The 55,499-nt window shown below is 66.1% G+C and carries 56 protein-coding genes (1 of these 56 running past the window's edge); 27 read left to right on the plus strand and 29 right to left on the minus strand.

Going from position 1 to position 55,499, the window contains the following annotated elements:
* A partial coding sequence (locus tag AVAK2825_RS22205) for a hypothetical protein (RefSeq protein WP_284402616.1) occupies positions 1–322 on the plus strand: 322 nt, incomplete at its 5' end.
* A gap of 340 nt (positions 323–662) precedes the next feature.
* Here AVAK2825_RS22205 and AVAK2825_RS22210 read toward each other — a convergent pair.
* From AVAK2825_RS22210 to flgB, 12 genes are all read right to left on the minus strand, one after another.
* Positions 663–1,922: an HDOD domain-containing protein gene (locus AVAK2825_RS22210; RefSeq protein WP_284402617.1), complete on the minus strand. Its 1,260-nt coding sequence runs from the start codon at positions 1,920–1,922 to the stop codon at positions 663–665.
* 31 nt (positions 1,923–1,953) lie between these two features.
* A complete protein-coding gene (gene flgL / locus AVAK2825_RS22215) occupies positions 1,954–3,240 on the minus strand; it encodes a flagellar hook-associated protein FlgL (protein WP_272565449.1) in 1,287 nt (428 codons plus the stop codon).
* An 18-nt stretch (positions 3,241–3,258) separates the two neighbouring features.
* The gene (gene flgK, locus AVAK2825_RS22220; protein ID WP_284402618.1) at positions 3,259–5,190 is read right to left on the minus strand and encodes a flagellar hook-associated protein FlgK; all 1,932 of its coding nucleotides are present in this window, start codon (positions 5,188–5,190) and stop codon (positions 3,259–3,261) included.
* A 13-nt stretch (positions 5,191–5,203) separates the two neighbouring features.
* A complete protein-coding gene (gene flgJ, locus AVAK2825_RS22225; RefSeq protein ID WP_284402619.1) occupies positions 5,204–6,118 on the minus strand; it encodes a flagellar assembly peptidoglycan hydrolase FlgJ in 915 nt (304 codons plus the stop codon).
* Between the two features lie 69 nt (positions 6,119–6,187).
* Positions 6,188–7,333, minus strand: coding sequence for a flagellar basal body P-ring protein FlgI (locus AVAK2825_RS22230; RefSeq protein ID WP_272565446.1), 1,146 nt, complete (start codon positions 7,331–7,333; stop codon positions 6,188–6,190).
* A 207-nt stretch (positions 7,334–7,540) separates the two neighbouring features.
* Positions 7,541–8,260 (minus strand): flagellar basal body L-ring protein FlgH, encoded by a 720-nt coding sequence (locus tag AVAK2825_RS22235; RefSeq protein WP_272565445.1) that lies wholly within the window; start codon positions 8,258–8,260, stop codon positions 7,541–7,543.
* A gap of 65 nt (positions 8,261–8,325) precedes the next feature.
* The gene (gene flgG, locus AVAK2825_RS22240; RefSeq protein ID WP_284402620.1) at positions 8,326–9,108 is read right to left on the minus strand and encodes a flagellar basal-body rod protein FlgG; all 783 of its coding nucleotides are present in this window, start codon (positions 9,106–9,108) and stop codon (positions 8,326–8,328) included.
* Positions 9,109–9,148: 40 nt separating this feature from the next.
* Positions 9,149–9,889, minus strand: coding sequence for a flagellar basal-body rod protein FlgF (gene flgF / locus AVAK2825_RS22245; protein WP_272565443.1), 741 nt, complete (start codon positions 9,887–9,889; stop codon positions 9,149–9,151).
* Positions 9,890–9,942: 53 nt separating this feature from the next.
* Positions 9,943–11,220, minus strand: a complete 1,278-nt coding sequence (flgE, locus tag AVAK2825_RS22250) for a flagellar hook protein FlgE (protein ID WP_284402621.1) — start codon at positions 11,218–11,220, stop codon at positions 9,943–9,945.
* Positions 11,221–11,277: 57 nt separating this feature from the next.
* Entirely contained in the window at positions 11,278–11,928 is a 651-nt protein-coding gene (locus AVAK2825_RS22255) for a flagellar hook assembly protein FlgD (RefSeq protein WP_284402622.1), read from the minus strand.
* A 21-nt stretch (positions 11,929–11,949) separates the two neighbouring features.
* Positions 11,950–12,354: a flagellar basal body rod protein FlgC gene (gene flgC, locus AVAK2825_RS22260; RefSeq protein ID WP_272550767.1), complete on the minus strand. Its 405-nt coding sequence runs from the start codon at positions 12,352–12,354 to the stop codon at positions 11,950–11,952.
* Positions 12,355–12,390: 36 nt separating this feature from the next.
* A complete protein-coding gene (gene flgB / locus AVAK2825_RS22265) occupies positions 12,391–12,849 on the minus strand; it encodes a flagellar basal body rod protein FlgB (RefSeq protein WP_272550769.1) in 459 nt (152 codons plus the stop codon).
* Positions 12,850–13,063: 214 nt separating this feature from the next.
* Here flgB and flgA point away from each other — a divergent pair, with 214 nt between their 5' ends.
* The 3 genes from flgA to AVAK2825_RS22280 all read left to right on the plus strand — a co-directional run bounded on the left by flgA (position 13,064) and on the right by AVAK2825_RS22280 (position 14,654).
* Complete coding sequence (gene flgA / locus AVAK2825_RS22270) at positions 13,064–13,822, plus strand: flagellar basal body P-ring formation chaperone FlgA (protein WP_502870592.1); 759 nt, start codon at positions 13,064–13,066, stop codon at positions 13,820–13,822.
* A gap of 91 nt (positions 13,823–13,913) precedes the next feature.
* Positions 13,914–14,249 carry a flagellar biosynthesis anti-sigma factor FlgM gene (flgM, locus tag AVAK2825_RS22275; RefSeq protein WP_284402623.1) on the plus strand — a complete coding sequence of 112 codons (336 nt, stop codon included), beginning with the start codon at positions 13,914–13,916 and terminating at the stop codon, positions 14,247–14,249.
* 42 nt (positions 14,250–14,291) lie between these two features.
* Positions 14,292–14,654 carry a hypothetical protein gene (locus AVAK2825_RS22280; RefSeq protein ID WP_284402624.1) on the plus strand — a complete coding sequence of 121 codons (363 nt, stop codon included), beginning with the start codon at positions 14,292–14,294 and terminating at the stop codon, positions 14,652–14,654.
* 121 nt (positions 14,655–14,775) lie between these two features.
* Here the strand turns inward: AVAK2825_RS22280 and AVAK2825_RS22285 are convergent, their stop codons facing one another.
* The 9 genes from AVAK2825_RS22285 to motA form a co-directional block, all read right to left on the minus strand.
* Positions 14,776–15,492, minus strand: coding sequence for an RNA polymerase sigma factor FliA (locus AVAK2825_RS22285; RefSeq protein ID WP_284402625.1), 717 nt, complete (start codon positions 15,490–15,492; stop codon positions 14,776–14,778).
* Positions 15,493–15,496: 4 nt separating this feature from the next.
* Complete coding sequence (locus AVAK2825_RS22290) at positions 15,497–16,294, minus strand: hypothetical protein (RefSeq protein WP_284402626.1); 798 nt, start codon at positions 16,292–16,294, stop codon at positions 15,497–15,499.
* A complete protein-coding gene (gene flhF, locus AVAK2825_RS22295; RefSeq protein WP_284402627.1) occupies positions 16,287–17,813 on the minus strand; it encodes a flagellar biosynthesis GTPase FlhF in 1,527 nt (508 codons plus the stop codon). The genes AVAK2825_RS22290 and flhF overlap by 8 nt, the downstream gene beginning before the upstream one ends.
* Positions 17,810–19,891, minus strand: coding sequence for a flagellar biosynthesis protein FlhA (gene flhA, locus AVAK2825_RS22300; protein ID WP_284402628.1), 2,082 nt, complete (start codon positions 19,889–19,891; stop codon positions 17,810–17,812). Before flhA ends, flhF begins: the two co-directional genes overlap by 4 nt.
* A complete protein-coding gene (locus tag AVAK2825_RS22305) occupies positions 19,888–21,042 on the minus strand; it encodes an EscU/YscU/HrcU family type III secretion system export apparatus switch protein (protein ID WP_284402629.1) in 1,155 nt (384 codons plus the stop codon). Before AVAK2825_RS22305 ends, flhA begins: the two co-directional genes overlap by 4 nt.
* Before the next feature lie 263 nt (positions 21,043–21,305).
* A complete protein-coding gene (locus AVAK2825_RS22310; protein ID WP_272565428.1) occupies positions 21,306–21,935 on the minus strand; it encodes a protein phosphatase CheZ in 630 nt (209 codons plus the stop codon).
* Between the two features lie 2 nt (positions 21,936–21,937).
* Positions 21,938–22,324, minus strand: coding sequence for a chemotaxis response regulator CheY (gene cheY / locus AVAK2825_RS22315; protein WP_092745669.1), 387 nt, complete (start codon positions 22,322–22,324; stop codon positions 21,938–21,940).
* A 66-nt stretch (positions 22,325–22,390) separates the two neighbouring features.
* On the minus strand, positions 22,391–23,329 hold the full coding sequence (motB, locus tag AVAK2825_RS22320) for a flagellar motor protein MotB (protein WP_284402630.1): 939 nt from the start codon (positions 23,327–23,329) through the stop codon (positions 22,391–22,393).
* A 15-nt stretch (positions 23,330–23,344) separates the two neighbouring features.
* On the minus strand, positions 23,345–24,205 hold the full coding sequence (gene motA, locus AVAK2825_RS22325; RefSeq protein ID WP_272565425.1) for a flagellar motor stator protein MotA: 861 nt from the start codon (positions 24,203–24,205) through the stop codon (positions 23,345–23,347).
* Between the two features lie 249 nt (positions 24,206–24,454).
* Here motA and AVAK2825_RS22330 point away from each other — a divergent pair, with 249 nt between their 5' ends.
* The 10 genes from AVAK2825_RS22330 to AVAK2825_RS22375 all read left to right on the plus strand — a co-directional run bounded on the left by AVAK2825_RS22330 (position 24,455) and on the right by AVAK2825_RS22375 (position 35,127).
* On the plus strand, positions 24,455–26,131 hold the full coding sequence (locus tag AVAK2825_RS22330) for an O-linked N-acetylglucosamine transferase, SPINDLY family protein (protein WP_284402631.1): 1,677 nt from the start codon (positions 24,455–24,457) through the stop codon (positions 26,129–26,131).
* A gap of 44 nt (positions 26,132–26,175) precedes the next feature.
* Positions 26,176–27,279: a DegT/DnrJ/EryC1/StrS family aminotransferase gene (locus AVAK2825_RS22335; RefSeq protein ID WP_284402633.1), complete on the plus strand. Its 1,104-nt coding sequence runs from the start codon at positions 26,176–26,178 to the stop codon at positions 27,277–27,279.
* A gap of 128 nt (positions 27,280–27,407) precedes the next feature.
* Positions 27,408–28,538 (plus strand): aromatic ring-hydroxylating oxygenase subunit alpha, encoded by a 1,131-nt coding sequence (locus AVAK2825_RS22340; protein WP_284402634.1) that lies wholly within the window; start codon positions 27,408–27,410, stop codon positions 28,536–28,538.
* Positions 28,535–29,305, plus strand: coding sequence for a glucose-1-phosphate cytidylyltransferase (gene rfbF, locus AVAK2825_RS22345; protein WP_284402635.1), 771 nt, complete (start codon positions 28,535–28,537; stop codon positions 29,303–29,305). The genes AVAK2825_RS22340 and rfbF overlap by 4 nt, the downstream gene beginning before the upstream one ends.
* Entirely contained in the window at positions 29,299–30,387 is a 1,089-nt protein-coding gene (rfbG, locus tag AVAK2825_RS22350) for a CDP-glucose 4,6-dehydratase (protein ID WP_284402637.1), read from the plus strand. The genes rfbF and rfbG overlap by 7 nt, the downstream gene beginning before the upstream one ends.
* Positions 30,388–30,393: 6 nt before the next feature.
* Positions 30,394–31,710 carry a lipopolysaccharide biosynthesis protein RfbH gene (gene rfbH / locus AVAK2825_RS22355; protein WP_284402638.1) on the plus strand — a complete coding sequence of 439 codons (1,317 nt, stop codon included), beginning with the start codon at positions 30,394–30,396 and terminating at the stop codon, positions 31,708–31,710.
* Between the two features lie 8 nt (positions 31,711–31,718).
* The gene (gene rfbC, locus AVAK2825_RS22360) at positions 31,719–32,285 is read left to right on the plus strand and encodes a dTDP-4-dehydrorhamnose 3,5-epimerase (protein WP_284402639.1); all 567 of its coding nucleotides are present in this window, start codon (positions 31,719–31,721) and stop codon (positions 32,283–32,285) included.
* Positions 32,275–33,153, plus strand: a complete 879-nt coding sequence (locus tag AVAK2825_RS22365) for an NAD-dependent epimerase/dehydratase family protein (RefSeq protein WP_284402640.1) — start codon at positions 32,275–32,277, stop codon at positions 33,151–33,153. The genes rfbC and AVAK2825_RS22365 overlap by 11 nt, the downstream gene beginning before the upstream one ends.
* The gene (locus AVAK2825_RS22370) at positions 33,143–34,084 is read left to right on the plus strand and encodes an SDR family oxidoreductase (RefSeq protein WP_284402641.1); all 942 of its coding nucleotides are present in this window, start codon (positions 33,143–33,145) and stop codon (positions 34,082–34,084) included. The genes AVAK2825_RS22365 and AVAK2825_RS22370 overlap by 11 nt, the downstream gene beginning before the upstream one ends.
* Positions 34,081–35,127, plus strand: coding sequence for an oxidoreductase (locus tag AVAK2825_RS22375; protein ID WP_284402644.1), 1,047 nt, complete (start codon positions 34,081–34,083; stop codon positions 35,125–35,127). The genes AVAK2825_RS22370 and AVAK2825_RS22375 overlap by 4 nt, the downstream gene beginning before the upstream one ends.
* 15 nt (positions 35,128–35,142) lie before the next feature.
* Here AVAK2825_RS22375 and AVAK2825_RS22380 read toward each other — a convergent pair whose 3' ends face one another.
* The 7 genes from AVAK2825_RS22380 to AVAK2825_RS22410 all read right to left on the minus strand — a co-directional run bounded on the left by AVAK2825_RS22380 (position 35,143) and on the right by AVAK2825_RS22410 (position 41,757).
* A complete protein-coding gene (locus AVAK2825_RS22380) occupies positions 35,143–36,390 on the minus strand; it encodes a WavE lipopolysaccharide synthesis family protein (protein WP_284402645.1) in 1,248 nt (415 codons plus the stop codon).
* Positions 36,391–36,438: 48 nt separating this feature from the next.
* The gene (locus tag AVAK2825_RS22385; protein WP_284402646.1) at positions 36,439–37,677 is read right to left on the minus strand and encodes an FkbM family methyltransferase; all 1,239 of its coding nucleotides are present in this window, start codon (positions 37,675–37,677) and stop codon (positions 36,439–36,441) included.
* 46 nt (positions 37,678–37,723) lie between these two features.
* The gene (locus tag AVAK2825_RS22390) at positions 37,724–38,389 is read right to left on the minus strand and encodes a NeuD/PglB/VioB family sugar acetyltransferase (protein ID WP_284402647.1); all 666 of its coding nucleotides are present in this window, start codon (positions 38,387–38,389) and stop codon (positions 37,724–37,726) included.
* Between the two features lie 9 nt (positions 38,390–38,398).
* Complete coding sequence (locus tag AVAK2825_RS22395) at positions 38,399–39,166, minus strand: SDR family NAD(P)-dependent oxidoreductase (protein ID WP_284402648.1); 768 nt, start codon at positions 39,164–39,166, stop codon at positions 38,399–38,401.
* A 4-nt stretch (positions 39,167–39,170) separates the two neighbouring features.
* Entirely contained in the window at positions 39,171–40,208 is a 1,038-nt protein-coding gene (locus AVAK2825_RS22400) for a ketoacyl-ACP synthase III (RefSeq protein WP_284402649.1), read from the minus strand.
* A 6-nt stretch (positions 40,209–40,214) separates the two neighbouring features.
* Positions 40,215–40,445, minus strand: coding sequence for an acyl carrier protein (locus AVAK2825_RS22405; RefSeq protein WP_284402650.1), 231 nt, complete (start codon positions 40,443–40,445; stop codon positions 40,215–40,217).
* Positions 40,446–40,527: 82 nt separating this feature from the next.
* The gene (locus AVAK2825_RS22410) at positions 40,528–41,757 is read right to left on the minus strand and encodes a flagellin (protein WP_284402651.1); all 1,230 of its coding nucleotides are present in this window, start codon (positions 41,755–41,757) and stop codon (positions 40,528–40,530) included.
* A gap of 385 nt (positions 41,758–42,142) precedes the next feature.
* Here AVAK2825_RS22410 and AVAK2825_RS22415 point away from each other — a divergent pair, with 385 nt between their 5' ends.
* The 4 genes from AVAK2825_RS22415 (at position 42,143) to AVAK2825_RS22430 (ending at position 45,836) form a co-directional block, all read left to right on the plus strand.
* Complete coding sequence (locus tag AVAK2825_RS22415; protein WP_284402652.1) at positions 42,143–43,369, plus strand: flagellin; 1,227 nt, start codon at positions 42,143–42,145, stop codon at positions 43,367–43,369.
* Between the two features lie 156 nt (positions 43,370–43,525).
* A complete protein-coding gene (fliD, locus tag AVAK2825_RS22420; protein WP_284402653.1) occupies positions 43,526–44,950 on the plus strand; it encodes a flagellar filament capping protein FliD in 1,425 nt (474 codons plus the stop codon).
* Positions 44,951–45,108: 158 nt separating this feature from the next.
* Positions 45,109–45,534: a flagellar export chaperone FliS gene (fliS, locus tag AVAK2825_RS22425; protein ID WP_272565397.1), complete on the plus strand. Its 426-nt coding sequence runs from the start codon at positions 45,109–45,111 to the stop codon at positions 45,532–45,534.
* 2 nt (positions 45,535–45,536) lie between these two features.
* Positions 45,537–45,836, plus strand: a complete 300-nt coding sequence (locus AVAK2825_RS22430; RefSeq protein ID WP_092745692.1) for a flagellar protein FliT — start codon at positions 45,537–45,539, stop codon at positions 45,834–45,836.
* A 317-nt stretch (positions 45,837–46,153) separates the two neighbouring features.
* On the opposite strand, the gene fliE is transcribed toward AVAK2825_RS22430, so the two are convergent.
* A complete protein-coding gene (gene fliE / locus AVAK2825_RS22435) occupies positions 46,154–46,462 on the minus strand; it encodes a flagellar hook-basal body complex protein FliE (RefSeq protein ID WP_272565395.1) in 309 nt (102 codons plus the stop codon).
* Between the two features lie 171 nt (positions 46,463–46,633).
* On the opposite strand from fliE, the gene fliF reads away from it, so the two are divergent.
* From fliF to fliN, 9 genes are all read left to right on the plus strand, one after another.
* Entirely contained in the window at positions 46,634–48,316 is a 1,683-nt protein-coding gene (gene fliF / locus AVAK2825_RS22440) for a flagellar basal-body MS-ring/collar protein FliF (protein WP_284402654.1), read from the plus strand.
* Between the two features lie 51 nt (positions 48,317–48,367).
* Positions 48,368–49,363 carry a flagellar motor switch protein FliG gene (gene fliG, locus AVAK2825_RS22445; RefSeq protein WP_272565391.1) on the plus strand — a complete coding sequence of 332 codons (996 nt, stop codon included), beginning with the start codon at positions 48,368–48,370 and terminating at the stop codon, positions 49,361–49,363.
* Entirely contained in the window at positions 49,347–50,075 is a 729-nt protein-coding gene (locus AVAK2825_RS22450) for a FliH/SctL family protein (RefSeq protein WP_284402656.1), read from the plus strand. Before fliG ends, AVAK2825_RS22450 begins: the two co-directional genes overlap by 17 nt.
* 85 nt (positions 50,076–50,160) lie before the next feature.
* Positions 50,161–51,519, plus strand: coding sequence for a flagellar protein export ATPase FliI (gene fliI / locus AVAK2825_RS22455; protein ID WP_284402669.1), 1,359 nt, complete (start codon positions 50,161–50,163; stop codon positions 51,517–51,519).
* 21 nt (positions 51,520–51,540) lie between these two features.
* Positions 51,541–52,014 (plus strand): flagellar export protein FliJ, encoded by a 474-nt coding sequence (locus AVAK2825_RS22460; protein WP_284402657.1) that lies wholly within the window; start codon positions 51,541–51,543, stop codon positions 52,012–52,014.
* Positions 52,015–52,016: 2 nt separating this feature from the next.
* Positions 52,017–53,420, plus strand: coding sequence for a flagellar hook-length control protein FliK (gene fliK / locus AVAK2825_RS22465; RefSeq protein ID WP_284402658.1), 1,404 nt, complete (start codon positions 52,017–52,019; stop codon positions 53,418–53,420).
* A gap of 257 nt (positions 53,421–53,677) precedes the next feature.
* Positions 53,678–54,259 carry a flagellar basal body-associated FliL family protein gene (locus AVAK2825_RS22470; protein ID WP_284402660.1) on the plus strand — a complete coding sequence of 194 codons (582 nt, stop codon included), beginning with the start codon at positions 53,678–53,680 and terminating at the stop codon, positions 54,257–54,259.
* Between the two features lie 18 nt (positions 54,260–54,277).
* Positions 54,278–55,282: a flagellar motor switch protein FliM gene (gene fliM, locus AVAK2825_RS22475; RefSeq protein WP_272565382.1), complete on the plus strand. Its 1,005-nt coding sequence runs from the start codon at positions 54,278–54,280 to the stop codon at positions 55,280–55,282.
* Positions 55,272–55,499, plus strand: partial view of a flagellar motor switch protein FliN gene (gene fliN, locus AVAK2825_RS22480; RefSeq protein ID WP_284402661.1) — the 5' portion only. Its footprint extends 210 nt past the window's final position; only the first 228 of its 438 coding nucleotides appear in the window; the start codon lies at positions 55,272–55,274; its stop codon lies off the right edge, out of view. The genes fliM and fliN overlap by 11 nt, the downstream gene beginning before the upstream one ends.

Consider the following 55,499-nt stretch of genomic DNA (forward strand, 5'->3'; position numbering starts at 1 on the left):
GGGCCTGCAAGGCCCCTCATGCACCCAGGCGCAGACCGCTGCTGGGCCTCATCACGCTCAAACGGCTACTGGCGCCCACTCCTCCCTATTCGGATTCGTCAAACATGGGGTTGTGAGAGGCTCCCTATTGTGGGCGGGGATGACTGTCTCCGACGTCTTCGCTGAAACCAAAAAGCAGATTGCATTTGGCGGATGTGTCGTCGTTGATGGGGTTCAAGGAATTGGCTTGCCCTTGCCGCCCAGCTTTGATGATTTTGAAAAAATCACTGACTTTCTATCGCTCGACCATGTATTCGAGAATTTGTCAGTTTTTAGAGCCTGAGAATGCATCTGATTCTTCTGCCATCGGCGCGATCTGGCTATCGAATCACACAGCTGGTTTTACTGGCGGGTAGCGAAACATCGGCAGAACCCCCAGAGCTGATCAGAGAACAGTAAAACAGTGAGTCGGCGCGGGAGCCCGGGCCATGCGGCCTTCGATCAAGGCGTCAGAAAAGCCCCCGCGTCGCTGCGCACGAGCCCAAGCCAAACAGGAGCGACCGGAAGGCACTTCGCGAGGCTCCGCCGCGTACTGCCAGCGGAACAGTGATCGTCCCGCCACCGCTGCTACAAACCACGGGGCCCAACGCCATGCCCCGCTTCGATCTCCAACGCTTGGGCCGTCAACCCCCGCGCTTCACATCCAGATCCGCCAGCACCCGCAGCAACCCCCGATTCACCTCTTCCAGATCCATCTCGTGCGTCTCGCACAGCTGGCGGATCGCCGCGCCGTTGTCCGTCTCCAGCGCGCAGGCCATCTCCAGGCTGGCCGCGTACGGCCCTGTGTGCAGCACGGTGGCGTCGTAGATGCGTTCGGACAGGGGCAGTCGGCGCAGGATGGCGCCCAGGGGTTCGCCCAGCAGGTCGTCCATCTGCGACAGCAGGCCGCACAGGTAGATTTCGCGCCGCAGGTCGTTTTCCACGCCGGCGTCCAGCAGGCGCTCGGTCAGGCGGGCGCGCAGCACCATGGATTCGCGGATGGGCTGCAGGTTGGGGTCGGTGCTGGCGTGCGGCAGCTGGTCCGACAGCCAGCGTTTGAGCGAGCCGTAGCCCATCATCACCAGGCCGCGCCGCAGCGAGTCCACGCCGGTGCGCAGGCCGAGCGCGGCCGAGTTGGTATAGACCATGAAGCGGTAGGCGAGCAGTGGGTCTTCGCCCAGGATCTGCTCGAAGGCCTCCAGCGACTGCTCGGCGTCGATGGCCTTCATCAGCTTGAGCACGGTGTCGTGCCCGGGCTGGGGCGGCTGGTGGCGCAGTTCGTACAGCACGTCTTCTGCGGGCCAACCGGCCAGGGCCAGGGCCTTGTGCCGGTCCAGGCAATGTTCCATGAGGGCGCGGCTGGCCACGTTCTCGTACATCTGTCCGGCCAGCACGGGGCTGGGCTGCTGCGGCTGCTGGCCTGCGGCGGCGTGGTGGGGGGCGCCCGCTCCGGCGCGGGGCACGGCGGCGGTGGCCTTGAGCGCGGCCATGGCGTCGGCGGCGCTGAGGGTGAGCAGGCTGTTGTCGAAGCAGCCGGCCACGGCGGGCTCGGGCAGGTGGTGCAGTTCGCCGCGCCAGACGAGTTTCAGGCCGCGCTGGTGGGCGGCCTGCACCTGGGCGAGCAAGGCCGGATCGCCCAGCCATTCGTTGCGCACTTCGATCCAGGGCGCGCCGCGCGGCGCCTGGGTCAGCAGGTCGGTGAGCAGCTGCGGCGTTTGCGGGGACAGCAGCAGGGGGGGCGAGCTGGCGCTCCACAGTTCCTGCAAGGTGCGCAGCAGGTGGGGCGCATCCACGACGGCGGCGCCGTCGCTTTGCACATAGAGCTGCACGGCTGCCAGGCGCCGCGCCTGGTTCCACAGTGGGCGGTAACCGAGGAGAAGGCTGCCAAGAACGGATTGGACCATGGGATGCGAAGGCGGCCGTTACCGCGCGGGCTCAGCCGATGTAGTTGAAGAGGGACAGCTTCTGCACCTGGGCATAGGACTTCAGGGCCGCTTCATACCCGACCTGGTTGTTCTGGAAGTCGGAAATGCCCTTGATCATATCGAGATCCTCCGCGCGCGAACGGTCGGCTTCGAGCTGCACGGCGCGCTTGTCCTGGTCGCCCGTGATGCGGTCGGCGCGGTTGAGCAACTCGCCCGCGTAGCCCCGCATGTTGTGCATGCGCTCCATGCCGATGTCGATGTTGTTCAGGGCCTGGCCCACGGCCTGCGAGGCCGCGCCGCTGGTGGTGGCGTTGCCGATGTCGCGGATGGCGCTGTCCAGCGTGCTGAAGATGCTGGCGCTGGGCTGCAGCGAGATGCTGTCGCCGTTGGCGGGCGAGAGGCTGTAGGTGCCATCGACCTTCTTGACGGGCGTGCCGGTGATGTTGAAGCTCATGCCGGGGATGCCGGTCACGCCGATGCTCACCGGCTTGTCGGACGGAAAGTCGGGCACCGTCACGGGCGCGGACGACACGCCGGTGGTGGTGTTGGTGATGGTGTACGTGGCCGTGGTGGTGCCTGCCGTGGCGCCCGGGCCCACGCCGCTGAAGACGATCTGGTAGTTGTTGCCCGTGATGAGGCTGGTGTCGGTGGGCTTGATGCCGTCGGTGGTCAGCAGGTGGTCGGTCGAGCTGGTGGTGACGGCGGCGTTGTAGGCGCCGTCGCGCTGCGGCACGAACATGAAGGCCGATTCGCCGTCCAGCGACAGGGGCAGCGAGCTGTCGGTGCCCGAGCCCTGGCCGGGCAGGCCGGAGAAGGTGTAGTCGGGGCTGCCGGACTGGGGCCCGAGAAACGGTGTGAGCGCGCTGCCCAGGGCGCCCAGCAGCGGCATGCCGTTGCTGTCCTTGCGGTTGACCATGGAGGACAGCTGCTCGCGCAGGCCCTGCAGCTGGTTGGCGATGGTCTTGCGGTCGTTGGGGGTGAGCGACCCGTTGCCGGCGCTCACGATGAGCTGGCGGGCCTCCTGCACCAGGTCCACGGCTTCGCCCATGGTCGATTCGGCCTGGGCGATGGAGTTGCGCTGGTTCTCCAGCGCGCGCTGGTCGGTCTGCACGCGCGCCAGCCGGGTCATCGCGCGTTCTGCCTGCGCGGCGGCCACCGGGTCGTCGCTGGCGCGCACCACGCGCTTGCCGGAGGTGAGGTTTTCCTGCAGGTTGGACAACGCCGTCTGCCGCGTGCCCAGGTTGCGCAGGGCGTTGTCGTACATGTTGGCGGTGGAGGTGCGATAGAAGTTGGCCATGTCTTTCTCCGGCGCGGTTTATCGGCCCATCGTCTGGATCAGGCTGTCGAAAATGCTCTGGGCGATCTGCAAGACCTTCGCGGAGGCCTGGTAGGCCTGCTGGTATTGGATCAGCTTGGCGGCCTCTTCGTCCAGGTTCACGCCCGAGACGGCCGTGCGGTCCTTTTCGAGGTTGCCCGCGATGGTGGTGGACAGCTGGGCGGAGTTCAGCGCGCTCTGCGTGCGCGTGCCCACCTGCGCCATGAGGCCGGCGTAGCCGTCGCTCATGGTGGATTCGTCGAACATCTTCACGTCGCGCAGCGCGTTCATCGCGGAGGCGTTGCCGGCGTTGCGGGTGTAGGTGTCTCCGTATTGCGGATCGAGCGCATTGCCCACCGTGACGGTGTCGCCGGTGTTGGGCGTGCCCTTGAGCGTCAGTTCCCAGCCGTCGATCTGGATGGGCTGGCCCGGCGTGTAGGCCAGGCCCGCGGTGCCCGAGGGCGGCGTGGTCGAGCCCGTCACCGTGTAGGTGGTGGGCGGGCCGGCGGCGAAGCTCAGGCTCACGCCCGCCGGAATGGGAGGGGCGGTGAAGCCCGTGGAGGTCGCCTGCACGCTGGTGAGCTGCATCGAACCGCCGTTGGTCTTGCCCATGGCGGCGTTGACGGGGCTGGCCACGGCCAGGTCGCGGGGCGACAGCACCTTGGCCTGGATGTTCGCGGCCGTGGTGCTGAAGGGCTTGAAGAGCACGCGCTCGCCCGTGGCGCCTGCGGCCGTCATGTTGAAGTTCAGCCCGTCGATCTGCTTGCTGGCCAGGTCGGTCAGGTCGGTGAAGGCGGTGGCCTTGCCGTCGGACATGCGCACCACCTGGCCGGCCGGCGGCGTGGTGAAGCGCACTTCGTAGTCGGACGCGGCGAACTTCGTCGCGTCGCTGAACGACACGGTGCCCACGGCCGTGCCCTTGGTGTAGCCGGGCATGCTGGTGGGGACCGAGAACAGGTCCTTGCCGGCCTGTCCGTCGAGCGTGAGGCCCAGCTTGTGCTGGGCATTCATCGTCATGCCGATGGACTGCGCCATGCGGCCGAGCAGGTTCACGCCCTCGGCCAGATCGGTGTTGTTGAAGCGCAGCAGGCCCGAGACCTCGCCGCCGCCGAGCATGTTCTCGTCCAGCTCCACGGGCGCGACGCCAGGGCGGTTGAAGAACAGCTTGGTCTGCCCGCTGCCGGGAAAGGACGTGGCCTCGCCCACGGACAGCTGCGTGGCGGTGGAGCCCAGCACCAGGGGCTGGCTGCCCGCGACGAACAGGCCCACGGTGCCGTCGTCGGCCTGCACCTGCGTGGTCTGCACGTACTGGTTGATCTCGCGGATGATCTGGTCGCGCTGGTCCAGCAGGTCGTTGGGCGACTGGCCGTTGCCGGTGGCGCGCGCGATCTGCTCGTTCACGCCGGCCATGCGGCTGGCCAGGCTGTTGATCGCGTTGACGTTGCTGTTGAGCTGTTCGGTGACGGTGTACTGGATCTCCGACAGACGGTCGGCCGCGGAGCGCATGCGCCCGGCGGTCTCGTCCATGCGCGTGAGCACCACCGTGCGCGCGGTGATGTCGGTCGGGGCCGCCACCACGTCTGACAGGGCGTTCAGCATGTCGGTGATCGAGGCGCCCAGGCCGCTCGTGCCGCCGCTGAACACGTCCTGCATCTGCGACAGGCGCTCGCCGCGCGTCTGGTCGGCCGCCTGGGTGGCGTTGGCCGCGGCGGCCTGCCGCGTGAGCAGCTCGTTGTGGTTGCGCAGGATGGTCTGCACGTCCACGCCCTGGCCGATGTAGCCGCCGCCGGTGAACTGGCCCTGCACGGTCTGCAGCGACAGCGTCTGGCGCGAGTAGCCGGCGGTGTTGACGTTGGCGATGTTGTGGCCCGCGGTCTGCAGGGCCACCTGGTTGGCGAGCAGGGCGCGGGCGCCGACGTTGAGCAGGCTCATGGAGCGCTTTCCGTCACGCCGCCGTGCGCGGCGAGACGCGCAAGGTGCTGTTGATGGCCCGGCTCAGCTTGCTGGCGTATTCGGGGTCGGTGGCGTAGCCCGCCTTCTGCAGTTCGGTGGCGTAGGCCACGGCGGAATGCGTCTTCTCGCGCGCCTTCTCGTAGCGCGGGTTGTCGTTGATGAGCTTGGCGTAGTCCTTGAAGGAGTCTTCGTAGGAGTCGTAGGCGCGGAACTTCGCCGTCACCTTGCGCGGCACGCCGCCGATGTATTCGGTGGTGGTGATCTCGGCGACCTTGCCCGTCCAGCCCTTGCCGGCCTTGATGCCGAACAGGTTGAAGGAGTTGTCGCCGTCCTTGCTGCGGATCTCGCTCTTGCCCCAGCCGGTCTCGTGGCCGGCCTGGCCCAGCATGAAGCTGGCGGGAATGCCGCTTTCCTTGGCCACGCGCTCGGCCGCATCGCGGTGGTGCTGCACGAAGCTCTCGCGGCCCTTGGGCGCGGGGGCGGACGGGTCGGCCGCCACGGCGGCGGCGCGCTGGCTGGCGGCGCCCAGGCTCAAGGTGGAGGGCACCGAAAACGTGGGCTCGGCACCGGCGCCGGCATCGCCGCCGATCTGGCGCGTCAGCTGGCGCTGGATGGCCTCCGAGAGCCCACCCTGGCGGCCCGACATCTGGATGGACAGCTGCTGGTCGAGCATGTCCGTGCCCAGGTCGGCCTGGCCGCCTTCCATGAGGCCGGACTTCATCGTCGCCTCGCGCATGCTCTTGATCATCTCGCGCATGAAGAGCGATTCGAACTGCTTGGCCGCTTCCTTGGCGGCCTGCGGGCTGTTCTGACCGGCCTCGTACTTGAGCGCGTTGAGCGAGCGCGAATCGACGGCCAGCGCATTGGTGGCGGTGGTGGTCGCGGCAGAGGGCAGGGTCATGGCCATGTGCGGTCTCCCGTCAGGTCGGGCGCCGCCGCGCTGAGCGCAGGGACGGCAAGGTGGCGGCCTGGGTCATCAGATGACCTCCAGCTCGGCGTTCAGGGCGCCCGCGGCCTTGATGGCCTGCAGGATGGCCAGCAGGTCCTGCGGCGTGGCGCCCAGGGTGTTGAGCGCGCGCACCACGTCGGCCAGCTGCGGCGACGGCGGCATCTGGATGATGTTGCCCGGCTCCTGCTTGACGGTGATGTCGCTCTTTTGCGCCACCACGGTCTGCCCTTGCGACAGCGGGTTGGGCTGGCTGATGACGGGTGTGGAACTGATGGTGATCGACAGGTTGCCGTGCGCGATGGCGCAGGGGCCCAGCGTCACGGCCTGGTTCAGCACGATGGAGCCGGTGCGGGCGTTGATGACGACCTTGGCGGAGGGGACGGAGTCGGCCACCGCGAGTTCTTCCAGATCGGCGATGAAGTTCACCCGGGCGCCGGGGTCCAGGGGGGCGCGCACCTGCACCGTGCGGCCGTCCAGCGCCGTAGCGATGCCGGCGCCGTTGCCCAGCTTGCCGTTGATGGCCTGGGCCACCTTGCGGGCGGTCTGGAAGTCCGAGGCGTTCAGGCCCAGGGTGATGGTGTCGCTGTCGTTCAGCGGGGTGGGCACCGAGCGTTCCACTTGTGCGCCATCGGGAATGCGGCCGGCGCTCAGGTGGTTGATTTGCACCTTGCTGCCGCCGGCAGACGCCCCGGCACCGCCCACGACCATGTTGCCCTGCGCCATGGCGTAGATCTCGCCGTCGGCGCCGCGCAGCGGCGTGGCGATCAGCGTGCCGCCCTTGAGCGACTTGGCGTTGCCCATGGAGGACACGCTCACGTCGATGGTCTGGCCGGGCTGGGCGAAGGCGGGCAGCTGGGCGGTGACGATCACCGTCGCCACGTTCTTGAGCTGGGGCGCCGCCGTGCCGGGCGGCAGGCTGATGCCCATCTGCTGCAGGTAGTTCGTCATCGCCTGCGTGGTGAAGGGCATCTGCGTGGTCTGGTCGCCCGTGCCGTCCAGGCCCACGACGAGGCCATAGCCCGTCAACTGGTTGCTGCGCACGCCTTGCACGGCCGCCACTTCCTTGATGCGCAGGGCATGGGCGGGCAACGCCGCGCACAGGGTGGCCAGGGCGGCCAGCAGCCACACGAGCCGCGACGCGCGCGAAATCAGGGGAGAGGGCAGGGCTTTCATGGCCTCGATTGTGAAAGCGGACCGCTTCACGGGATGGGCCAAAAAGATGCCGGATTACCGGTCAATTGGGGCGGCCGGCCCCGGGGGAATACCAGCGAAAAATGCCGCCAGTGCAATCAACACTAGGGCATTGTGCTATGAAAATAATAGCAATCTGCCGCCAGGCCATGGCGGCAGATTGCGGGGAGGGGATGGGTGGCGGCGCGGTTAGAACGGCGTGACCGAATTGAAAGCCCGCGACAGCCAGCCCATGGCCTGCGCCTCGCTCTGGGCGCCACGCCCGCGCGATTGCACCCGGGCGTTGGCCACCAGCGTGGAGCTGATCACGCTGCCCGGCTGCAGGGCGCGCGGGTCCACCGTGCCGGAAAAGCGCAGCACGTCCACGTTGTCGTTCACGCCGATCTGCTTTTCGCCGGCGATCACCAGGTGGCCGTTGGGCAGCACGTCGATCACGGTGGTGGTGATGGTGCCGGTGAAGGTGTTGGTGCTTTCGGTGCCGCCCTTGCCTTCGAAGTTGTTGGTGCTGGTCGCGCCCAGCGAGGCCTTGCCCAGGTTGGTCGAACTGATGAACGGCAGCGCGGTGATGCCCGACGCCGTGCCCGACTTGCGGTCCACGGTGGAGGTCGATTTCTGGCTGGCCGACACCGTCTCGATGATCTGGATGGTGACCACATCGCCCACCAGGCGCGCACGGCGGTCCTCGAACACCGGCCGGTAGCTGGCCGCGTGGAACAGGCTGCCCGTCGCCGGGCCCGAGGGGCGGGGCGTGGCGGCCACGGGCGGCGGCGTGGTGGGCAGCAGGTCCACGGGCGGCGGCGGCGACAGCGTGGCGCAGCCGGTGCACAGCAGCACCAGGCCGGCGACGGCGGCCAGGCGCGCGGACGGCGCCGGCACGGGGGACGAACGGAGGAAGGAGGCGGTACGCATGGCGGAGTCCTGCAACAAGCGGTGGGGGCGTGGGCGTTCTTCGTGGGAACGGTCGGCGTTGCGCTTCAAAGCTGCGCGAGCTTGGCCAGCATCTGGTCCGATGTCTGGATGGCCTTGGAATTCATTTCGTAGGCGCGCTGGGTCTGGATCATGGTCACCAGCTCTTCCACCACGTTCACGTTCGAGGTTTCGAGGAAACCCTGGCGCATGTAGCCCAGGCCGTTCGTGCCCGGCGTGCCCTGCTGGGGCGGGCCGGACGCGGCCGATTCTTTGTACATGTTCTGCCCGATCGGCTCGAGGCCGGCCGGGTTGATGAAGTTGGCCATCGCGATGCTGCCCAACTGCTGGGGCGCGGTGCTGCCCGGCACGGTGGCGGAGACCACGCCCTCGGTGCTGATGCTGATGGCCGTGGCGTTGGCGGGCACCGTGATGCCGTTGGCCACCGGCAGGCCGCTGGAGGTGACCATGCGGCCCTGCGCGTCGAGCTGGAACGAGCCGTCTCGGGTGTAGCCGATGGTGCCGTCGGGCTGGGTGATTTCGAAGAAACCGTTGCCGTTGATCGCCACGTCCAGGTTGTTGTTGGACTGCTGCAGGCTGCCCTGCGTGAAGTTGCGGCTGGTGGCCACGGTGCGCACGCCCAGGCCCAGGTGCAGGCCGGTGGGCAGCTGGTTCTGCTCGGTGGTCTGCGCGCCGACCTGGCGCTGGTTCTGGTAGATCAGGTCTTCGAAGACCGCGTTGTTGCGCTTGTAGCCGTTGGTGGAGACGTTGGCCAGGTTGTGCGAGATGACATCCAGCTGGGTTTGCTGGGCGGACATGCCGGTCTTGGCGATCCACAGGGAATTGATCATGGCGGTTCCTTTGGGGAGGCGGTTGCGTCGGGCTCGGCGGTCAGCCGTTGAGGCTCAGCAGTTGGCTGGCCGACTTGTCGTTGGTCTCGGCCGTCTGCAGCAGGCGCAGTTGCGCCTCGAACTGGCGGGAGGCGGCGATCATTCCGACCATGCTCTCCACGGCATTCACGTTGGAGCCTTCCAGCGCGCCGGACAGCATGCGGGCATTGGGATCGCTGGGCAGCGGATCGCCCGAGGTGGTGCGAAACAGGGCGTCGTCGCCGCGCTTGAGTGGGTCTTCCAGCGTGGGCGTGGCCAACTTCAGGCGCCCCACGGCTGCAGGGCGCTGGCTGCCGACCTTGGCGGTGATGGTCCCGTCCGAGCCCAGCGCGATCTCCGCGCCCTGGGGCACGTCGATGGGGCCGCCGCCATCCGAGAGCACGGTCAGGCCGTTGCTCGTGAGCAGTTGGCCCGTGGCCGAGACTTCCAGGCTGCCGTTGCGGGTGTAGGCCTCGGTGCCGTCGAGTCCCTGCACGGCGAACCAGGCATTGCCCACCGCCATGGCATCCAGGTTGCGGCCGGTGCGCTGCACCGGGCCGGACGCTTCGGAGTGGCCCGAGGTCGCCTCCAGGGCGAACACGCGGGTCTTGGCACCGTCGCCCTGCACTGGCACGGCGCGGAAGGTGGACATCTCCGCCCGGAAGCCGTTCGTGGAGGCGTTGGCCAGGTTGTTGGCCAGCACCGACTGGCGCTGCGCGGCAGCGCTGGCGCCCGTCATCGAGGTGTAGATGATGTGGTCCATGGAGGGTCTCGCGCAGGCGTCTCAGTCGGTGGGGGCAGGGGTCAGGAAAAGGATCAGCGCAGGTTGACCAGCGTGGACATCACCTGGTCCTGCGTCTTGATGGTCTGCGCATTGGCCTGGTAGGCGCGCTGCGCCGTCATCATGTTCACCAGCTCGGCCGTCAGGTCCACGTTGGAGTCTTCCAGCGCGCCGGAGCGCAGGGCACCGAACTTGCCGTCGGTGGGCGAGCCCATCACGGCCTGGCCGGACTCGAACGTCTCGGCCCAGTTGTTGTTCCCGATGGAGGCCAGCCCCTGCGTGTTGCGGAAGCTGGCCAGCGCCAACTGCCCTTCGGCGCGCGTCACGCCGTTGGAGTAGCGCGTCATCACCATGCCGTTGTTTTCGATGTTGATGCCCGTCAGCTCCCCGGCGGTGTAGCCGTCCTGCGACAGGTCGGACACGGCGAACTTGGTGCCGAACTGCGTCACGCCGTCCAGCTTCACGTTCACGCTGTAGTCGGTGAGGTTGTTGGGGTTCGGCGGCGTGGGCGAGATCGTGATGGGCATCTGGAAGCCCGTGGCGGGCGCCGTGGCCGCGGGCGCGGTGATCTTGCCGTTGTTGTCGAAGGTGATCTGGCCGACGGGCGCGGCCACCACGGGCGGCGTTGCCGTGGGGTCGTCCAGCTTGTCGTACACATCCCAGGTGTTGGCGCCGTTCTTCTGGAAGTACAGGCTCACCGGCTTGGCGACGCCCTGGCTGTCGTAGACGTTGATCGAGGTGCCGTAGGTGGCGCGCGGCGTGGCGGGCACGGGCGGCGTGGCGGTCGAGTCGCCGGCGGCGTCCGGTGCGCGCGCATCGAGGTTGAACGACGCGGTGATCGACGTGGTCTGCTTCGCGGGAATCGGCTGCGAGGTAGGGAACGACAGCGGCGTGGCGTTGCTGGCCGTGCGCAGGCCGGTGGCCGGGTCCACCGTGTAGCCCATCACCTTGGCACCGCTGTTGGTGACCACGTTGCCCAGGTCGTCGAGCTTGAAATTGCCCGCACGGGTATAGGCATTGGTGCCGTCGGGCTGCTGCAGCTTGAAGAAGCCGTCGCCGTTGATCGCCACATCCAGGCTGTTGCCGGTGATCGACAGGTTGCCCTGGTTGAACTGCTGCGCCACGTCGGCGGTCTCCACGCCGATGCCGGCGTTGGTTCCCCCCGCGGAGCCGATGGCCGAGGCCACCATTTCAGCGAACTCGGCGCGGGAGGCCTTGAAGCCCACCGTGTTGGAGTTGGCGATGTTGTGGCCGATCACGTCCAGGTTCTTGCTGGCGGCGTTGAGGCCGGACAGGCCTTGCTGAAAGCTCATGGTGTTCTCCTGAGAGGAAGAAGGAAAGCGCGTGGATAGGTGGGAAGGGCGTGCCGGTCAGAGCACCGCTTTGATCTGGCTGTAGTTGACGGTGCTGCCGGTGTCCAGGTCGAGCGTCAGCGCGCCGCTGTTGGAGCCGGTGCCCACCACCTTCGCCTGCATGAGCGCCGTGGACTGCACGGTGCCGTCCTTGGTGGAGGCGACCACGCGGAACTGCAGGTCGCTCTTGTTGCCCGCGTACTTGCTGGCGTCGAACTCGAACTCGTGGCGGCCCTTGTCCTGAGCGCCCATGTCCACCGTGCCGACGACCGCGCCGCCGGGCGTGACGACCTCGACCTTGGTGCTGGTCGCTGCGCCGGCCAGCTCGAAGTAGCCCTTGCCCGTGCTGTCGGTGTAGGTCATCTTGGAGCCTTCCGCGAGCACCGAGCGGCCGATCATGGCCGTGCCCTGCAGCGTCTGCATCGTGGAAAACTGCTCGGCCATGGTCTGCATGGTGAGGTTCAGCGTCTGGATGCCGGTGACGGTGTTGATCTGCGCCATCTGCGAGGTCATCTGCGCGTTGTCCATCGGATTCATCGGATCCTGGTTGTTCAACTGCGCGACCAGCAGCTTCAGGAAGCGGTCCTGCGCGGCGTTGGGGTCGGTGGCCGAATTGGCGCTGGTGCTCGAATTCACGGTGGCGGTGGAGCCGATGGGATTGAGGATCATGGCGAGGTTCTTCCCGAAAAGTTACTGGCCCATCTGCAGGGTCTTGAGGAGCAGCGACTTGGCCGTGTTCATGACCTCGACGTTGTTCTGGTAGGAGCGCGAGGCGGAGATCATGTTGACCATCTCCTCCACCGCGTTCACGTTGGAATGGGTGACGTAGCCCTCCGCATCGGCGGATGGGTGGCTCGGGTCGTGCACCCGCTTGCCCGGCGCATTGCTCTCGCTGATGGCGCTCACCCGCACGCCGGCGGAGCTCTCGGCCCCCATGGGTGCGGTCTGGAACACCACCTGGCGCGCCTTGTAGGCCTGGCCGTCCGGGCCGGCCACGGCCTCGACGTTGGCCAGGTTGCTGGCCACTACGTTGAGCCGCTGCGACTGCGCACTGATGGCGCTGCCCGAGACATTGAAGATGGAGAACATGGACATGGCGGTTTCCGCTTTCCGTGGGTCTGGCCGTTACGCTTACTGGCCCTGGATGGCGCTCAGCATCGTCTTGGCGTTGCCGTTGATGAAACGCAGCGTGGCTTCGTAGCGCACGGCGTTGTCCACGAAGGCGGCCCGCTCGCGGTCCAGGTCCACCGTGTTGTTGTCCAGGTTGGGCTGGGTCTGCACCGAATAGCCGAGCGTGCTGCCTGATCCCATGCCGGTCGTGGCGGCCGGCAGCGGGATGTGGCGCGGGTCGGTGGCGCTTTGCTGGCGCTGGCCGGTGGCCAGGGACATGCTGGCGCCCGATCCCGTGCTCAGCGTGGTCGAGCCGCCGCCGGTCGCATCGCGCATCGCGTCGGCGAAATTGAAGTCGCGGGCCACGTAGCCGGGCGTGTCGGCGTTGGCGATGTTGCTCGCGATGGCACGCTGGCGCTCGGCACGCAGCAAAAGCGCGTTGCCGTGGAAATCCAGCCTTTCAGTCATCTTGTTGAGCATGTCAGCCTCGCAAAGCGTTGGGTCCTGGCCGGAGGAAAAGAGGGGTTCCGGCGTGGGTTCGATTATGGAAATGGGCCGGTTTTTCTAAAGCGCGAAGAACGCGGCGATTGGCGCGCAGTTCGGTGCTTCGTGCGCGCCGGCCGGCCCTAAAGTGCCAGGGGTCGAATGGCCTTCCCTGTGGGGCGGCGCATTCCCTGCCACAGGAGGCTTTCCCATGTCACACACCACCGCTCCCCGATTCCTTTCCACCCTGCGCCTGGCCCGGATGGCCGCGCTGGCGGCTGCCTTTGCCCTGCCCGCCGCGGCACTGCGGGCCCAGGCCGTGGCCGAACCGGCGGCGGACCTGGGCGGAATCACCCAGCGCTGGCTGGACGATGCGCTGCAGCGCGGCCAGTCGGGCACGGCCAGCATGCCGCTGCGCATGGAAGTGAGCGTGGGGGCCTTGGACCCCCGCCTGCGCCTGGCGCCATGCGCCCGCGTAGAGCCCTACCTGCCTGCCGGCTCGCGGCTGTGGGGCCGCACCCGCCTCGGGCTGCGCTGCGTGGACGGTGCCACCGCGTGGAACGTGTTCCTGCCCGTCACCGTCAAGGCGTACGGCCCGGCGTGGGTGCTCACCGGCAATGTCGCGTCCGGGGCCGTGCTCACGGCCGCCGATGCGACCGAGGCCGAGGTGGACTGGGCGGCGGAAACCACCGCGATCGTGGCCAATCCCGACAGCTGGGTCGGCATGGTGGCCTCGCGCCAGCTCATGGCCGGCCAGGCCGTGCGCCAGCACATGGTGAAGGCGCCGACCCTGTTCAAGGCGGGGGCGGCGGTGCGGGTGGTGGCGCAGGGGCGGGGTTATTCGGTAACATCCGCAGGCCAGGCGATCACCGCAGGCGCCGTTGGCGAGACTGTGCGCATCCGTATGGAGAATGGCCGTGTCGTCGCCGGTGTTGTGTCCGAAAATGGAACAGTAGAGATCACTTTGTAAGCGATGGGGCGCAAGAAAAGCCTAAAGTCCCTGTCGAAGTGGTCGAAAACATTGCTACTGTGCCCCACATCGAGCGGGGTGGGAGAGAGCGATGAAGATAGGTCAAAACCCCGAAATAGCCAATGCAGTGTCGCAAGCCGCCACGGCTGCCAAGCAGGCCAAGGCCCCTGCAGCTGCCGCCGAAACGGCTGCCAAGAGCGCCGCGCCCGCTGCCGCTGCGGCCGCTGGCGTGCCTGTCACGTTTTCCAGCGCCGCCCGCGGACTCGAAGCCAACGGCCGCGCCGGCACCGATTTCGATGCCAACAAGGTGAAGGCCGTGCGCGCCGCCATCGAAAAGGGCACTTTCTCGGTGGACGCCGATGCGATCGCGGACAAGCTGCTGTCCAATGCGCAGGAAATCATCTCCCACACCAGCAACAGCCACTGACCCCGGGTTTCCTGCAGGGGTTGATCGGCACAGGATCCACCCATGCAACTCGAAACCACGCTGTCTGAAGTCGAATCCCGGTTGAAAGACGTCGGTGCCGCCCTGCTGGAAACCGACGCGCTCGCGGTAGAACGCACCGCCCCCCTGTTGCGCCAGGCCGCTCTCGATCTGTCCCAGGCGCTCCAGAAAATCCCCCGCCCCACCGAATTGCCGGCCGACATCCAGCGCCGCATCCAGGCCCTGCGCAGCCAGTTGTCCCAGCAGCGTGAACAATTGGCGCGCCTGTCTGCTTTGACCGAGCGCCAGGTGGCGACCCTGCTGCCGCCCCAGGAGGCTGCGACCTACGGAAACGGTGCTCCGGCACGATCGGGCGGCGCCGCTCGGATCTACCGGTCGCAGGGCTGATCCCGCCCGGCTTTCCCTTCGCTCCTGGCAAAAGCCAGCCTCCCAAAGCAAAAAGGCCGCATCTGCATGCGGCCTTTTTCGTTGGCGCCAGGGGCGCGTCCGGTGGGACGGCGGCGCTCCGCTAGTGGCTGCGCATCTTGGCCCGCAGCCGGGCGATGGACTGGCTGTGCAACTGGCAGATGCGCGATTCGGTCACGCCCAGCACGGCCGCGATCTCCTTCAGGTTCATGTCGTGCTCGTAGTACATGCCCATGATGTGCTGCTCGCGCTCCGGCAGGCTCTTGATGGCGGCCACCAGCGAGGCCTTGAGCCGCTGGTCGCGCAGCATGGCCATCGGGTCGGCTTCGCCGTCGGCCACGTGCCGGTCGAGAAACCCGTCGTCGCCGTCGTCGCCCCGCGTCATGTCTTCCAGGTAGACCAACTGCGTGCCGCGCACCTTGCCCAGCAGCGTCTGGTATTCGCCCAGGCTCAGGTCCAGCTCGGCGGCGATCTCGGATTCCAGCGGGCTGCGCCCGAGTTTCTGCTCCAGCCGGTGGACGGCGTGTTCGATTTCCTTCTGGCTCTTGCGCGAACTGCGGGACATCCAGTCGCCCTCGCGCAATTCGTCGAGCATGGCGCCGCGGATGCGCTGGGTGGCGAAGGTCTCGAACTGCACGCCCTGCGCCACCTCGTAGCGCGACAGGGCCTCGCTCAAGCCCATCATGCCCACCTGGATGAGGTCGTCCAGCTCCACGTTGGGCGGGAGCTTGGCGATCATGTGGTGCGCAATCCGGCGAACCAGCGGCACGTGCTGGCGGATCAGCGCATCGCGGTCGAGCTGTCCTTTGGCGGTGTACATCGGGTCAATGTCTCCGGGCGAAATGCGCTGCCGTCTCCGTCATGCCGAAGGGCGGGGTGGGGGTCGGCGTTGCGGCGCCAATGGTGCACGCGTTTTCCAGCAGTTGCAAGGCCAGGCGCTGCACGTCCTGGGCGTGGTTGGCGCGCACCGTGCTGGTCAGGATGCCGCTGCCCAGGTGCCGCTCGGCGCAGCGCTGCAGCGTGTTCAACGCCGCATGCGTCGGGTCGGCCTGGGCCGGCCCGCCGGGCGGCAGGATGGAGGCCACCGAGCAGTGCACGCCGGCGTGCATCGCCATGTGTTTCAGTTGCCGGTAGCTTTGCACCACGCTGTCGGGGCCGCCTTCGGCGATCACCAGGGGGATGGCCGAGGTCGCGCGCACCAATGGTGCCAGCACCTCGGCGCTGGCGTAGAGCACCAGCAGCGCATAGGTGCGAAAGAAGGGTTGCAGCGCCTGCATCGCGGCCGGGCCGTCGGCGGTCTGGCGGGCGAGGCGCTGCATGCCGTAGCCGGCCGGAATCACCGCCAGCGACGAGGCCGCCGGGCCGGTTTCGAGCGGGGCGCCGTTCTGCCAGGAGGGCTCGGCCAGCAGGTGGGCCAGGCCCGGCGCGTCGTCGGTTTCGCGGGCGGTGCCGTCCAGCACGGCCACGGGATACCCCAGCCGCTGCAGGCTGGAACACACCTGCCACAGGGTTTCCAGTCCGTAGGCGGCGTCGGGCTGCGCCACGACGGACACGACCCGCAGGTCCGACTGCGGCGTGATGCTGTGCAGGCTCGTGGCCTGGTGGAATCCGGTATCAAGCATCGACCAGTCCCCTTTCCGAGGCCAGCTCGGGCGAGTGCGAGAAGAAGAAGTTCAGGTCCGACGCCTTGGGGTCGAAGGCCGACTTGGCGGGCGAGCGCATCGAGGTGCTGATGAGCTTGTGCGCATCGGCGGCCTCCCAGTCCTCGGGCACGCGCTGGCCGTTGGTCACGCCGCGCAGCACCATCTGGTGGCGGATCAGGGCGTCGATCGAAGGGCCGAGCTTCACGGCTTCGTCCACCTTGGACAGGATGGCCTGCTGCGAGCCGGCGGTCTTGAAGGCGCTGAGCACGTCGTCCAGCGTGTCGCCGTGGCAGCCGGCGTTCAGCACCAGCAGGCGGTTGACGTTGGGCAGGTCCAGCACATCCAGCATGTCGCGCTTGCGCGGGTCGCGCGGTGCGACGCCGGTGGTGTCGATGAGCACCATCTTCTTGCCGCCCAGCAGGCCGAGCAGGTCCTGCAGCGCGGCGCGGTCGTGCGCCAGGTGGGCCACGACGCCCAGCATGCGGCCATAGGTGCGCAGCTGTTCGTGGGCGCCGACCCGGTACGTGTCCAGCGTGATGAGGCCGACGCTGCCCGGGCCGTGGATGCGGGCGCACAGGGCGGCGAGCTTGGCCGTGGTGGTGGTCTTGCCCACGCCGGTGGAGCCCACCATGGCGTAGATGCCGCCTTCTTCGTACAGGGGGCGGGCGTGCGCGTCGGTCTTCAGGTTGCGCTCCAGCACTTCCATGAGCCAGCGCACCGCATCGCCTGCGCCCAGTTCCTCGGGCAGGCGCTCCAGCACGGCGCGGGCCAGCGACGGCGAGTAGCCGGCGCGGATGAGCTTGAGCATCAGGTTCGACTGGATCGGGTTCTGCCGGGCCTGTCCGAGCCAGGCCAGGGTGTTGAAGCGGTCCTCGATGAGGTCCTTCATGGACTGCAGCTCGCTCATCAGGTTCTGCTGGCCGGCGGCGGGAGCCAGCGAGGGCACGGGCACTTGCACGCGGCGCGGGGCCACGGGCTCGGGGGCGACGTCCATCGGAATGGAGCGCAGCGGGTTGTGGCGCACCACGGGCGCGGCGGCCGGTGCGGGCATGCGTTCGCGCTCGCGGTCCGGCGCGCGTTCGCGGCTGCGCTCGTTGATCGAAGGGGCCTCGGCCGTGCCGGTCAGGGCTTCGTGGCGGCGGCGCAGCATGCGCTCGCGCACGTAGTCCTGGAACGACAGCGTGCTCATGGCCAGCTGCTCGGTGTCCTGCGCCACCGCGTTGCGCTGGGGCTCGGCCCGGGCCGCGGCGGCCGCGGGGCGGGCCAGGGTGCGCGCGGGGCTGGCGGCCATGTCGGAAGCGCGCTCCTGCAGGCGGCTCGGCGCGGCCTGCTCCGGCGCGTTTTCCAGGCTGGACAGCGTGTCTTCCGCCGTGGCCATGACTTCCACGCCATTGGCGGTGGGGCGGTTGGACAGGATGAGGGTGCCGTCCCCGAAGGCCATGCGCGCCTTGGCCAGGGCCTCACGCGAGGTGGGGGCGGTGAAGCGTTTGATGTTCATGCGGATGCACCTTTGAGGATCGGGCCAATGCGGATGGTGTGGGTTTCAGGGATCTCGCTGTGGGCGAGCACCTGCAGCCGGGGCGCGACGCGGCGCACCAGGCGGGAAATGGCGTTGCGGATGGCGTCGGGCACCAGCAGGCAGGCAGGCATGCCCAGTTCTTCCTGCTTCATGGCGACTTCGGCGGCCTTCTGCGTGAGGATGTCGGCCACGCCCGGGTCGAGCGATGGGCCGGCGTTGTTGCTCAGGGCCTGCACCAGCAGGCGCTCCAGGCCAGGTTCGATGGCGATCACGTTCAGCTCGCGCGTCGGGCCGTAGATCTGCTGCACGATGGCGGGCGACAGCGCGATGCGCACGCGGCGGGCCAGTTCCACCGGGTCGGTGGTGGCGCCGGCATGTTCGGCCAGCGTCTCGATGATGGTGCGGATGTCGCGGATGTGCACAGACTCTTCCAGCAGCAGCTGGAGGACTTTCTGGAACGTTGCGATCGACACCATTTTGGGAACCACTTCCTCGATGAGCTTGGGGGCCAGTTTTGCCACGTGTTCCACGAGTTGCTGGGTTTCGGTGCGACTCAGGAGCTTGGCGGCTTGAACTTGCATCAAGTGTGACAAATGCGTCGCCATCACGGTTTCTGAATCAACGACCGTAAAACCCGCCATTTGTGCCGCTTCCTTCTGGTGTTCGTCGATCCAGTGGGCGGGCAGGCCGAATGCGGGGTCGGTCGTGGGCGTGCCGATCAGGGGGGTGGTAATGCCGCCGGGGTTGATCGCCAGGTGCATGCCGGGGAAGGCCTCGCCTTCGCCCACCACCACGCCACGCAGGGTGATGCGGTAGGCGCTGGGCTTGAGTTCCAGGTTGTCGCGCACGTGCACGGCCGGCGGCAGGAAGCCCACTTCCTGCGCGAACTTGCGGCGCACGCCCTTGATGCGTGTGAGCAGGTCGCCCTGGCGGTTCTTGTCCACCAGGGTGATGAGCCGGTAGCCCAGCTCCAGGCCCAGCAGGTCCACGGGCTGCAGGTCGTCCCAGCTGGCTTCGCCGTCGTGCGCGGGCGGGGGCGCTTCCACCACGGGCTGCGGGGCGTTGGCGCGCTTCATCAGCGTCCAGGCAGCGTAGCCCAAGCCTGAGCCCATGATGAGGAACACGGCGTGCGGCATGCCCGGGATCAGGCCCAGCAGGATCAGGATGCCGGCCGTCACGCCCAGCACGCGGGGCGACATGAAGAGCTGTTGCACGATCTGGTGCCCCATGTCCTCTTCCTTGCCCACGCGCGAGATCACCATGGCCGCGGCCACCGAGATCAGCAGGCCCGGGATCTGCGCCACCAGCGCATCGCCGACGGCCAGCAGGATGTAGCTGTTGGCCGCCTGGCCGGCCGACAGGTCGTGCTGCAGCATGCCGATGGCGAAGCCGCCGACGATGTTGATCAGCAGGATCAGGATGCCGGCGACCGCATCGCCGCGCACGAACTTCGAGGCGCCGTCCATCGAGCCGAAGAAGTTGGCTTCTTCCGCCACTTCCAGGCGCCGGCGCTTGGCTTCCTTCTCGTCGATGAGGCCTGCGTTCAGGTCGGCGTCCACCGCCATCTGCTTGCCGGGCATGGCGTCCAGGGTGAAGCGGGCCGACACTTCGGCGATCCGCTCGGCGCCCTTGGTCACCACCACGAAGTTGATCACCACCAGGATGGCGAACACGATCAGGCCGACGGCGAAGTTGCCGCCGATCAGGAAGTGGCCGAAGGCCTCGATCACCGCACCCGCCGCGCCCGGGCCGGTGTGGCCTTCCAGCAGCACCACGCGGGTGGAGGCCACGTTGAGCGACAGCCGCATCAGCGTGGTCAGCAGCAGCACCGAGGGAAACGCCGCGAAGTCCAGCGGCCGCAGCATGTAGGCCGCCACCATCATCACCATCAGCGCGACGGCGATGTTCAGGGTGAAGAAGGTGTCCAGCAGCCAGGCGGGGATGGGCAGCACCATCAGCGCCAGGATGGCCACCACCAGCAGCGGGGCGGACATGCCCTGCACGGCCGAGGCGTTGGTGCCGGCCCACTGCCGGACGGATTTGATGGAGGGCGTCATGGGGCGGTCCCTGCGTCGGTGGTGCGGTTCAGCGGATCAAGTTCGGGCGGCACGAACGGGTCGGGCTGGGCCTCGGGCATGCGGCCTTCGCCGCGCATCGCGGCCTTGAGTCGGTAAACGTAGGCCAGCACCTGCGCCACGGCGGCGTACAGCGTGGCGGGGATGGCCTGGTCCAGCTCGGCATGCGCGTAGAGCGCGCGGGCCAGCATGGGCGACTGCAGCACCGGTACCGAATGCTGCGTGGCCATTTCGCGGATCTTGAAGGCGAGCAGGTCGGTGCCCTTGGAGATCACCTGCGGGGCGCTCATCGTGCCTTCTTCGTACTTGAGGGCCACGGCATAGTGGGTCGGGTTCATCACCACGAAGTCGGCCTTGGGCACGGCGGCGATGCTGGCGCGGTCGGCGATCTCGCGGGCGCGCTGGCGCTGGCGGCTCTTGGTCTCGGGGCTGCCCTCGGATTCCTTGTGCTCCTGCTTGATTTCCTCGTGCGACATCTTCTGGCGCGACTTGAAGAAGAACGCCTGCAGCGGCACGTCGACGACCGCCGCGAGAAACACCACCAGCAGCATGAGGCTCACGCCCGAGGTCATCCATTCGCCCACCCAGCGCAGAGCCACCGGCGAGGGCTGCAGCACCAGCATGGACAGTTTCTGGATGCTGTTGCCCAGGAAGTTCCAGGCCACGGCGGTGATCACGCCGGTCATGAGCACCATCTTGCCCACGTTGACCAGCTGCTGTTTGGACACCAGGTTGGTGAACCCCGAGATCGGGTTCAGCCGGCTGAACTGGGGCGTGATGGGCTGGAAGCTGAACACCCAGCCGCCGGCGCCGATGGCGCTGAGCACGGCGGCGGCGCTGGTGAGAACGGCGAAGACGAGGCTGGCGACCACGCCGATCAGCGCCATCTGGTGCAGCCGGGTGACCATGCTGCCCGTGGCCTGCACCGTGGCGGCGTTGAACACCAGTTGCTCGCGCACAGCCAGCTGCAGGTGTTCGGTCAGCATGGGCGCCAGCACGAGGACGCTGCAGGCGCCCATGCCGAGGACGGCGATGTGGGACAGGTCCCGCGAGCGCGCAGCCTGGCCGTCCTTGCGCGCTTTCTGGAGCTTGTGCTCTGTCGCGGGGAGGTCTTTGTCTTGGCTGGAGTCCATGGTGGCATGACGGCTGGTGGTCATGCCATTGTCGTGAGCGCCCCGGAAACCTAAAGCGCGAATAGACGGCTTGTCGGGCGGCTATTCAGGGTGGCGGCCGGTGGGGTGGGCCGGCAGGGGCGGGGCGTCACGCACGCCGTTGCATCAAAATTGATAGCAATATGCCCTAGTACTTATTGCTATTGCATGCCAAAAGGCCATGAAATCACATGTGGATATGCAGTGGGCGCTCCTTTTTCAGGAGCGCCAGCGCCCGCGCGCCATCAGAAGCCCAGGCTGGCCAGCAGATCGTCCACTTGCGACTGGTCGGTGACCACATCGGGCGTGCCTTCGGGATCGACCACCGGGCCGGCCAGGTGTTCGCGGCGCGCTTCCACCACCGGGGCGACCTGCGCCTGCGCGGCCGGGGGGGCGGTCTGGATGAGCAACTGCACCAGCTGCTCTTCGATCGTGGCCGCCAGATTGACCACACGGGCGATCACCTGGCCGGTGAGGTCGTGGAAGTCTTGCGCCATCATGATTTCGGTCAGGTGGCCGTCGGCTTCCTTGGTGACGCGTTCCACGTCGTGCAGGAAGTTCATGATCTCGCCCTTGGCGACGGCCGCCACGGGGTCCTTGACCAGCGAGGAGACGACGCGGCGGGTTTCCTCGGCGATGAAGTCGTGCTGGGCCTTGGCCTGCTCCACCCGGCTCAATACCTTCTCTGCCGCTTCGCCCGTGAGGCGCGCGATGTAGGAAAGTCGGCTTTGCGCATCGGGCAACTCGCCCATCGTGCCGCGCAGCTTGTCGGCGTAGCCGAGTTCGTTCAGCGAGTCGTGCAGCTGGCGGGTCAGCTGGCCGATCTTGTTGTGAACGGCGCCGGCTTCCGGAAGGTTGTTGTCCGAGGTATCCATGATCACAGGCCCATTTTCTTGAGGATCAGGGTGACTTTCTCTTCCAGCGTGGCCTTGGTGAACGGCTTGACGATGTAGCCGGCTGCCCCGTTCTGGGCGGCTGCCACGATGTCTTCCTTGCGGGCTTCCGCCGTCACCATCAGCACAGGCAGGTGCTTGAGCTTGTCGTCCTTCTTGATTTCAGCCAGCAGCTGGAATCCGTTCATGTTGGGCATGTTGATGTCGGTGACGACGAAATCGAACTTGCTGTTGCGCAGTTTGTTCAGCGCCACCACGCCGTCTTCCGCCTCGTCGGCATCGGCAAAGCCGCTTTCCTTGAGCAGGTTGCGCACGATGCGTCGCATGGTGGAGAAGTCGTCAACGATCAAAAAGCGGAGTGCAGTGGTCACGTGGGACCCTTTCGGTCGGAAATTGCAGTGTGTATTGTCATGGGCCGCAGGTTTGGTGACAAGACGTTACGGCCGAGGGGCGGATGCCGGATTCTCGCGCTTTTCGGCGGTGAACTCCGTGGAAGTGATGGTGGCAGATTTCTTTCCGAGCAGCCGTTCCTCGGCTTCCTGGGTCAAAACCGTGATCGTGATGCGCCGGTTGGCCGGCGCGCGCGGCTCCTTGGGTTCCAGCAAATCGCTGGCCGCCAGCCCGACAACGCGGCCCAGCTTGGCATCCGGCATGCCGGCGGCCACGAGTTCGCGGCGCGAGGCGTTGGCCCGGTCGGCCGACAGTTCCCAATTGCTGTAGCCGCGGTCGCCGTTGCCGTAGGGCGTCGCGTCGGTGTGGCCCGCCAAACTGATGCGGTTTTGCACGCCGCCGAGCGCGGTTCCGATTTCTCGAAGAATGTCGCGCATGTAGGGTTTTACCAACGCACTGCCGCTGTCGAACATGGGCCGGTTCTGGTCGTCCACGATCTGGATCTGCAGGCCATCGGGCGTCACATCCATGCGGATCTGCGAGCGATATTCATTCAGCTTGGGCGTTTCGGTGATCAGCGCGTCGATTTTGGCCTGCAGCGCCTTGATGCGCATCTCGTCCTGGCGGGCGCGCTCGGCGCGTGCGGCTTCGAGGTTGGCGCGGCGGTTCGTCGACGTCTCCGAGTCGGAGCGCCGCACCTGTCCGTGCACCTTGGACAGGTCGTTGCCGCCGCCGGGAATCACGCTGGAGCTGTTGCCCGCGCCGTCGCCCCCCTGCATGGCCACCTTCAGCGGCGAGTTGAAGTAGGCGGCAATGCCCTGCAGTTCGCCCTTGGCGGTGGAGCCCAGCAGCCACATCAGCAGGAAGAACGCCATCATGGCCGTCACGAAGTCGGCATAGGCGATCTTCCAGGCGCCGCCATGCACGGCATGGCCGCCCTTCTTGACGCGCTTGATGATGATCGGCTGGAGTTTCTTGTCGGCCATGGTGGCGTCTTCAGCCTACTTCTTGCCCTTCACGTGGCTTTCCAGCTCGGAAAAGCTCGGTCGGTCGGTGGAGAACAGGACCTTGCGGCCGAATTCGATCGCGGTGGCGGGGTTGTAGCCCTGCATGCTGGCCAAAAGCGTGGTCTTGATGCACTGCAGTTCCTTGGCGGCATCTTCCAGCTTCTGCTCGACCAGGCCGCCCAGCGGTTCCACCACGCCATAGGCCAGCAAGATCCCGAGGAAGGTGCCGACCAGCGCCGAGCCGATCATGCCGCCCAGCACCGAAGGCGGCTGGCCCACCGAGCCCATGGTGTTCACCACACCGAGCACGGCGGCGATGATCCCGAAGGCGGGCAGGGCGCCGGCCAGGCGGGCCAGCGCTGCCACGGGGGCATGCGCTTCCTGGTGGTGGGTTTCGATCTCGCTGTCCATCAGCGCCTCGATCTCGTGGGCGTTCAGGTTGCCGGACACCATCATGCGCAGGTAATCGGTCATGAACTCGATCACATGGTGGTCGTTGCCGACCGTGGGGTATTTCTTGAAGATTTCCGACTCGTGGGGCGTCTCGACATCCTTTTCGATGGCCATCAGCCCTTCCTTGCGGGCTTTTTGCAGGATGTCGTAGAGCATGGCCATCAGTTCCATGTACCGCGCCTTGGTGTACTTGGACCCCTTGAGCGCCATGGGCAGCGCCTTCAGCGTGGACTTGAGCACCTTCGGCTGGTTGTTCACCACGAACGCGCCCAGCGCGCCGCCGAAGATCGTGATCATCTCGAACGGGAGCGCTTTGATGATCACGCTCACATTCCCGCCGTGCACCACGTACACGCCGAAAATGCACCCGAGACAGACCAGGTAACCGATGATTACAAACATGGGGCCATTCTGTCAGAGTCTTTTTGAAGCGCAAAAACGGAAATGCAGGCGGGATACACCCCAATTCGTTCCCCTTGACAAGTCCCGTTGCCCTGTTGGTGAAACCGGCCGCCCACCGCCAAAACAGGCGGGCAAACCATGGTTTATTGGGGCCACCGCAGGCTCCGCGAGCCCCTAAGATGGACCCCAGCCGTTTCGATCCACTGCCCTGATCCAACCCTTCCCCATTGCCTGCCGCCGATGTGCTCCATGCCCACTTCCACCGACGACGCCGATGTGCAAGAGCATGCCGAGCTGCTGATCGCGCTCTTCCAGGCCGAGCAGTGCCTGGCGCAGCAGGACCTGATGGGGGCCCTGACGAAATTCGCGACGGCCCTGGCGTTCGATCCGCAGCGTGCGGACGTGTGGATGCATGTCGGGCGCACCTACCTCAAGATGGAAAACTGGGCGCAGGCCATTCCGGCGCTGGAGACCGCCCTGAACCTGCAGCCCGGCATGCCGGATGCGCAGCATGGCCTGTCGTTCGCGCTGTTCAACCTGGGCCGGCATGCCGAAGCGTTGCAAATGATCGACGATGTGTGTCGCCGCGGCAACAATCCGGCCATGTGGGTGATGCGCGCCTTCCTGCATGACCAGATCGAGGGCAATCCCGTCAAGACGCTGGAGGTCTATCGGGACTGGGGCCGGCGCTACGCCGATCCGCTGACGCGCAAGGCCGCTCCGCTCGTCGTGGCCGATCGGCGGCCGAAGAAACGCCTCAAGATCGGCTATGTCACGGCCGACTTCCGGGAGCACTCCATCGCGTTCTTCATGCTGCCCGTGCTGCGCCACCACGACCCGCAAGAGGTCGAGGTGCATGTGTATTCGGGCGGGCGGCGAGACGGCATCACCGATGCCCTGCAGCAATGCGTGCCCCATTGGCACGAGATGATCCACCTGTCCGACGACGAGCTGTACACGCTCATCCGCTCGCACGGCATCGACGTGCTGGTGGACCTGTCGGGCCACACCGCCGGCAACCGCCTGCTGGTCTTCGCGCGCCGCGCAGCGCCCGTGCAGGTGACGTGGCTCGGATTCATGAGCCCGTTGGGCATGAAGGCCATGGACTACCGCCTGACGGATGTTGGCATCACCCCGCCGGGCCATGAAGTCTTCTACAGCGAGCGGCTCTTTCGCCTGGCCTGCATGGCGAGCTACGCGCCGCCCACCTATGCGCCGCTGTGCGAAGAGCCGCCGATGCTGCGCAACGGCTACCCCACGCTCATCTCGCTGAACAATTCCGCCAAGGTCACGGACCGCATGCTGGGCGTCTGGGGCCGCATCCTGCAGGCACGCACCGATGCGCGCCTCGTCATCATGGTGAAGGAGCGGTCTGCCGAGGCCGCGCAGGCCAACATGCAGATGCGGGTCGAGGCACAGGGCCTGCCGCTGGACCGCGTCTTCGTGATGCACCAGCAACCGCTCAACCAGTTTATGGAACTGGGGCATATCGCCGACGTGGCGCTCGACACGGCCCCGATCTCTGGCGGCACCACGACGCTGCATGCCCTCTGGATGGGGCTGCCGATCGTGGCGCTGGACGCCGAGCGCGGTGTGGACGCGAGCACCGCGCGCACGCTGCAGGGCGTGGGCTATCCCGATTGGGTGGCGCGCAGCGACGACCAATACGTCGAGCGGGCCCTGGCGTTCATGGCCGATCCGGAAACCCTGGCCCGCCTGCGCCACGAAACACGGCAACGCGTTTCCGCCTGTGCCCTCATGGACTATGCCGCCCGCACGGCCGAGCTGGAAAAGGCGTTCCGGCTCATGTGGCTCAATTACCTGGAAGGCCGTGACGGTTTCCTGGATGTGTTCGCCGATCCGGAGCCGGCCCTGGCACGCCTGGGCGGTGGCGAGAAGCGTGTGCACGGCACGCCCTCCGTATGACCGCCGGCGCTCCCACCGATCCCATTCCTCTGCTGGTGCCGGATGTGCCGGACCCGCTGTCCCTCCTGCCCTATCTGCATCGCATGCATTCCGCGCGCTATTACTCCAACGGCGGCCCCCTGGTGCGCGAACTGGAGGACCGCTTCGCCGAGCGCTTCGGCCTGGGCGCGGAACAGGTCACGACCGTGGCAAGCGCCACCCTGGGCCTGGAGCTGGTGCTGCAATCGCTGGGGCTGCGTGCCGGCTCCCGGGTGCTCATGCCCACCTTCACGTTCGCTGCCACGGCGACGGCCGTGCTGCGCGCCGGCCACGTGCCGGTACTCTGCGATGTGGATGCCGACAGTTGGCTGCTGACGCCCGACATCGCGCGCGGGGCCCATGCCACCGATGCCGTGGATGCCGTCCTGCCCGTGGCGGCCCTCGGCATGCCGCACGACATGGCGGCCTGGCAACGCTTCGAGGACGAAACGGGCCTTCCGGTGGTGATCGATGCGGCAGCCGGCTTTGGCAGCCAGTGGCTGGCAGGCGCTTCTGGCACGCTCGTGTTCAGTCTCCATGCCACCAAGTCGCTGCCGGCGGGAGAGGGCGGTTTCGTGGTCTCTTCCCGTCCCGGGTTGGCGGCGCGAGTGCGTCAACTGGCCAATTTCGGCATCAACCTCGACCCGGCCAGCCACCTGCCGGTCGGTGCCTTGGCTGCGGTGGGCACGAACGCCAAAATGAGCGAGTTGCACGCTGCCGTGGCACTGGCATCGCTCGCTTGCTGGGAGCAGGGCGCGCAGGCCCGGCGCGCGTTGCAGCGGGAAATGCAGGATGCCCTTGCGCGCGCGGCGGATGGCCGGATCGCATGGCAGATGGCGGGCCCGGCCGGTGCCATTGCAGCACCGACGCTGTTGTGTGCACGGATGCCCGACGCTGCCTGCCGGGGACGGCTCGAGGCACTGTGTGCCGCGCAGGGCATAGCGACGCGTCGCTGGTACCAGCCTCTCATGCACCGCATGGAAGCCCTGTTGCCCTTCTGTACTCTGTTGCCCACGCCCCAAGCGGATGCGCTCGCCGAGACCCTGATCGGTCTGCCGTTCTTTCCGAAGATGGATCCTGCGCAGATGCAGCGGCTCACCCGTGTGATGGAGCAGGCAATGCGCAGCTAGGAAGGGGCCCATTTCAGATCACTGTAGAGACAATGGGCTGTACGAGCCGCCGCTGGCTCGGCAGGCCCCAGACCGGTACCGAACTCGGGGCCGCGGTCCTTGCAACATCCATCCAGAAGAGTCGATCCATGCCGACCAGTGTCGTTTCCCCCCACTTCTATCGAGATCCCGATCACCATGCCCGCGAACTGGAGGGGCTGTTCCGCGAAAGCTGGGTTTTCGTCTGCATGCGCTTCGAACTCGACGGTCTCGTGCATCGCGGTGTGCAGGTGGGCGGGGTGTCGTTGTTGCTCCAGTGTGACAGCCAGGGTCGGCCGCGTGCCTTTCTCAATGTCTGCTCCCACCGACATGCCCAGTTGTGCGAATCGGGCACGCACCGCGGGCCTGCGCGCTGCCCCTACCATGGCTGGGTGTACGACCGGGAGGGCGTTCCGGTCGGCATTCCGGCGAAACACTGCTTTCCCGAGGTGGTGGCCGAACCTGCCCGCTTTCGCCTGCAGGAATTCAACTGCGAGGCGGTAGGGCAGTTCGTGTTTGTCCGTATTTCCGAAAGCGGCCCGGCACTGCGCGAGTATCTGGGCGAGCAATACGCCTTTCTCGAGCGTGCCAGCGAGGGAATGCAAGGCTTGCTGGACGAGTTCCGGGAGCCGGTGGGCGCCAACTGGAAAATCGTGATCGAAAATGCCCTCGAGGGGTATCACGTCCCTGCCGTGCATTCGCGGACCTTCATGCAGGTCGACGGCATGGACCGGGCCGAAACGGCACCCCGCTTCTTCCTCGAGGATCGCCGGCACAGCCACCTGGAGCATGCCGCCGATGCGCAGTGGGTAGCGCGGTTCGCCCGCATGGAGAGCAAGATCGGGCAATGGCCCTGGCGCTTCGCGCATTACACCCACCACCATATCTTCCCGAACCTGACCGTCACGTCGTTCATGGGTTACAGCTTCCATGTCCAGTCGTTCGAGCCGACCACGCCCCGCCAGACCACGGTTCACTCGAGGACTGTGGGCGTGGAGTTCACCGGGACCACGCCTGCCGGCGCCAAGATGATGGAACACATCCATGCCGACGGCCACGCCTTCACGCGCAAGGTGTTCGCGGAAGACGGTGGTATTTGCATTAAGGTGCAGGCGGGCGTCGATCAGGCGCAGCGCCCGGCCCTCGTGGGCGCCGGGATCGAGGACCGGGTGGCGCATTTCCAGGCGGCCTATGCCCGGGCGCTTCAGGGCTCCGAAACACCGATGGGCGGAAAAGCATGAAGGCCATCATCCTGGCGGGGGGGCTGGGTTCCCGCCTGAGCGAGGAGACGCAGCAAAAGCCCAAACCCATGGTGGAGATCGGCGGCCGCCCGATTCTCTGGCACATCATGAAGATGTATTCGCACCATGGCATCCATGACTTCGTGGTGTGCTGCGGCTACAAGGGCTACGTGATCAAGGAGTACTTCGCGAACTATTTCCTGCACATGTCCGATGTGACGTTCGATCTGGTGAACAACCGCATGGACGTTCACGAGCGGTATGCCGAACCCTGGCGGGTGACCCTGGTGGACACCGGCGATGCCACCCAGACGGGTGGCCGCCTGCGCCGTGTGCGGCGCTACGTGAGCGAGGACGAGGCCTTCTGCTTCACCTATGGCGATGGGGTGGGCGACATCGACATCACGGCGCTCATCCGGTTCCACCGGGCGCATGGACGGCAGGCCACGCTCACCTCCACCCGGCAACCCGGCCGCTTCGGCGCGCTGGACATGGAGGGCGACCGCGTGCTGTCGTTCCGCGAAAAGCCCGATGGCGCCGGCGGCATGGTCAACGGTGGGTTCTTCGTGCTGTCTCCTGCCGTCTTCGATCTGATCGATTCCGACGAGACGGTTTGGGAAGGCCCTCCGCTCGAGGCGTTGGCGCGGTCTGGGCAGTTGCAGGCCTATCGGCACGAAGGCTTCTGGCAACCCATGGATACGCTGCGCGACAAGAACTATCTCGAACAGCTTTGGCAGGGGGGCCATGCGCCCTGGAAGTCATGGTGAGCGGTCCCGACAGCGGTTTTTGGTCTGGACGCAAGGTGTTCGTCACGGGCCACACAGGCTTCAAAGGCACCTGGCTGTCGCTCTGGCTGCAGCGTTTGGGCGCGCAGGTGACGGGGTATGCGCTGGACGCGGACTCCATGCCCGCGATGTTCGCGCTGACCCGGGCCGCGCAGGGCATGCATTCGGTCATCGGCGATGTGCGGGATGCGGCGTTGCTTGCAGGCGCGCTGGAAGCAGCGGCGCCGGAGATCGTGATCCACATGGCTGCACAGCCCCTGGTGCGCAAGTCCTACGCCGATCCGGTCGGCACCTATTCGACCAACGTCATGGGTACCGTGCACCTTCTGGACGCCGTCCGTCGCGTGCCGTCGGTGCGCGCGGTGGTGGTGGTGACGAGCGACAAATGCTATGAGAACCGCGAGTGGCTCTGGGGCTATCGCGAGGACGACGCGTTGGGCGGGTTCGACCCTTACAGCAACAGCAAGGCATGCACCGAGCTGGTGGCCGCCTGTTACCGCGACTCGTTTTTCGCCCCGGCAAGGCACGCGGATCACGGTGTGGCGCTGGCCACGGCGCGGGCGGGCAATGTGATCGGCGGCGGTGACTGGTCCAGCGACCGGCTGATTCCGGACTTCCTGAGAGCCTCCTGCGGCGGCGATCCGCTGGAGGTGCGCAATCCCGCTGCCGTACGGCCATGGCAGCATGTTCTGGAGCCCCTGGCGGGTTACCTCCAATTGGCGCAGCGACTCTTCGAGAAGGGTCCGGTGGCATCGGGCGCCTGGAATTTCGGGCCCGCCGAGCAGGGCGTGCGAAGCGTCGGCGACGTCATTCGGCAATTGGCTGCCGCGTGGCCTGGCCCTGTCGAATGCCGCTTCGCGGCCGGGCCAGAGGGCGTGCACGAGGCGCAGATGCTTCGGCTCGACAGCAGCAAGGCCTGCTCTCTGTTGGGCTGGGGGCCTCGGTGGTCGCTGGCGCAGGCCGTGGAGAGCATTGCCCAATGGCATTCCGCACACGCTCGCGGCGAAGACATGCGCCAGGTGACCGAGCGTCAGATCGAATCGTATTGCGCCGCTGAGCGCTGAAATTCTATGGACAAGTTGCACCACATCCGCGAGCAGATCGCCGCGCTCGTTGGCGAATACGCGGCCCACGCGTATCGCGCCCAGCCATTCCTGCCGGGCGCCACGGCCATTCCACCCTCCGGTAAGGTGATCGGGGAGGCCGAACTGCAGAACATGGTGGCTGCGTCGCTCGACGGATGGCTGACCACGGGGCGTTTCAACGATGCGTTCGAAAAGCGCCTACGCGAGTACCTCGGGGTGCGCCATGCGCTCACGACGAACAGCGGCTCGTCCGCGAATCTGCTCGCCTTCTCGGCGCTCACGTCTCCTGCATTGGGCCAGAGGGCCATCCGCCCGGGCGACGAGGTGATCGGTGTGGCGGCGGGGTTCCCCACCACCGTCAATCCCATCCTGCAGAATGGCGCGGTGCCGGTTTTCGTGGATGTGGAGCTCGGCACGTACAACATCGATGTCGCGCTGATCGAAGCTGCGATCTCGCCGCGCACCAAGGCCATCATGCTGGCCCACACCCTCGGCAATCCCTACAACCTGGAAGCGGTGCAAGCGCTGTGCCGCAAGCATGGACTGTGGCTCATCGAGGATTGCTGCGACGCCCTGGGGTCCACTTACGACGGACGGCTGGTAGGCACCTTCGGTGATATCGGAACCCTGAGCTTCTATCCGGCCCACCACATCACCATGGGCGAAGGCGGCGCGGTCTTCACCAACGACGATGAACTGGCACGCATCGTCACGTCATTCCGCGACTGGGGGCGGGACTGCTATTGCGGGCCCGGCAAGGACAACACCTGCGGAAAGCGGTATGGCTGGCAACTGGGCGATCTGCCCCCAGGCTATGACCACAAGTACACGTATTCGCATGTCGGCTACAACCTCAAGATCACCGACATGCAGGCGGCCTGTGCCCTGGCGCAGATGGACCGGTTGCCCGGCTTCATCGCGGCGCGGCAGCGCAATTTCGAGCACCTCTCCGGCCGGCTGAAAAGCTGCGAGGAGTTCCTGGTGCTTCCCCGGGCCACGGAGAATTCGCAGCCTTCGTGGTTCGGATTCCCGCTCACGCTGCGCGAAGCGGCCGGTACCCGCCGCGTCGATCTGCTGGAGTACCTGGAGCAGAGCCGCATCGGCACGCGGCTGCTGTTCGCCGGCAACCTGACCCGGCAGCCTTCGATGCAGGGACAGACGTACCGTGTGGCCAGCAGCCTGGCGAATACGGACACGGTCATGGAGCACACGTTCTGGCTGGGCATCTACCCCGGATTGAGCGAGGCCATGATCGACTTTGTGGCCGATCGCATCGAAACCTATTTCGGCGTCAACTTCTAGCACCCACCATGCGCTTCGAAGAAAGCCCTTTGCCGGGCTGCTACCTGATCCAGCCCGAAGTGCGGCCCGACGAGCGCGGGCGATTCGTGAAGACCTTCAGCCGCGAGGCGTTCCTTGCCCGGGGGCTCGACTGCGACTGGGTAGAGAGCTTCTACAGCGTATCGCGGCGTGGCGTGCTGCGCGGGCTGCACTTCCAGTTGCCGCCGCACCACCATGCCAAGCTGGTGCATTGCAGCCACGGCCGCCTCTTCGACGCGGTGGTCGATCTGCGCCGCGGCTCGCCGACACATGGTCGCTTTGCCACCTTCGAGCTGGACGCCGAGCTTGGCAACCAGGTCTACATTCCGGCGGGGTGTGCCCACGGCTGCTATGCACTGACCGAAGGCGCGACCATCGTCTATCACGTCACCTCGGCCCACGCACCTCGGCATGATGCCGGCATCCGCTGGGACTCTGCCGGCATTCCCTGGCCCGATGACCATCCTGTGCTGTCGGTGCGCGACCGCGAGCATCCGCGGATGGAAGATTTCGCCAGCCCCTTCGAGATGCCGGAAGGACTGCCGAATGACCACTGAGCGGCATGTATTCCTGACGGGAGGGACGGGGTTCATCGGCCGACACGTGCTGGCATCCTTGCTGGAGGCGGGCCATCGCGTCACCGTCCTGAGGCATCCGGCCGACGCGCCTGCATCGGTGCATCCTCGCCTTGTGTGGCTCAGCCGCGCCATGGACCAGTTGACGCCCGCCGATCTGGCCGGGGCGGACGTGCTGATGCACCTGGCGTCGCCCGGCGTACCGCCGCAGCAGGCCGACTGGCAGGCCCTGTTCTACTGGAACGTCACCGTTTTGCTGCAACTGCTCGATACGGCGCGTGCCGCTGGCGTGAAGCGGTCGGTCCTGGCGGGCACTTTCGCGGAATACGGTCGCAGCGCGGATGCCTTCGACTTCATTCCGGCCAGCGCACCGCTGGCACCCGTGTATGGCTATGCGGCATCCAAGGCCGCAGGTTTTCAGGCTGCGCATGCGCACGCGATCGAACACGCCATGGAGCTGTGTTACCTGCGAATCTTCTCGGTCTTCGGCGAAGGCCAGTACGCCGGGAACTTCTGGCCGGCGTTGCGTCTGGCCGCATCGCAGGGCCTTGATTTTTCGATGACACCCGGTGCGCAGGTGCGCGACTACGTCCTCGTGGAGGCGGTCGCCCGGGCATTCCGGCATGCGGCTGAGCGCCGCGACGTCGAGGCGGGCAGGCCCTGGGTGCGCAATGTGGGATCGGGCTCGCCGGTATCGATGCAGGATTTCGCGCAGCACTGGTGGTCTGTCTGGAAGGCGCCGGGCCGACTGCTCGTCGGCGCCCTGCCGTACCGGCCCAACGAGGTGATGCGCTGCGTCCCCGAAATGGCGGCCGACCTATTCTTGTCTGGATCTGAACATGAGGGGTGACGATTTGCGTGAATTCAACGAACTGTCCGCCCTGGAGGGCTTGCGCATCCTGATCACGGGTGCCGGCGGAATGCTCGGGCAGGCGTTCGCCCGCCACTTGGCTCAGCAGGTACCCACTGCCCTGGTCGCGGCCCTCGACCGCCACGCGTTCGATGTGCGCCAGCGCGAGCAGGCCCAGGCCTTGCGCGCCTGGCGGCCCGATATCGTGATCCATTGCGCCGTGTGTTCCGACGTCAACTGGTGCGAGGACCATGCGGACGCGGCGGCGCAGGTGCAGATCGAAGGAACCCGTCACGTGGTCGAGCTGGCCCGCGAATGCAGGGCCCGTTTTTTTTACCCGCAGACCTTCCTGATCTACGACGGAAGCCAGACAGTGGACGAGGCCACGCCCCCCCGTCCTTTGAGCGTGTACGGACGGCTCAAGCTGGAGGCGGAGCAGATCGTGCTGGAGGCATCGCCGCAGGCGCTCACTGTGCGCATGGGCGGGTTTTTCGGAGAGCATGCGCGCGACAAGAATTTCGTCGGCAAGCTGATTCCGCACCTCGCGGGACTGCTGCGCTCCGGCGTGGACCGCATGGAGATCGGTGACCGCATCTGGCAGCCCACGCTCACGGACGATCTGGCCTACAACAGCCTGCTGCTGCTGGCGCGTGGCGAGGCGGGCCGTTTCTGCATGGCTTCCCATGGGCAAGCCTCTTTCTTCGAACTGGCGCGGGAGATCGTGCTCCGATTGGGGCTGGATCGCCGCATCGAGATCGCGCGTGTTCCTGCGGAAAGCATGGCCCGCAAGGAAAAAGCCGTGCGCCCCGATGCGGTGGTGATGCGCAACGCCGCGCTGCAGGCCCGCGGGCTGGATCGTCAGCGCACATGGCAGGACAGTCTGGCCGCCTATCTCGACCACCCTTATTTCACTGGAATGTTCGCCCCATGAGCCTGCAACTGCTGAGTCCCTTCGTTCACCACGACATGTTCGGTCCCATGCGCAACCGTGTGGCCATGGCCGCCATGACGCGTGGTTTTGCCGATGCGCAGCACCGCTGCACGGACGAAATCGCTGCCTACTACGCACGGCGTGCCGCGGCTGGCGTATCGCTCATCCTGACGGAGGGCATCGTGGTCCATCCTTCGGCGGATGGTTACCGGAACGTGCCCCACCTGCAGAACGACGAGCAGGTCGACAGCTGGATCCCGGCCGTCCGGCAGGTGCAGGAGGCCGGCGGGCGCATCGTGGCGCAACTGTGGCATTGCGGGCGGATCTCGCACCCGGACTTCACTGGCGGGGTGGCGCCTGTCAGTTCCACCGATCAGCCGGCGGCCGGCATCAACCGCCAGAATGGCCAGCCCTACGGGCAGCCCCGTGCGCTGCATGCATCGGAGATGCCTGGCATCTACCGTCTTTTCGAGGAGGCCGCGCAGCGCGCCCTGAATGCAGGTTTCGACGGCGTGCAGATCCATATGGGACATGGATACCTGATCGACCAGTTCCTGGATGCGCGCATCAATGACCGGACCGATGCCTATGGCGGATCGGTCGAGAACCGCTGCCGCATCGTGCTGGAACTGGTGGAGCGCCTGCTGCCCATTTGCGGCCCCCAGCGACTCATGATCCGCCTCTCGCCTGCGCGGATGATGGGCGGACTGTACGAGTGGCCGGACCTCGACGACATGCTGCAGCATCTCATCCCCCAGCTGGATCGCCTGGGACTGAGGCAACTGGACATCAGTTGCGCGGATGCGCCCTATGCCGAAACTTCCGGAAAAATCGTGCGCCGTGTGCGTCACCTCTGGCCCCACTTCCTGATGGGGGGCGCTTCGCTGTCCGCTGCGGATGCCGAGCACGAAATCCAGGAGGGGCATCTGGACATGGTCACCTGGGGCCGCGCGCTCCTTGCGAACCCGGACTTCGTGCAAAGGCTGGAGCGTGGAGAAGCCCTCGAGCCCATGACGCCCGAGCGGCGCGCCGTGCTCTATTGAACGGGTCGGGGGCCGTCAGCCGACCCGGCCACTGAAGAATTCGGCGATCGTGAAGCCCTGAGCGCTTTCCTCGTGCGCCTGCCGCATGGCCGAGGGCAGATCGGCGTAGACCTCCCGCCACCAGGCGGGCGTGCCGACGAAGCCCTTGTTGAGGGTCAGATTGAACATCGGGACGCTCTTGAGCGACAGGACATCGGCGTACTCGTCCATCGGCAGAAGATGGTTCGCGGCGAACCGGTAGCCATCGGCGAGGTTCCGGGCCGGCTCACCCCACTTGCGCGCCAGGCTCTGCCACAGCAGGCATTCGACGGCCGCCTTCTGGATCTGCTGGTAGGGCTCGTCGGTCCGGTGCTGGATCTCGGACGCACCGCGCAGGTCTTCCGGCAGTGCCCACAGCTCGCACATGTCCTGGGTGCGGCTCACGAGAAAACGCTCGGAGAAATGGAAGGGAATCTGCTTCCAGGACGAATGTGCCAGGAAGCCGAATTTCCCCTCGTTCCTGCTGCCATCGTCGAACAGTTCTTCCACCGTCCGGTAGAGCGATCCGGTGACGACCGTATCGCTTCGCATGCGCACCGAGTACGGCACGCCCACTTCGGCCAGATGCCGGGCGCCCGCCTTGGCCGAGCGAATGATGGCATTGCGGCTGTCCACCATGTTCTGGGGCTGGGGAAGCGTGATCACGGCATCCACCCATGGTCGGCAGGCATCGAGGCTGGCGGCGGACTGGTGATCCCAGGTGACGAAGCACAGATGCGCCTCGGGGCACGCCATTCGCTGCCAGGCCAGTGCCATGGGGGTATAGGGAAACACCGGGCCCTGCACGAAGATGCCGAGCGAAGGCGTTCGCAGGGGCGGTTTGCGCTGCAGGGACAGTCCTTCGAACACCCTGGAGAAAGCCTGTAGCTGGTCGATGTCTCCATGCCGGCCGCTGTGGGTGAGCGCCGGCACGCAGCGGTAGTCGCCCCACAGGTTGCGGATCTGGTTCATGATTTCCGCCGAATGCGCTGCGAAGATCACCAAGAGCACTTCCTCATGCGGTTCCTTCATGAGCGCTTCGGGGCTGCGGACGGGAACGCCATGGATCTGCCTGTCCTGGTGGGCGGTGAACGGGCACACGGTGTATTCCACCGGCAGGCCCAGCAGCGGGTAGTAGTCCGTGAACGCCTGTCCAGCGCCCCAGCCGATCAGCCGGACCTTGGCCGGGTCGATTTCCGGATATTTCAGTAGAACGCGGTCAAGGCCGCCCCGAATCTTGGCCATCCTGCGGTGCCCTCTGGGTAGTGGAGTGAATGCCTCTGGAGAGGCGTTTCAGCGATAGAAATACAGGCAGGTATCCCAGCGATCTTCGGTGTGGTGTTGCAGCCCGATCGAGTAGCCGGGGGCCACGGAATCCACCAGTGCCGGGATGTCCAGCAGGTCGGCCGCGCGGTGATAGGCGGAGATCGCCATCTTGGGCAGGCCGGCGCGGATGGCCGCCTGGGCGCCTCGCAACGCCGGGATCTCGAATCCTTCGATGTCCATCTTGATGAAGGTCGGTGGCGCATCGATGAGGTCATCGATGCGCCGGATGCGCACCGCCTCCAAGGGCGCATTCGGATCGACGGCGATGCTGCCGCCATGCCCTCCCAGATGGTGGAACGGGGCTTCCGAGTCGTTCTCCCCGACGGCGAAGGGATGCAGCGAAATCCGGGATTCGAGCGCGGTGCCTGCGTAGCCCTGCTGCAGCTTGCGCAGCACCTCGATGTTCAGCCGATCGGGCTCGATCATCCAGGAGTGTTCGATGCGATCGCCCGTGAGGCCCAGCAGCCCGGTCGTGGATTCGCCGATGGAGGCGCCGCAATCGACGAACCTCTCGTGGTCCGAGAATGTCAGCAGGCCCGAGCGGAAGTACAGCGTCGAATAGGGCCTGGCCACAGTGAGGTACCACTCGGGATTGCAGCTCAGGTGGAACAGGAGCACGCTGCGCAATGTGCTCACGGAGTGTGCATCCGCAAGCCGCCGCTCCAGCGCCAGGAATTCATCGAACCTGCTGCTGATGGCAGGGGCCCAGTCGGCCGTGCGGTAGTCCACCCGGTCATTCATGCCGAAGAGCCGGGTGACCTGCTCGTGGTTCAAATGGGCGATGCCGTGGCGGGTGCAGAGCCGGTCGAAAAACCGCCTTGAATAATCCGTCCGGCAGCAGTTGATGGCAATGATGTCCGGGTCCTCGCGCAGCATCGCAAGGAAGCGGTCGGTGGAAATGATGTCCACGCCGTAGTAGTCCTCGCCGCTGGCGTGCTTGAAATCATCCACCACGGCCAGGGCCCAGCCTTGGTCGCGGGTTGCACGGATGAAGACTTCCGCGAAGGTCTTAGTTCCCAGCAGGATGAAGCGCGTCCGGTCCCCGCGCCGGGCGAAGATCTCGCGCGCCTGCTCAGGTATGCAGAAATGCGGGTCGCGGCGGTACAGGTCCAGCATGGCGAGCAGTGCTTCATCGAGTTGGAAGCGATCCAGGTTGATGCGGCTGACCAAGGCGTCGGGCGGGAAGGAAGGGGGCAGTGAGGCCATGGTGGGTCGCTCGCGGGGGCATGCGGTGCCGGGGCGCCGGAGACGTTCAACTCCAGGAAAAGCGCCGGGCCGGATTGCCCATGATGGTGATGTTGGGCGGAATGCGGCCATACACCACGCTGCCCGCACCGACCTTGACGTTGTCGCCGATGACCGTGCCGCTGGTGATGACGCAATTGGGATGGATCGACACGAAGTTGCCGATCTTCGCGCCGCCGCCGATGGAGCAGTGGCTGTTGATCTGGCACCAATCCCCGACGCGGACATCGTGCCCGATGACCGTATATTCCTGGACGCACACGAAATCGCCCAGCTGGACATCCACCGAAATGCCGACACGGGGTGCGATGATGCAGCCACGGCCCAGCCGGGCATGCCGCGTCACATGGGCCTGGGGATGCACGACCGTGGCGAAGTCGACGTCGTGGACCGATCGCAGTACCTCGGTGTACTTGTATCTCGCCATCGGATCGCCCAGTGCGGCCATGAAAACGTCGCCATCCACGGGGGTGTAGGTCAGGGGATCGCCCACGATGCCGATCGAGCGCTGCATGCCGTTCAGCGCCGAAGTGCGCGAATCCAGAAAGCCCTTGGGGCGAAACAGCGGGTTGTCGTCTTCGATATACGTCAGGACTTCGCGGCCGAAGCCACCAGCGCCCACGATGAGCAGGTTCCGATGCGGAGCGGACGTATCCGTGGAGGGCGTAGCCATGAGGGGGGATCAACTGATGGTGAGGCCGCCGTCCATCACCAGCGTCGTGCCGGTGATCCATCGGCTGGCCTGGGACAGCAGGAACACGGCGGCATTGGCCACGTCCTCCGGCTGGCCGAAACCGAGCGGGTAGTTGCCTCGCTCCTTTTCCATCGAGCCCACGAGCGTGGCGGTGGCGTCGAGCAATGGCGTTTCAACCAGGGCGGGCGAGAGGCAGTTGGCTCGGATGCCCCGCTTGACGACCTCCATCGCGAGGCAGCGCATCATCGCAATCAATGCGGCCTTGGTGCCCGAGTAGGCGGCCACTCCCGGCACGCCGATGTGCGCGGCGATCGAGGCGATGAACACCATCGATCCTCCCGGCGCGATCAGGTTGCGCTTGAGTAGTGCCTGCGTCAGCAGTATCGGGGCGTCTACGTTGATGCTCTGCACTTCGCGCAGATGCTGTTCCGTGATCATTCGCACGGGAGACAGGCGAGAAATGCCTGCGCTGTGGACGATGCCGTTCAATGGCACAGAAGCGATCTGCTCCACCAGCGCGGAGCGATCGGTAGGCTGAGTCAGGTCTGCACGCACCACGAGGTGCTCGGCTGCCGGTGCGACGGCTTGCAGTGCCTGCAACGTGCTGGTGAGGCGCTCTTCGTCGCGGCCCACGCCGATGACCTGAGCTCCCATGCGTGCGCAGGCGATGGCGATGGCATGGCCCAGGCCCGAAGTGGCCCCCGTGACGAGGATGCGCTGTCCCTGCAGGTGGAAGGGGGTGGGCGTTGCGTCCATCGGATCAAGACTCCAGCATGGCCGGGAAGCGAGCCCCTGCAATGTCCAGGATGCACGTGCCCCAGGACAGGCCGATGCCGAAGCCGCTCAGCAGCAGCTTGTGCGTGCCGCTGGCCAGCGTTTCGTTCAGGCGCGCGGTCATGGTAACCGGCAGGGTCGCCCCGCTGGTGTTGCCGTAGTCGGCCAGCGTCGATGGAACTTTCTCAGGAGGGAGTGCCAGCTTCTTGCGTATGGTCTCGTTGATCATCCGGTTGGCCTGATGGAAGACGAAGTAGTCCACATCGTCCTTGGACACGCCTGCATATTGCAGCGTGCGCTCCACGGCCGGAGGAATTTTCTGCGTGGAGAAGCTGAGCACGGCCGGTCCGTCGAGGAGGAGGCGGTCCGGCCATTGCAGTTCCCCGTCCTCGTCGCGCGTGGGGATGCTGTGATGAAAGGCATAGGGCTCCCGATGCCCACCCACCGGTTTGATGATGGCTTTGTAGCCGCTGCCGTCGCTGTTGAGGTCGAAATACATGGGCGCGGCTGAAGGATCGAATTCCAGTGCGGTCGCCGTGCCGGCGTCGGAGAACAGCGGGTCCTTTTCGCTTGCGGAGCGGTCTCCCACCAGCAGCAGGCCCTTTTTCACCGTGCCGGACGCGATCATGCTGCCCAGCAGGTGCAACCCGAACGGGTAGCCAGAGCAGCCGAGATTCACGTCGAACGCGATCGTGGACTGCGACAGCCCGAGCTTGTCCTGCAGGATGATGGCGGTGGAGGGAATGGGATAGTCGGGCGACTGCGTCACGACGATCAGCGCGCCCACGTCTTCGCGGGCCCACTGCAGTTCCTGCAGCAGCTTTTCGGTGGCGTCTTGCGCCAGATCGGAAAAGCATTGCCACGACGCGCACAGGCGGCGCTGCTGGATGCCGATGTTGCGAACCAGCCTTTCCCGCTCCGAGCGGATTTTCGGAGGGCAATCCTCGAGGTTGGAAACCACGCGCTTGGGCACGCAGCTCGCCATGCCTGCAAAGCGCACGTTGTGCAGGGTGGAAAGGCCCATGGTGGTCTACCCCAGCAGCTTGTAGAGGTCCGTGACCGTGACGCAGTTCTTCAGGTCGTCGCCCACGATGGTTTTCCCGTACTCCACGTCGAACATCACGATGACACCCAGGGCGGCAAGGGAGTCCCACTCGGGCAGAGCACGCAGTTCGGTATCCACGGTGACCTCCACCGGCTCCTGGAAATCGACGGCGGTCAGAAAGCTTTCGATGAATTGCTCGATGGAAGGCGAAGGCATGCGTACTCCAGAATAGAAAATGTCGCTGAGACCAAGATTTCGGCCTCCAACGGCAGTGTATTAGCCCCGGATGCCTTCTTCTTCAGCCCTGCAGGAGTTTCAGCACCTGCTGGGGCAACTGGTTCGCCTGGGCCACCATCGCAGTGCCCGCCTGCTGCAGGATCTGCGTGCGCGATAGGTTCGCCGTTTCCTTGGCAAAGTCGGCATCCACGATGCGGCCGCGGGCTGCCGACATGTTCTCGCCCTGGATGTCGATATTGGCGATGGCATTTTCGAAGCGGCTTTGCAGGGCCCCGAGGTCAGCGCGCGCCGAATTGACCTGATCGATCGCGCTGTCGATCTTCTTGAGGGCCACCCAGGCCTGGCTCTGCGTTCCGACATCGACGCTGTCGATCCCCTTTTGGCCGGTACCCGTGGCGTTCGTCAGCGTGGGCGGGGTAAAGCCCGTATTGGCCACGGTGAATCCGGTCGTGCCGCCGAACGTGACGGTCTCCGGCACGGGGGGGACGGCATTCGTCAGTTTCGAGGAGGCGAACTCCAGCCCGTAGCTGCCGTCGTCGTTCTTGGTCAGGAAGGCGGTCACCCCCGTATCGGCCGTCTTGTTGTTGATCGCCGAGATCACCTGGCCGAGCCGTTCCACGCCCGAGCCGGCGGCCTTGATGCTTCCCAGGTCGATGGCGGAGCCCGAACCGACCTGGATCGTCAGGCCGCCTGCAGGGATGGCGCTGCCGAAGGCGGAGATCGACGTGTCCGACGCGTCCACGGCGATCGCGGTGCTCGTGCTCGAGTACATGATGCTGGACAGGCCCGAGGCGCGGGTGTCCGCCAGGGCGCCGAGCGTGACGTTATCGCCGGAATTGGCGCCCACCTGGAACAGGGCGCCCGCAAAGCTGCCGTCCAGGATCTTCTGGCCGTTGAAGCTGGTCTGCTTGGAAACGCGGTCGATTTCGTCGGTGAGCTGCTTGACTTCGGACTGCAGCGCGGCCCGGTCGGCCTTGCTGTTCGTCGCATTGCTGGCCTGAACGGCCAGTTCGCGCATCCGTTGCAGCATGTCGCCCACCTTGCCCAGTGCGCCTTCTGCCGTCTGGGCCAGCGAGATGCCGTCGTTGGCGTTGCGGGAGGCCACGGCCAGGCCCTTGACCTGGGTGTTCATGCGCTCGGCGATGGCCAGGCCGGCCGCATCGTCCTTGGCACTGTTGACGCGCAGGCCGGAAGACAGCCTCTGCATGGTGGTCGTCAGCGAGGCTGCCGACATTCCCAGATTGCGCTGGGCGTTGAGTGAGGCGATGTTGGTGTTGATCGTCGAGGCCATTACGGAACTCCTTCGCAAAAGGGACAAGGCACAGCTGCCGTGGCCAAGGACACCACCATCAGCGGGCAACCCTAGCGTTGGGAGAATTCTCCCCAGGTGGGGTTTTCCTGGCGTGGGGAAAAAAGGGCGGAAAACCGTCCATATCCACCCTTGTGGGAGGTGGCTGACCCGGGCGGTGCCGGGAAAAGTCGATTTTTTTGCGTGGAGACGCTCAAGTTCTCCAGGGCCTGCCCGATAACCTAACCAACAGGTTCAAGCGAATTTGTTGACCGGCAAGCGATGGATGGGTTCACGTGACTGCCGCCCCGGTCTTGGCAGCTGGCCATGGGGGTCAGCGTTGTGATCGGCGGTCTAGCCGGAATTTAAGTTACCAAGGAGCATTTCAATGGCCTCTACCATCAACACCAATATTGCTTCGCTCAACGCACAGCGCAATCTGGGCATGTCTGCGAACTCTCTCACCACCTCGATGCAGCGCCTGTCTTCCGGCCTGCGCGTCAACAGCGCCAAGGACGATGCCGCCGGTCTGTCGATCGCCGAGCGCATGAACACCCAGATCAAGGGCCTGACCGTGGCAGCCCGCAACGCCAACGACGGCATCTCGCTGGCCCAGACGGCAGAAGGCGCCCTGGGCAAGGTCGGCGACATGCTGCAACGGATGCGTGAACTGTCGGTGCAGGCCAGCAATGCCACCAACAGCACCAAGGACCGCGCTGCACTGCAGTCTGAAGTGAAGCAGCTCACCGACGAAATCGACCGCGTCGCCAAGCAAACCAGCTTCAACGGCCAGAAGATCCTGGACGGCAGCTTCGCAGGCGCCCTGTTCCAGGTGGGTGCCAACTCCGGTGAAAACATCACCGTCGGCGCCCTGACCAATTCGTCGGCTGCGGGCCTGTCGAACATCGAGTACTCCACGGGCAGCGTGACCTCCCTGAATGCTTCCGACACGACGGTCACGGGCTTCGGCACCAAGATCGCCGCCGGTGGCCTGACGATCCAGGTGGGCTCGGCATCCGCCATCGATCTGGGTGAAATCAAGGCTGCCGGTTCTGGTGTGGAACGCCTGGGCCAAGTGGTTTCCGCAATCAACAACAAGTCCGCCGACACCGGTGTGACCGCCTTCCTGACCAAGAAGGACGACGGCACGTACGACCTGGAGTTCGCTTCGTCCAAGCTGAACAGTGCAACGCCTCCCGTGCCGGAAACCATCACCTTCGGCGGCACCACCGGCTTCTCCGTGGCGAACACGGGCTTCGCCGCCCCGACGCTTGCGGCCGCCACCGGCACCGCCAAGAAGGGCATCGACACCGTGACCGTCGCGACGCAGAAGGACGCATGGGTTTCCCTGAAGAAGATCGACAGCGCGATCGATCAGGTGAACTCCGCACGTGCCGACCTCGGCGCTCTGCAAAGCCGCTTCGAGAACTCGGTGGGTAACATCGACATTCAGGCCGAGAATCTGTCGGCATCGCGTGGCCGGATCGTGGACGCCGACTTCGCCAAGGAAACGGCAAACCTGTCGCGCACGCAGATCCTGCAACAGGCCGGCACCGCGATGGTGGCACAGGCCAACCAGCTGCCACAGGGCGTTCTGTCTCTGCTGCGTGGTTGATCAGTGGCTTAAAAAGGGGGGCGGAGCGGTCCGAACCCTTTTAAGCGGCGACAGGGCCACTCCTGTCGCCGCTTTTCCTGCTTTTAGATCGAAGCGATTCTCGCCACAATCGTGTATTGATTGTTGATGGCGGCCCCGGCTGCCTGGGAGACCAAAATGGGTATTACCTCGATAGGCATTGGCAGCGGGCTCGACGTCGAAACCATCGTCACCAAGACGGTGGCGCTGGAAAAGCAGCCCCTCGTTCAGCTGCAAGCCAAAGCGGACACCATCCAGACCAAGATTTCCACGTTCTCCCAGGTGAAGTCGCTGCTCTCGACCTTGTCGGACGCCGCGGCCAAGCTGACCCGGGACAGTGCGTGGAACGGCATGGCGGTCAGCTCTTCCAACAGTGCGGCCGTCACGGCCACGGTGTCGGGAATCGCCAGCGCATCGTCTTTCGGTGTGAGCGTGCAGCAACTGGCCCGCGCGCAATCGAATGCTTCCACCGCCGTCGCCAAGGACTCTGTCATTGGCGCAGGCACCATGACCATCCAGTTGGGCACCTGGGATTCCACTGCGAATCCACCGACCTTCGGCGTGGGGTCCTCCAAGCCGATCAATGTCTCGGTCAGCGCGACCGACACGATCACGAACATCGCCGCCAAGATCAACGAGGGCGACGCTGGCGTCACGGCCACCGTGTTGCGCGATGCCTCCGGGGAGCGGCTCCTGCTGCGTTCCAAGACCACCGGGGAAGAGTCGGGCTTTCGCGTGCAGGTGGCGGAAGATCCGGCGGCGCCGGGCCTCTCCAAGCTCGCCTTCGATCCGCAAAACTCCCCAGGCGTGGGTCTGGCGGCCAATACCATCCAGTACGCACAGAACACGCAGGCCAAGATCAACGGCATCAGCGTGACGTCCAAGGACAACACGTTCACCGAAGCCATTCCCGGGCTGACCCTGACGGTGTCGCAAGTGACCACGACCGACGTTGAAATGGGGGTGAAGGCCGATACCGCCACGATGAAGAAGAACATCCAGGATTTCGTGGATGCCTACAACGCCGTCAATGACCTGCTGGGTTCTTCGACCAAATACGACAGCGAGAGCAAGACCAAGGGCGTGCTGCAGGGCGACAGCACGGCGGTCGGGCTGCAGAACTCGCTGCGGGCGGCCATCGGTGCCGCAGTCGGCGGTACGTCTGCCCTGCAGACGCTCTCCGACATCGGCCTGGAAGTGCAGCGCGGCGGCAAGCTGACGGTGGACAACACCAAGCTGGACAACGCGCTGAAAACGCCCGACACGCTCAAGCAGCTGTTTGCGTCCGACCCGGCCTCGGGCGGCACGGGCACTGGCGCTGCCGTTCGCATGAAGTCGTTCACCTCTGGACTGCTGTCGCTGGACGGCCTGATGAACAACAAGTCCGACGCCCTCGACCTGGAAGTCAAGCGCAACACGTCCGACCAGGAAAAGGTGAACAACCGCGCGGCCGTATTGGAAAAGCGAATGCGCGCGCAATACACCGCGCTGGACACCCAGATGGGCAGCCTCTCGGCCCTCAACAGCTACATCACGCAGCAGGTCGCCCAGTGGAACAAGTAAGCCCGGTGTCCGGGCCCGCCGCCGCCGCGCGGCCGGCCTGAACCCTGGGTCACTCTCCGTTGCGCCACCCTGCCAGAACGCCAAAACACCTCGTAAATGTCCTTGAGTTCCTTCTTGATCTGCCGATATTGAATGTAAGTAGCATGAAGGAGTTCTCGATGTACACGCCAGTCAGTTCCCGCGCCGCCTCGGTCTATCGGCAGGTCGGTGTGCAATCCAGTGTGGATGGCGCCTCGCCCCATCAATTGATCCAGATGTTGTTCGACGGCTTGGTGCAGTCGCTCAACGCGGCCCGCGGCTCCATGCAGCGCGGCGATGTGGAGGAAAAGGGCCGTCAACTGGGCAAGGCCGTGCGCATCATCGAAGAGGGCCTTAAGGGAGCGCTCAATCCCGCCCAGGGTGGTGAACTGGCCGCCAATCTGCGGGCCCTGTACGACTACTGCGTGGGCCGGCTCACCATGGCCAACCTGCGCAACGATGTCACCCTGGTGGAAGAAGTGGTCAACCTGATCGTGCCGGTGGCGCAGGGTTGGGGCGAGATCGGTGCCGGCGGCCGTCCTTCGGCCTCCGGTGGGAGAAACTAAGAATGTCTGAAATGCTCATCGATTACTACAAAGCCATCGAAGACAGCAGCGCCAAGATGCTGGAGGCTGCCAAGCTCAAGGATTGGGACGGCGTGGTTCGCTACGAAGGCGCCTGCGCGGTGCTCATCGAGCAACTGCGATTCAAGGCCCAGGAGCACGATCTGCTGCCGGAGCACCGCCGGGAAAAGACGCGCATCATGCAGCGCATCCTGAGCAACGATGCCCAGATCCGCTGCCTGGCGGAACCCTGGCTGTCGCAGTTCGAGCATTTGCTGGAGCGCCAACCGCAGATGATGCATTGAGGAGGGAGGGGGTCGTCCCCTCGCCGGGCTGCCTGCCCGGCCAGTGCCAAGCGGCGCCATCGCGCAGTGCAGCGAGCGGTGGCGGCCAGCAGGCTGGCGCGCAGTGCGCCTTCGGCAGTGTTGTTTTCAGGATCGCCGCCGCCGCCAAGCGGGGTTGAGGCGGGTGGTGTATTGAATCGAAAGCCCATGCGGCGCGGCTGTATCAACCGCAGCGGTGCAAGGAATTACCAGTCAAATGGCCTTCCAGTGCAATAAGTACTAAGGCGTTTCGCTATAAAAATAATAGCAAATGATGGGTTCGATGTTGCGGGCTGGCGTCAAACCTGCATGTTCATGATGTCGGTGTAGGCCTGAACCATGCGGTTGCGCACGTGCAGCGTGGCCTGAAAGCCGATCTGGGCCTTCTGGATCGCCACCATGGTTTCTTCCAGGCTCACGGCCGGGTTTTCCATCTGCACTTCCTTTTGCAGGTCGGCCGCCCGGTTCTGGGAGGCGCTGACCGACTGCAGCGCGCCCTTGAGCGCCGAGGAAAACCCCACTTCCTGCGAGTCCTGCGGTGCCGCGGCACGGCGCGCAAGGCCAGCGCCTGCAAGTGGCGTGGTGGGGCTTGATATGCGGAGGTCCATGGCTGTGTCCGAAGGAATGGCGGGATGGTGCAATCCTAGGGGGCCGGCGCCGCGCCATCCTGGGGAATAGATGGTGAAACGACGGCCTTATCTCGGCTACGTCGGCAAGGGGCTCGTCCAATAATCGCCCCACGCCAACCCTCTGCCGGGTCGGACCTTTTGGAAAGCACCATGTCCGCAGTTGCTGAAGTCCCTGTCATCAGTCCCGCCAACCCCTCGTGGATGCAGCGGTTTTCCGCGCTCGAACGGGGCCAGCGGATGCGCCTGGGCGCAGGCATGGTCTTGCTGATCGCTGCCGTGGTTGCCGCGGTGGTCTTCAGCCGCCAGCCGGACTACCGGGTGCTGTTCGCCAATCTGAGCGACAAGGACGGCGGCGCCATCGTGGCCCAGCTGTCCACGATGAACGTGCCCTACAAGTACGCCGAGGGCGGCGGCGCCATCCTGATTCCGGCCGAGCGCGTGCACGACGTGCGCCTGCGCCTGGCCACCCAGGGCTTGCCCAAGGGCTCGGTGACGGGCTTCGAGCTGATGGAGACGAACCGGTTCGGCGTCACCCAGTTCCAGGAGCGGCTGAACTTCCAGCGTGGCCTGGAGGGCGAGCTGACCCGGTCGATCCAGGCGCTGTCTTCGGTGCAAAGCGCACGCGTGCACCTGGCTCTGCCCAACCAGAACGGTTTTTTCCGCGAGCAGCAAAAGCCTTCCGCGTCCGTGCTGCTGAGCCTGTTCCCCGGCCGTTTCCTGGACCGCACGCAGTTGGCCGGGATCGTGCATCTGGTGGCCTCCAGCGTGCCGGAGCTGTCGCCCTCCGCCGTGAGCGTGCTGGACGACACCGGCAAGCTGCTGTCGCAATCCCCCGACACGGCTGCCGGTTCGGGCGTGGACGCACAGCAGCTGAGCTACGTGCAGCAGATCGAGCAGCAGTACACGCGCCGCATCCTGGACATCCTGGAGCCGGTGGTGGGCAAGAACAACGTCAAGGCGCAGGTCACGGCCGAGGTCGATTTCAGCCAGACCGAATCCACCTCCGAGCAGCATCGCCCCAACCAGACGCCCGACGCCAGCGCCGTGCGCAGCCAGCAGGTCGTGGAAAGCGCCGGCACCCAGGGCGCCCAGCCGCCCAGCGGCGTGCCCGGCGCCACCAGCAACCAGCCGCCCCAGCCTTCGACCGCGCCCATCAACGGCGCCAACCCCGCACCGACGGCCGCTGGTCAGCAGGGCGCGCAGGGCACGGGCAGCAAGCGCGAATCCATCACCAACTACGAAGTGGACAAGACCGTCCGCGTGACCCGCGGCGGCAGCGGCGCCCTCAAGCGCGTGAGCGCGGCGGTGGTGGTGAATTACCAGGCCGTGGCGGAAGCCGCGGGCAAGGCGCCCACCAACAAGGCCTTGTCGCCCGAGCAACTGGAGCAAATGACGGCGCTGGTGCGCGAAACCATCGGCTTCAACAAGGAGCGTGGCGACTCGGTGAACCTCATGAACACGCCGTTCCTGGTCGATTCCACGCCGGTGGTGGACTTGCCGCTGTGGAAGCAGCCCGAGATGATCGAGCTGGCCAAGAGCCTGGGCTGGCCCGTGGGCATGTCCCTGTTCGCGGCCATGGTACTGCTCGGCTTGGTGCGCCCCGCCATCAAGGGCATGGGCAAGCCCCGGGCGATTCCGGTGGCCCAGGGCGGACAGCTCGACGCCATCGAGGCGGAAGAGCCGCAGCGCCCGGCGCTGGCCGCGCCGTCCAAGCCCGAGGAGGTCGCCCAGACGCCCGAGCAACTGCGCCTGGAAGAGGCCCGTGTGCTGGCCAAGGAGAACCCGATGGCCGTGGCGAATATTCTCAAGACGTGGGTCAACGGCGAGTCGTGACGCGGCGCCGTGCGATGATTTCCCACCGACGCATGAAACCACGAGCTTTCCATGGATGACCAAGGCCTGAACGATGCTGCGATTTTGCTGATGTCCCTCGGCGAAGAGGAAGCCGCCGAGGTCTTCAAGCATCTGTCGCCGAAGGAAGTGCAGAAACTGGGCGAAACCATCGCCCGCATGCGCTCGGTTTCGCGCGAGAAGGTCGATTCGGTCATCAACCGCTTTTCCGGCGACGCCGCGGCGCAGAGCCTGCTGGTGTCCGACACCAGCAACTACGTGCGGTCGGTGCTCAAGCGCGCGCTGGGCGACGACAAGGCCGCGTTGCTGATCGACCGGATTCTCCAGGGCGGTGACGTTTCCGGCATCGAAAGCCTGAAGTGGATGGACCCGCTGTCGGTGGCCGAGTTGCTGCGCAACGAGCACCCGCAGATCGTCGCCGCCATTCTGGTGCACCTCGATTCCGAGCAGGCCGCAGCCGTGCTGATGCAGCTCACCGACCGCCAGCGCAGCGAAGTGCTGCTGCGCGTGGCCACGCTGGAGGGCATTCAGCCCACCGCGCTCAAGGACCTCAACGAGGTGCTGTTCAAGGTGCTGGCGGGTGGCGACAAGATCCGCAAGAGCTCGCTGGGCGGCGTCAAGGCGGCGGCCGAGATCATCAACCTGCTGGGCTCCAACATGGACAGCGTGGTGCTGGAGTCGATCCGGGGCTACGACCCCGACCTGGCCCAGAAGATCATGGACAAGATGTTCGTCTTCGACGACGTGGCCAAGCTCGACGACCGTGCGATCCAGACCGTGCTCAAGGAAGTGGCGTCCGAAACGCTCATCGTGGCGCTCAAGGGCGCCGTGCCCGAGCTGCGCGAGAAATTCCTGGCCAACATGTCGTCGCGCGCCGCCGAGGCCATGCGCGAAGACCTGGAGTCGCGTGGCCCGATGCGGCTGTCCGAAGTCGAAGCCCAGCAAAAGGAAATCCTCAAGACCGTTCGCCGCCTGTCGGATGAAGGCCAGATCGTGATCGGAGGCGGCGGTGATGACGCATTCGTATAACCCGCGCAGCTACACGCGGTTCATCCCCAGCGAAGAGGTCGGGGAGGTGACCCAGTGGCAGTTCGGCGCCGTGGACGGATCGGATTTGCTGCCCCCCGTGCCGGAGCCCGAGCCGGAACCGCTTCCGGTCGTCTTCGACGAGGCCACGCACCTGAGCGCCCTGGAAGCGGCGCGGCAGGAGGGCTTCGAGCAGGGCCGCGCGCATGGCGAGGACAAGGCCGGACTCGAGTGGCAGCAGCGCATGGACGACTACATCGCCGGCCAGGGCCAGGAGGTCGCGCAGCGGATGGACCAGGTGGTGCAGGCGGCCCAGGCCAGCCTCGTCCACATGCAGCAGCATGTCGCGCAGGAAGTGCTGCAGCTGGCCTGCGACATCGCCCGCCAGGTGATCCGCCAGGAACTGTCGAGCCAGCCGCAGGCCTTGCTGCCCGTGGTGCGCGAAGCCCTGGGCATGCTGATCGCCGAAGGCCGCCCGGCCACGGTGCGCATGAATCCCGCCGACTGGGAGGTGCTTGAAAAACCGTTGGGCGAAGCCTATGCGGGGGCCAAGGTGCAGTGGCTGCCCGATGCGGCCGTGGCCGTAGGCGATTGCTTCGTGGAGTCGGCCGGGACGGTGATCGATGGCTCGCTGGGCCGGCGCTGGGAGCGTGCAATTGCCGCGCTGGGCCTGGCGTCCGCCTGGGATGCTGAAGGGGAGAAGGCCCATGGCTGACACCCTCCCTGAATGCTCGCTGTTGCCGGATGCACCCGCCGAGGCCGATGTCCAGAGCCCGGCGGACACGGCCTGGGGCCGTTTCATGGCGGATGCGCGGGCCCGTGTGGCACAGGGCGCCCCACTGGAAACCCGCGGCACGCTCACCCGATTGACGGGGCTGGTGCTGGAGGCCGTGGGCATCCGCGTGCCCGTGGGGTCGCAGTGCATGGTGCAGATGCCCGGCCACGAGCCCGTGCTGGCGGAGGTCGTCGGGTTCTCGGCCGACCGCGCTTTCCTGATGCCGGCGGGTGACATCCACGGGCTGTCCAGCGGCGCCAGCGTGGTGCCTGCGGCGGCGTACGTGCCCCAGCCGAGGCTGGGCGAGGACGCCCGGCCATCGCCGGCCGCTGGCGTGCTCCGGTTGCCGATGGGCGACGGGCTGCTGGGGCGCGTGATCGATTCCCAGGGCATTCCGCTGGACCATGGCGGTGCCGTGGTCAACGTGAACTCCGAGCCCATGGACCGGCGCCAGATCAACGCCATGGACCGCGATCCCGTGCGCGAGACCCTGGACACGGGCGTGCGTGCCATCAACGCCCTGCTCACCGTGGGGCGCGGCCAGCGCCTGGGGCTGTTCGCCGGCTCCGGCGTGGGCAAGAGCGTGCTGCTGGGAATGATGGCCCGCTACACGCAGGCCGATGTGATCGTCGTCGGCCTGATCGGCGAACGTGGCCGCGAGGTCAAGGAATTCGTGGAAGACATCCTCGGCGAGGAAGACCGGGGCCGCGCCGTCGTGGTGGCGGCGCCGGCCGATGCGCCGCCGCTGCTGCGCATGCAGGGCGCCGCGTACGCCACAGCGATTGCGGAGCACTTTCGCGACAAGGGCAAGCACGTGCTGCTGCTCATGGATTCGCTCACCCGCTATGCCATGGCGCAGCGCGAGATCGCGCTGGCCATCGGCGAGCCGCCCGCCACCAAGGGGTACCCGCCCAGCTGCTTTGCCAAGCTGCCGGCGCTGGTGGAGCGCAGCGGCAACGGATTGCACGGGGTGGGCTCCATCACGGCCTTCTACACAGTGCTGTCCGAAGGCGATGACCAGCAGGACCCGATCGCCGATGCGGCGCGCGCCATCTTGGACGGGCACATCGTGCTGTCCCGCGCGCTGGCGGAAACGGGGCATTTCCCGGCCATCGACATCGAGCAGTCGGCCTCGCGCGTGATGCACAACGTGGTGTCGCGGGAGCATTTCGAACTGGCCCGGCGGTTCCGCGCGGTGTATTCGCGCTACCAGAAGAGCCGTGACCTGATCCAGGTGGGCGCCTACATGAGCGGCTCCGACCCGGCGCTGGACGAAGCCATCCGGCTGCAGCCCGCCATGGCGGACTTTTTGCAGCAGAACATGTTCGAAGCGGCGCCCATGGGCGAAAGCCTGGGCTTCATGGGCGCGGTGCTCAACCATTGATGGGCCAGGGGTGAACCGACCATGTCTTCGCTGAATGCTTTTCTGGTGGCCGTCGAAATGGCCGAGCGCAAGCGCGACGAGGCGCGGCAGGTGCTGCAGGACGCGCAGCGCGCGCGCCAGGCGTCACAAGCGCAACTGCAGCAACTGGAAGGCTACGCGCTGGAAACCCAGGGACGCTGGGGGGCGCAGGCCGACACCACCGTCAAGCCCGAAGTCATGTACCACCACTACCAGTTCATGGACCGGCTCGCCCATGCGGTCGGCCTGCAGACCGGGGTGGTGGGCGATCAGGCCGGGCGCGTGGAGCATGCCACCCGTGCCGTGCTGGCGGCCGAGTTGCGGCTGGCGGCACTGAAGAAAGTGGTCGAGAAACGGCGGATCGAGATGGACAAGCTCCAGGCGCGCCGCGATCAGAAGCAAACCGATGAGCGCGCTGCGCTGCAATTCGGCAAGGAAAATGCAACCCAGGGCCAGCAGGGGCCGCAGGAGTGGTGAACATGGAACCGACACGCATCAACAGCTCGCACACGACCCACGAAACGCGCGGCGCGCGCGCCGCCGGCAAAGCCGGCGCGGCGCAGGATGCCACGCAGCAGGGTGCGGGGCAGGGCGGCTTCTCTCTGCTGCTGGCCGCCATGGACACCACCGCACTCGGGGACGGCACCGCAGACATCATGCAGGCCGATTCCGGCGCGGCCCAGGCCCCCTGGCTGCAGGCCGGCGAGGCCGGTGCACTGCCGTTGGACCCTGCCGCGCTGGCGGCGCTGCAAAGCGGTCAGCTGTCCACCCAGGTGCCCATCCAGGGCCAGGGGCAGCTCCCGGCGCAGGGCAGTGCGCAGCAGGGGGTGCTGGGCCAACCGCTGGGCCGGGTGCTGGGCGACAACGCCGGCACCGGCGCTTGGGCCAATGGGTTCAGCGGCCTGATGGACTCTGGCAGCCTGGTCGGTCAAACGGCCTGGATGGACCGCGCAACGGATCTGTCCGATACGGCTGCGGCTGCTCCGGTGGCCCCTGGCACCACCCCTTACAAAGGCCTGCAGGCACGTCTCTCTGCGGCGGCGGGCTCCTCCGCTGCTGGCTTGGGCGTGGATCCGTCCACGGCGGGCACGGGCGCTGCGGCCCTGCGCAATGCGCTGGGCAAGGAAGACAAGAAGCCGGCTTCGGCAGAGATGTCTGGTGCATTGACCGCAGCGGTCGCCGCCATGGCACCGGATCGGCGCGATGGAGCGGGCGCCGTCGGGGTGTCGGCATTGGCGCGGTCACCGCAGGATGCCTTGGGTGCGGCTGCACCGGTCGCTGGCGCACTGGCTGAAGCGGTGGCCTTGCGCTCGTCGGAGCGTGGCGCGGGGTCAGGGGCCTCCGATGGTCCATCCTCACGGGGTGGCGGGCCTGCGGCCGAGTCCGGAATGGGCTTTTCCCTGAGCGACGCACCGGTGGCGACCGATGGCACAGGGGTGCTGGCCGACCCCTCCCAGGTGGGCGTGGAGGACCAGATCGCCGAGCAGGTCGCGTACTGGGTGCACCAGAAAACGCAGAACGCCGAACTCACCATCGATCGGGAAGGCCAGCCAGTGGAGGTCATGGTGTCGCTGTCGGGCAACGAGGCGCATGTCACGTTCCGCAGCGACCAAGCCAACACTCGCGAATGGCTGGACTCCAGCGCGGCGCAACTGCGGGATCTGTTGCGCAGCGAGGGGCTGGAGTTGTCCGGTGTCACCGTGGGGCAGTCGGGCAGCAACGGGGCCGGGGCTTCGGGCAGTGATGGCCGTCGCCCGGCTTCGGACCGCGACGGACCGGCACGGCATGCCCAGGTGCAGGCTGCCGCCGGCGTGGGCTCGGGAGCGGGCTTGGCCGTGAAGAGCCCTTCGGGTTCCGCCCGCGCGCTGGACGTCTTTGCCTGAACGCAAGCCGGCCTGGGCATCCTGGCGCACCGGGCCGAAGAAGGGCCGGAGGCGGCAGGCCCGGGTGGGCCGACATCCCGCATCGGTTCTGGACGGCGCGCAGCCCTAGGAGGCTGAAAGCCATGGTTTTGGGCTTTTATTCTGGCTATTATCGAAAGCCGGGACGCCCAATAATGGGGACATCGAGTGAGGTGTGCCGCCTGTGCGGCCCTCGCTGTGCCGCCCTGTCCTGAATTTGTTGCGCAAGGAATCCCAACGTGTCTGCCAATCCTGCCGCCGCAGCGCCGCCCAAGGCCAAGAGCAAGAAGATGCTCATCATCGGTGTGGTCGTTGCCCTGCTGGTCATCGCTGGTGCAGGCGCGGCCTGGTTCATCATGAGCAGCCGCAGCCATGCCGAAGACGAGGAGGGCGCAGAGGCCCGCCCCCATGCCCCGGCAGCGCCCAAGGTGGCGCCCACCTTCCTGCCCATCGACAACATGGTCGTGAACCTGGCCGATACCGGTGGAGAGCGGTTCGCCCAGATCGGTCTCACGCTGGAACTGGCCGATGCGAAAACGGCGGAGCAGGTCAAGCTGTACCTGCCGAGCATCCGCAGCGCCATCCTGATGCTGGTGTCCCAGCGCACCTCCGAGGAGCTGCTGGGCCGCGAAGGCAAGGAAAAACTGGCGACCGACATCCGGCGCGAAGTCTCCAAGCCCTTGGGATACACGGTGCCCAAGCCCCGCAAGCGCCCCGCCAGCCAGGAGGTGGAGGACGAAGAAGAGGCACCGCGTGCGAAGTCTGCTGCCGATACGAATCCTGTGCGACAAGTCCTTTTCTCCAGTTTCATCATCCAGTGACGGCGACAGGAGACTGCCATGAGTGATTCATTTCTGTCGCAGGAAGAGGTCGACGCCCTTTTGGAGGGTGTCACGGGTGAGAGCCAGAAGTCGGTCGAGGAAGTGGCCGAGACCGGAGCGGTCCGCAATTACGACATCTCCAGCCAGGAGCGCATCGTGCGCGGCCGGATGCCGACGATGGAAATCGTCAACGAGCGGTTCGCGCGCAACTTCCGCATCGGCCTGTTCAATTTCATCCGGCGCAGCCCGGAAATCTCGGTGGGCACGGTGTCGGTGCAGCGTTACAGCGCTTTCCTGCGCGAGCTGGCGGTGCCGACCAACTTCAACATCGTTGCCATCCGTCCGCTGCGTGGCAGCGGGCTGATCGTGTGCGAGCCGTCCCTGGTGTTCGGCATCATCGACACGCTGTATGGCGGCGTCGGCAAGTTCCAGACCCGCATCGAAGGGCGGGATTTTTCCCCGACCGAGCAGCGGGTCATCAACCGCCTGGTCGATGTGATCTGCGCCGAATACAAGAAGGCATGGCACGGCATCTATCCGCTCGAGCTGGAGTACCAACGTTCGGAAATGCAGCCCCAGTTCGCGAACATCGCGACCCCCAGCGAAATCGTGGTCTCCACCGCTTTCCAACTGGAAATCGGGGATCTGTCCGGCGCGATTCATATCTGCATGCCCTATGCCACGCTGGAGCCCATCCGCGATGTGCTGTATTCGTCCACGCAGGGCGACTCCATCGAAGTGGACCGCCGGTGGGTGCGCGTGCTCACGCGGGAAATCCAGGCTGCCGAGGTGACGCTGGTGGCGGAACTGGCCAAGGCCGATGCCACGGTGGAGCAGTTGCTGGCCATGAAGCCCGGCGATTTCATCGAACTCGACCGTGAACCCCGCATCCGTGCCTCCATCGGAGGCGTGCCCATTTTTGAGTGCCAGTACGGCACGCACAACGCGAAATACGCCATCCGGATCGAGGAATGCCTGCGCAATTCCGATCTGAGCTGGCTGGGAGAAAAGAATGTCAACTGAAGGCGACAACGACAACAAGGACGCTGGCGCGGACGATCCGTTTGCTGGCTGGGCCGAGGCGCTGGAAGAGCAAAAGCGCACGGACGAGCCTGCTGCGGACCAGGGTGGCCCCCTGGCTGGCGACCCGGTGCGGCCTTTCTCGGCCAACTCGGACTCTCCGGTCAACGACATCAACATGGTGCTGGACATTCCGGTGCAGCTGTCGGTGGAGCTGGGC

Origin of the sequence: Acidovorax sp. SUPP2825 (genome assembly GCF_030158995.1) — a bacterium.
GTDB lineage: Bacteria > Pseudomonadota > Gammaproteobacteria > Burkholderiales > Burkholderiaceae_C > Paracidovorax.

Bases quoted from the DNA above. Each gene is read 5' to 3' on its own strand.
- AVAK2825_RS22210 (WP_284402617.1), bottom strand. From the start codon at position 1,922: ATGGTCCAATCCGTTCTTGGCAGCCTTCTCCTCGGTTACCGCCCACTG.
- flgL (WP_272565449.1), bottom strand. From the start codon at position 3,240: ATGGCCAACTTCTATCGCACCTCCACCGCCAACATGTACGACAACGCC.
- flgK (WP_284402618.1), bottom strand. From the start codon at position 5,190: ATGAGCCTGCTCAACGTCGGCGCCCGCGCCCTGCTCGCCAACCAGGTG.
- flgJ (WP_284402619.1), bottom strand. From the start codon at position 6,118: ATGGCCATGACCCTGCCCTCTGCCGCGACCACCACCGCCACCAATGCG.
- AVAK2825_RS22230 (WP_272565446.1), bottom strand. From the start codon at position 7,333: ATGAAAGCCCTGCCCTCTCCCCTGATTTCGCGCGCGTCGCGGCTCGTG.
- AVAK2825_RS22235 (WP_272565445.1), bottom strand. From the start codon at position 8,260: ATGCGTACCGCCTCCTTCCTCCGTTCGTCCCCCGTGCCGGCGCCGTCC.
- flgG (WP_284402620.1), bottom strand. From the start codon at position 9,108: ATGATCAATTCCCTGTGGATCGCCAAGACCGGCATGTCCGCCCAGCAA.
- flgF (WP_272565443.1), bottom strand. From the start codon at position 9,889: ATGGACCACATCATCTACACCTCGATGACGGGCGCCAGCGCTGCCGCG.
- flgE (WP_284402621.1), bottom strand. From the start codon at position 11,220: ATGAGCTTTCAGCAAGGCCTGTCCGGCCTCAACGCCGCCAGCAAGAAC.
- AVAK2825_RS22255 (WP_284402622.1), bottom strand. From the start codon at position 11,928: ATGATCCTCAATCCCATCGGCTCCACCGCCACCGTGAATTCGAGCACC.
- flgC (WP_272550767.1), bottom strand. From the start codon at position 12,354: ATGTCCATGTTCTCCATCTTCAATGTCTCGGGCAGCGCCATCAGTGCG.
- flgB (WP_272550769.1), bottom strand. From the start codon at position 12,849: ATGCTCAACAAGATGACTGAAAGGCTGGATTTCCACGGCAACGCGCTT.
- flgA (WP_502870592.1), top strand. From the start codon at position 13,064: ATGTCACACACCACCGCTCCCCGATTCCTTTCCACCCTGCGCCTGGCC.
- flgM (WP_284402623.1), top strand. From the start codon at position 13,914: ATGAAGATAGGTCAAAACCCCGAAATAGCCAATGCAGTGTCGCAAGCC.
- AVAK2825_RS22280 (WP_284402624.1), top strand. From the start codon at position 14,292: ATGCAACTCGAAACCACGCTGTCTGAAGTCGAATCCCGGTTGAAAGAC.
- AVAK2825_RS22285 (WP_284402625.1), bottom strand. From the start codon at position 15,492: ATGTACACCGCCAAAGGACAGCTCGACCGCGATGCGCTGATCCGCCAG.
- AVAK2825_RS22290 (WP_284402626.1), bottom strand. From the start codon at position 16,294: ATGCTTGATACCGGATTCCACCAGGCCACGAGCCTGCACAGCATCACG.
- flhF (WP_284402627.1), bottom strand. From the start codon at position 17,813: ATGAACATCAAACGCTTCACCGCCCCCACCTCGCGTGAGGCCCTGGCC.
- flhA (WP_284402628.1), bottom strand. From the start codon at position 19,891: ATGACGCCCTCCATCAAATCCGTCCGGCAGTGGGCCGGCACCAACGCC.
- AVAK2825_RS22305 (WP_284402629.1), bottom strand. From the start codon at position 21,042: ATGGACTCCAGCCAAGACAAAGACCTCCCCGCGACAGAGCACAAGCTC.
- AVAK2825_RS22310 (WP_272565428.1), bottom strand. From the start codon at position 21,935: ATGGATACCTCGGACAACAACCTTCCGGAAGCCGGCGCCGTTCACAAC.
- motB (WP_284402630.1), bottom strand. From the start codon at position 23,329: ATGGCCGACAAGAAACTCCAGCCGATCATCATCAAGCGCGTCAAGAAG.
- motA (WP_272565425.1), bottom strand. From the start codon at position 24,205: ATGTTTGTAATCATCGGTTACCTGGTCTGTCTCGGGTGCATTTTCGGC.
- AVAK2825_RS22330 (WP_284402631.1), top strand. From the start codon at position 24,455: ATGCCCACTTCCACCGACGACGCCGATGTGCAAGAGCATGCCGAGCTG.
- AVAK2825_RS22340 (WP_284402634.1), top strand. From the start codon at position 27,408: ATGCCGACCAGTGTCGTTTCCCCCCACTTCTATCGAGATCCCGATCAC.
- rfbF (WP_284402635.1), top strand. From the start codon at position 28,535: ATGAAGGCCATCATCCTGGCGGGGGGGCTGGGTTCCCGCCTGAGCGAG.
- rfbG (WP_284402637.1), top strand. From the start codon at position 29,299: ATGGTGAGCGGTCCCGACAGCGGTTTTTGGTCTGGACGCAAGGTGTTC.
- rfbH (WP_284402638.1), top strand. From the start codon at position 30,394: ATGGACAAGTTGCACCACATCCGCGAGCAGATCGCCGCGCTCGTTGGC.
- rfbC (WP_284402639.1), top strand. From the start codon at position 31,719: ATGCGCTTCGAAGAAAGCCCTTTGCCGGGCTGCTACCTGATCCAGCCC.
- AVAK2825_RS22365 (WP_284402640.1), top strand. From the start codon at position 32,275: ATGACCACTGAGCGGCATGTATTCCTGACGGGAGGGACGGGGTTCATC.
- AVAK2825_RS22370 (WP_284402641.1), top strand. From the start codon at position 33,143: ATGAGGGGTGACGATTTGCGTGAATTCAACGAACTGTCCGCCCTGGAG.
- AVAK2825_RS22375 (WP_284402644.1), top strand. From the start codon at position 34,081: ATGAGCCTGCAACTGCTGAGTCCCTTCGTTCACCACGACATGTTCGGT.
- AVAK2825_RS22380 (WP_284402645.1), bottom strand. From the start codon at position 36,390: ATGGCCAAGATTCGGGGCGGCCTTGACCGCGTTCTACTGAAATATCCG.
- AVAK2825_RS22385 (WP_284402646.1), bottom strand. From the start codon at position 37,677: ATGGCCTCACTGCCCCCTTCCTTCCCGCCCGACGCCTTGGTCAGCCGC.
- AVAK2825_RS22390 (WP_284402647.1), bottom strand. From the start codon at position 38,389: ATGGCTACGCCCTCCACGGATACGTCCGCTCCGCATCGGAACCTGCTC.
- AVAK2825_RS22395 (WP_284402648.1), bottom strand. From the start codon at position 39,166: ATGGACGCAACGCCCACCCCCTTCCACCTGCAGGGACAGCGCATCCTC.
- AVAK2825_RS22400 (WP_284402649.1), bottom strand. From the start codon at position 40,208: ATGGGCCTTTCCACCCTGCACAACGTGCGCTTTGCAGGCATGGCGAGC.
- AVAK2825_RS22405 (WP_284402650.1), bottom strand. From the start codon at position 40,445: ATGCCTTCGCCTTCCATCGAGCAATTCATCGAAAGCTTTCTGACCGCC.
- AVAK2825_RS22410 (WP_284402651.1), bottom strand. From the start codon at position 41,757: ATGGCCTCGACGATCAACACCAACATCGCCTCACTCAACGCCCAGCGC.
- AVAK2825_RS22415 (WP_284402652.1), top strand. From the start codon at position 42,143: ATGGCCTCTACCATCAACACCAATATTGCTTCGCTCAACGCACAGCGC.
- fliD (WP_284402653.1), top strand. From the start codon at position 43,526: ATGGGTATTACCTCGATAGGCATTGGCAGCGGGCTCGACGTCGAAACC.
- fliS (WP_272565397.1), top strand. From the start codon at position 45,109: ATGTACACGCCAGTCAGTTCCCGCGCCGCCTCGGTCTATCGGCAGGTC.
- AVAK2825_RS22430 (WP_092745692.1), top strand. From the start codon at position 45,537: ATGTCTGAAATGCTCATCGATTACTACAAAGCCATCGAAGACAGCAGC.
- fliE (WP_272565395.1), bottom strand. From the start codon at position 46,462: ATGGACCTCCGCATATCAAGCCCCACCACGCCACTTGCAGGCGCTGGC.
- fliF (WP_284402654.1), top strand. From the start codon at position 46,634: ATGTCCGCAGTTGCTGAAGTCCCTGTCATCAGTCCCGCCAACCCCTCG.
- fliG (WP_272565391.1), top strand. From the start codon at position 48,368: ATGGATGACCAAGGCCTGAACGATGCTGCGATTTTGCTGATGTCCCTC.
- AVAK2825_RS22450 (WP_284402656.1), top strand. From the start codon at position 49,347: ATGACGCATTCGTATAACCCGCGCAGCTACACGCGGTTCATCCCCAGC.
- fliI (WP_284402669.1), top strand. From the start codon at position 50,161: ATGGCGGATGCGCGGGCCCGTGTGGCACAGGGCGCCCCACTGGAAACC.
- AVAK2825_RS22460 (WP_284402657.1), top strand. From the start codon at position 51,541: ATGTCTTCGCTGAATGCTTTTCTGGTGGCCGTCGAAATGGCCGAGCGC.
- fliK (WP_284402658.1), top strand. From the start codon at position 52,017: ATGGAACCGACACGCATCAACAGCTCGCACACGACCCACGAAACGCGC.
- fliM (WP_272565382.1), top strand. From the start codon at position 54,278: ATGAGTGATTCATTTCTGTCGCAGGAAGAGGTCGACGCCCTTTTGGAG.